This window comes from Burkholderia sp. 22313, from assembly GCF_052045245.1.
Lineage (GTDB): Bacteria > Pseudomonadota > Gammaproteobacteria > Burkholderiales > Burkholderiaceae > Burkholderia.
Genome location: NZ_JBQEON010000021.1, coordinates 23,621 through 80,766, shown reverse-complemented (window position 1 = coordinate 80,766; position 57,146 = coordinate 23,621). Strand labels below are relative to the sequence as shown.

The 57,146-nt window shown below is 66.9% G+C and carries 49 protein-coding genes, 1 tRNA gene and 1 pseudogene (1 of these 51 cut by a window edge); 16 read left to right on the top strand and 35 right to left on the bottom strand.

What is annotated here, in order from left to right; all coding sequences use genetic code 11:
• The 6 genes from ACTJKF_RS18590 to ACTJKF_RS18565 form a co-directional block, all read right to left on the bottom strand.
• A protein-coding gene (locus ACTJKF_RS18590; protein WP_440624996.1) for a tryptophan--tRNA ligase crosses the window boundary here: on the bottom strand, positions 1–794 show its 5' portion. 409 nt of this gene lie to the left of the window's left edge; 794 of the gene's 1,203 nt are visible here — the first part of the coding sequence; the start codon lies at positions 792–794; its stop codon lies off the left edge, out of view.
• Positions 795–802: 8 nt separating this feature from the next.
• A complete protein-coding gene (locus ACTJKF_RS18585; RefSeq protein ID WP_440624994.1) occupies positions 803–1,465 on the bottom strand; it encodes a site-2 protease family protein in 663 nt (220 codons plus the stop codon).
• A 47-nt stretch (positions 1,466–1,512) separates the two neighbouring features.
• A complete protein-coding gene (locus ACTJKF_RS18580; RefSeq protein ID WP_124522131.1) occupies positions 1,513–2,145 on the bottom strand; it encodes an L-threonylcarbamoyladenylate synthase in 633 nt (210 codons plus the stop codon).
• 72 nt (positions 2,146–2,217) lie between these two features.
• Complete coding sequence (locus ACTJKF_RS18575) at positions 2,218–3,048, bottom strand: 3',5'-nucleoside bisphosphate phosphatase (RefSeq protein ID WP_440624991.1); 831 nt, start codon at positions 3,046–3,048, stop codon at positions 2,218–2,220.
• An 82-nt stretch (positions 3,049–3,130) separates the two neighbouring features.
• Positions 3,131–4,021 carry an alpha/beta fold hydrolase gene (locus ACTJKF_RS18570; RefSeq protein WP_440624989.1) on the bottom strand — a complete coding sequence of 297 codons (891 nt, stop codon included), beginning with the start codon at positions 4,019–4,021 and terminating at the stop codon, positions 3,131–3,133.
• 227 nt (positions 4,022–4,248) lie between these two features.
• Positions 4,249–5,106, bottom strand: coding sequence for a ferritin-like domain-containing protein (locus ACTJKF_RS18565; protein WP_440624988.1), 858 nt, complete (start codon positions 5,104–5,106; stop codon positions 4,249–4,251).
• A gap of 144 nt (positions 5,107–5,250) precedes the next feature.
• Here ACTJKF_RS18565 and ACTJKF_RS18560 point away from each other — a divergent pair, with 144 nt between their 5' ends.
• The 3 genes from ACTJKF_RS18560 to ACTJKF_RS18550 all read left to right on the top strand — a co-directional run bounded on the left by ACTJKF_RS18560 (position 5,251) and on the right by ACTJKF_RS18550 (position 7,247).
• The gene (locus ACTJKF_RS18560; protein WP_440624986.1) at positions 5,251–5,775 is read left to right on the top strand and encodes a gamma carbonic anhydrase family protein; all 525 of its coding nucleotides are present in this window, start codon (positions 5,251–5,253) and stop codon (positions 5,773–5,775) included.
• Positions 5,776–5,800: 25 nt separating this feature from the next.
• The gene (hslO, locus tag ACTJKF_RS18555; RefSeq protein ID WP_440624985.1) at positions 5,801–6,751 is read left to right on the top strand and encodes an Hsp33 family molecular chaperone HslO; all 951 of its coding nucleotides are present in this window, start codon (positions 5,801–5,803) and stop codon (positions 6,749–6,751) included.
• Positions 6,752–6,887: 136 nt separating this feature from the next.
• Entirely contained in the window at positions 6,888–7,247 is a 360-nt protein-coding gene (locus tag ACTJKF_RS18550) for a hypothetical protein (protein WP_440624983.1), read from the top strand.
• A gap of 85 nt (positions 7,248–7,332) precedes the next feature.
• Here the strand turns inward: ACTJKF_RS18550 and ftsB are convergent, their stop codons facing one another.
• From ftsB to ACTJKF_RS18505, 9 genes are all read right to left on the bottom strand, one after another.
• Entirely contained in the window at positions 7,333–7,758 is a 426-nt protein-coding gene (gene ftsB / locus ACTJKF_RS18545) for a cell division protein FtsB (protein ID WP_440624981.1), read from the bottom strand.
• Positions 7,759–7,840: 82 nt separating this feature from the next.
• The gene (gene eno / locus ACTJKF_RS18540; RefSeq protein ID WP_011352544.1) at positions 7,841–9,124 is read right to left on the bottom strand and encodes a phosphopyruvate hydratase; all 1,284 of its coding nucleotides are present in this window, start codon (positions 9,122–9,124) and stop codon (positions 7,841–7,843) included.
• 106 nt (positions 9,125–9,230) lie between these two features.
• Positions 9,231–10,085 carry a 3-deoxy-8-phosphooctulonate synthase gene (kdsA, locus tag ACTJKF_RS18535; protein ID WP_440624979.1) on the bottom strand — a complete coding sequence of 285 codons (855 nt, stop codon included), beginning with the start codon at positions 10,083–10,085 and terminating at the stop codon, positions 9,231–9,233.
• Positions 10,082–11,740, bottom strand: coding sequence for a CTP synthase (locus ACTJKF_RS18530; protein WP_440624977.1), 1,659 nt, complete (start codon positions 11,738–11,740; stop codon positions 10,082–10,084). The genes kdsA and ACTJKF_RS18530 overlap by 4 nt, the downstream gene beginning before the upstream one ends.
• A 184-nt stretch (positions 11,741–11,924) precedes the next feature.
• On the bottom strand, positions 11,925–12,770 hold the full coding sequence (locus ACTJKF_RS18525; protein ID WP_440624976.1) for an alpha/beta fold hydrolase: 846 nt from the start codon (positions 12,768–12,770) through the stop codon (positions 11,925–11,927).
• A 180-nt stretch (positions 12,771–12,950) separates the two neighbouring features.
• Positions 12,951–15,458 (bottom strand): DNA internalization-related competence protein ComEC/Rec2, encoded by a 2,508-nt coding sequence (locus ACTJKF_RS18520; RefSeq protein WP_440624975.1) that lies wholly within the window; start codon positions 15,456–15,458, stop codon positions 12,951–12,953.
• Positions 15,459–15,515: 57 nt separating this feature from the next.
• The gene (locus tag ACTJKF_RS18515; RefSeq protein WP_440624974.1) at positions 15,516–16,304 is read right to left on the bottom strand and encodes a TatD family hydrolase; all 789 of its coding nucleotides are present in this window, start codon (positions 16,302–16,304) and stop codon (positions 15,516–15,518) included.
• Positions 16,305–16,369: 65 nt separating this feature from the next.
• Entirely contained in the window at positions 16,370–17,128 is a 759-nt protein-coding gene (gene lolD, locus ACTJKF_RS18510) for a lipoprotein-releasing ABC transporter ATP-binding protein LolD (protein ID WP_440624973.1), read from the bottom strand.
• Positions 17,121–18,374 (bottom strand): lipoprotein-releasing ABC transporter permease subunit, encoded by a 1,254-nt coding sequence (locus ACTJKF_RS18505; RefSeq protein WP_440624971.1) that lies wholly within the window; start codon positions 18,372–18,374, stop codon positions 17,121–17,123. Before ACTJKF_RS18505 ends, lolD begins: the two co-directional genes overlap by 8 nt.
• A 173-nt stretch (positions 18,375–18,547) precedes the next feature.
• Here ACTJKF_RS18505 and ACTJKF_RS18500 point away from each other — a divergent pair, with 173 nt between their 5' ends.
• The 5 genes from ACTJKF_RS18500 (at position 18,548) to ACTJKF_RS18480 (ending at position 25,280) form a co-directional block, all read left to right on the top strand.
• Positions 18,548–19,624, top strand: a complete 1,077-nt coding sequence (locus ACTJKF_RS18500) for a regulator (protein ID WP_440624969.1) — start codon at positions 18,548–18,550, stop codon at positions 19,622–19,624.
• A 10-nt stretch (positions 19,625–19,634) separates the two neighbouring features.
• Positions 19,635–21,332, top strand: coding sequence for a single-stranded-DNA-specific exonuclease RecJ (recJ, locus tag ACTJKF_RS18495; RefSeq protein ID WP_440624967.1), 1,698 nt, complete (start codon positions 19,635–19,637; stop codon positions 21,330–21,332).
• A 153-nt stretch (positions 21,333–21,485) separates the two neighbouring features.
• A protein-coding gene (prfB, locus tag ACTJKF_RS18490) for a peptide chain release factor 2 (protein WP_440624965.1) occupies positions 21,486–22,590 on the top strand; the annotation gives its coding sequence in 2 pieces (ribosomal slippage) (positions 21,486–21,566 and positions 21,568–22,590; 1,104 coding nt in all).
• A 70-nt stretch (positions 22,591–22,660) separates the two neighbouring features.
• Positions 22,661–24,187 (top strand): lysine--tRNA ligase, encoded by a 1,527-nt coding sequence (lysS, locus tag ACTJKF_RS18485; protein WP_440624963.1) that lies wholly within the window; start codon positions 22,661–22,663, stop codon positions 24,185–24,187.
• 349 nt (positions 24,188–24,536) lie between these two features.
• The gene (locus ACTJKF_RS18480) at positions 24,537–25,280 is read left to right on the top strand and encodes a glycine zipper 2TM domain-containing protein (protein ID WP_440624961.1); all 744 of its coding nucleotides are present in this window, start codon (positions 24,537–24,539) and stop codon (positions 25,278–25,280) included.
• Positions 25,281–25,431: 151 nt separating this feature from the next.
• Here ACTJKF_RS18480 and iscX read toward each other — a convergent pair whose 3' ends face one another.
• From iscX to ACTJKF_RS18420, 12 genes are all read right to left on the bottom strand, one after another.
• The gene (gene iscX / locus ACTJKF_RS18475; RefSeq protein WP_440624959.1) at positions 25,432–25,641 is read right to left on the bottom strand and encodes a Fe-S cluster assembly protein IscX; all 210 of its coding nucleotides are present in this window, start codon (positions 25,639–25,641) and stop codon (positions 25,432–25,434) included.
• Between the two features lie 77 nt (positions 25,642–25,718).
• The gene (gene fdx / locus ACTJKF_RS18470; protein ID WP_440624958.1) at positions 25,719–26,060 is read right to left on the bottom strand and encodes an ISC system 2Fe-2S type ferredoxin; all 342 of its coding nucleotides are present in this window, start codon (positions 26,058–26,060) and stop codon (positions 25,719–25,721) included.
• 88 nt (positions 26,061–26,148) lie between these two features.
• Positions 26,149–28,017, bottom strand: coding sequence for a Fe-S protein assembly chaperone HscA (hscA, locus tag ACTJKF_RS18465; RefSeq protein WP_440624957.1), 1,869 nt, complete (start codon positions 28,015–28,017; stop codon positions 26,149–26,151).
• A 54-nt stretch (positions 28,018–28,071) separates the two neighbouring features.
• Complete coding sequence (hscB, locus tag ACTJKF_RS18460; RefSeq protein WP_440624955.1) at positions 28,072–28,599, bottom strand: Fe-S protein assembly co-chaperone HscB; 528 nt, start codon at positions 28,597–28,599, stop codon at positions 28,072–28,074.
• 94 nt (positions 28,600–28,693) lie between these two features.
• Positions 28,694–29,017: an iron-sulfur cluster assembly protein IscA gene (iscA, locus tag ACTJKF_RS18455; protein ID WP_014896627.1), complete on the bottom strand. Its 324-nt coding sequence runs from the start codon at positions 29,015–29,017 to the stop codon at positions 28,694–28,696.
• Between the two features lie 142 nt (positions 29,018–29,159).
• The gene (gene iscU, locus ACTJKF_RS18450) at positions 29,160–29,567 is read right to left on the bottom strand and encodes a Fe-S cluster assembly scaffold IscU (protein WP_440624953.1); all 408 of its coding nucleotides are present in this window, start codon (positions 29,565–29,567) and stop codon (positions 29,160–29,162) included.
• Between the two features lie 68 nt (positions 29,568–29,635).
• Positions 29,636–30,859, bottom strand: a complete 1,224-nt coding sequence (locus ACTJKF_RS18445) for an IscS subfamily cysteine desulfurase (protein WP_440624952.1) — start codon at positions 30,857–30,859, stop codon at positions 29,636–29,638.
• A 73-nt stretch (positions 30,860–30,932) separates the two neighbouring features.
• Positions 30,933–31,472 carry a Fe-S cluster assembly transcriptional regulator IscR gene (gene iscR, locus ACTJKF_RS18440; protein ID WP_440624950.1) on the bottom strand — a complete coding sequence of 180 codons (540 nt, stop codon included), beginning with the start codon at positions 31,470–31,472 and terminating at the stop codon, positions 30,933–30,935.
• A gap of 117 nt (positions 31,473–31,589) precedes the next feature.
• Complete coding sequence (locus ACTJKF_RS18435; RefSeq protein ID WP_440624949.1) at positions 31,590–32,072, bottom strand: low molecular weight protein-tyrosine-phosphatase; 483 nt, start codon at positions 32,070–32,072, stop codon at positions 31,590–31,592.
• Positions 32,073–32,173: 101 nt separating this feature from the next.
• Positions 32,174–32,401, bottom strand: coding sequence for a hypothetical protein (locus ACTJKF_RS18430; protein ID WP_440624948.1), 228 nt, complete (start codon positions 32,399–32,401; stop codon positions 32,174–32,176).
• Between the two features lie 127 nt (positions 32,402–32,528).
• Entirely contained in the window at positions 32,529–33,941 is a 1,413-nt protein-coding gene (locus tag ACTJKF_RS18425; protein ID WP_440624947.1) for a lactate utilization protein B, read from the bottom strand.
• Between the two features lie 34 nt (positions 33,942–33,975).
• Positions 33,976–34,698, bottom strand: coding sequence for a (Fe-S)-binding protein (locus ACTJKF_RS18420; protein WP_440624945.1), 723 nt, complete (start codon positions 34,696–34,698; stop codon positions 33,976–33,978).
• Between the two features lie 182 nt (positions 34,699–34,880).
• On the opposite strand from ACTJKF_RS18420, the gene ACTJKF_RS18415 reads away from it, so the two are divergent.
• The gene (locus tag ACTJKF_RS18415) at positions 34,881–35,690 is read left to right on the top strand and encodes an IclR family transcriptional regulator (protein ID WP_440624943.1); all 810 of its coding nucleotides are present in this window, start codon (positions 34,881–34,883) and stop codon (positions 35,688–35,690) included.
• Between the two features lie 100 nt (positions 35,691–35,790).
• Here the strand turns inward: ACTJKF_RS18415 and pbpG are convergent, their stop codons facing one another.
• A complete protein-coding gene (gene pbpG / locus ACTJKF_RS18410; RefSeq protein WP_440624941.1) occupies positions 35,791–36,945 on the bottom strand; it encodes a D-alanyl-D-alanine endopeptidase in 1,155 nt (384 codons plus the stop codon).
• Between the two features lie 653 nt (positions 36,946–37,598).
• Between pbpG and ACTJKF_RS18405 the strand changes: the two genes are divergently transcribed.
• Positions 37,599–38,165 carry a phasin family protein gene (locus ACTJKF_RS18405; RefSeq protein WP_044848197.1) on the top strand — a complete coding sequence of 189 codons (567 nt, stop codon included), beginning with the start codon at positions 37,599–37,601 and terminating at the stop codon, positions 38,163–38,165.
• A 209-nt stretch (positions 38,166–38,374) separates the two neighbouring features.
• Here the strand turns inward: ACTJKF_RS18405 and lpdA are convergent, their stop codons facing one another.
• The 4 genes and pseudogenes from lpdA to ACTJKF_RS18385 all read right to left on the bottom strand — a co-directional run.
• Positions 38,375–40,141 (bottom strand): dihydrolipoyl dehydrogenase, encoded by a 1,767-nt coding sequence (gene lpdA, locus ACTJKF_RS18400; protein ID WP_440624939.1) that lies wholly within the window; start codon positions 40,139–40,141, stop codon positions 38,375–38,377.
• A 282-nt stretch (positions 40,142–40,423) separates the two neighbouring features.
• Entirely contained in the window at positions 40,424–42,064 is a 1,641-nt protein-coding gene (gene aceF, locus ACTJKF_RS18395) for a dihydrolipoyllysine-residue acetyltransferase (RefSeq protein WP_440624937.1), read from the bottom strand.
• A gap of 70 nt (positions 42,065–42,134) precedes the next feature.
• Entirely contained in the window at positions 42,135–44,831 is a 2,697-nt protein-coding gene (aceE, locus tag ACTJKF_RS18390; protein WP_440624935.1) for a pyruvate dehydrogenase (acetyl-transferring), homodimeric type, read from the bottom strand.
• 136 nt (positions 44,832–44,967) lie between these two features.
• Positions 44,968–45,185: pseudogene (locus tag ACTJKF_RS18385) on the bottom strand (hypothetical protein); the annotation flags it as partial.
• Between ACTJKF_RS18385 and fixL the strand changes: the two are divergent.
• The 4 genes from fixL (at position 45,105) to ACTJKF_RS18365 (ending at position 51,705) form a co-directional block, all read left to right on the top strand.
• Positions 45,105–47,621 carry an oxygen sensor histidine kinase FixL gene (fixL, locus tag ACTJKF_RS18380; RefSeq protein WP_440624934.1) on the top strand — a complete coding sequence of 839 codons (2,517 nt, stop codon included), beginning with the start codon at positions 45,105–45,107 and terminating at the stop codon, positions 47,619–47,621. The pseudogene ACTJKF_RS18385 and the gene fixL sit on opposite strands and share 81 nt — an antisense overlap.
• Positions 47,618–48,256 (top strand): oxygen response regulator transcription factor FixJ, encoded by a 639-nt coding sequence (gene fixJ / locus ACTJKF_RS18375; RefSeq protein ID WP_006493245.1) that lies wholly within the window; start codon positions 47,618–47,620, stop codon positions 48,254–48,256. The genes fixL and fixJ overlap by 4 nt, the downstream gene beginning before the upstream one ends.
• Before the next feature lie 236 nt (positions 48,257–48,492).
• A complete protein-coding gene (gene folD / locus ACTJKF_RS18370; RefSeq protein ID WP_440624932.1) occupies positions 48,493–49,350 on the top strand; it encodes a bifunctional methylenetetrahydrofolate dehydrogenase/methenyltetrahydrofolate cyclohydrolase FolD in 858 nt (285 codons plus the stop codon).
• A gap of 267 nt (positions 49,351–49,617) precedes the next feature.
• The gene (locus ACTJKF_RS18365) at positions 49,618–51,705 is read left to right on the top strand and encodes a M3 family metallopeptidase (RefSeq protein ID WP_440624931.1); all 2,088 of its coding nucleotides are present in this window, start codon (positions 49,618–49,620) and stop codon (positions 51,703–51,705) included.
• Between the two features lie 60 nt (positions 51,706–51,765).
• Here ACTJKF_RS18365 and dinB read toward each other — a convergent pair whose 3' ends face one another.
• The gene (gene dinB, locus ACTJKF_RS18360) at positions 51,766–52,941 is read right to left on the bottom strand and encodes a DNA polymerase IV (RefSeq protein ID WP_440624929.1); all 1,176 of its coding nucleotides are present in this window, start codon (positions 52,939–52,941) and stop codon (positions 51,766–51,768) included.
• Between the two features lie 201 nt (positions 52,942–53,142).
• Between dinB and ACTJKF_RS18355 the strand changes: the two genes are divergently transcribed.
• Positions 53,143–53,835 carry an aspartate/glutamate racemase family protein gene (locus tag ACTJKF_RS18355; protein ID WP_440624927.1) on the top strand — a complete coding sequence of 231 codons (693 nt, stop codon included), beginning with the start codon at positions 53,143–53,145 and terminating at the stop codon, positions 53,833–53,835.
• Positions 53,836–53,918: 83 nt separating this feature from the next.
• Here ACTJKF_RS18355 and ACTJKF_RS18350 read toward each other — a convergent pair.
• Positions 53,919–53,995 (bottom strand) — tRNA-Met (locus ACTJKF_RS18350).
• 181 nt (positions 53,996–54,176) lie between these two features.
• On the opposite strand from ACTJKF_RS18350, the gene xth reads away from it, so the two are divergent.
• On the top strand, positions 54,177–54,953 hold the full coding sequence (gene xth / locus ACTJKF_RS18345; protein WP_440624925.1) for an exodeoxyribonuclease III: 777 nt from the start codon (positions 54,177–54,179) through the stop codon (positions 54,951–54,953).
• Between the two features lie 25 nt (positions 54,954–54,978).
• Here the strand turns inward: xth and ACTJKF_RS18340 are convergent, their stop codons facing one another.
• Positions 54,979–57,096, bottom strand: a complete 2,118-nt coding sequence (locus tag ACTJKF_RS18340) for a prolyl oligopeptidase family serine peptidase (RefSeq protein ID WP_440624924.1) — start codon at positions 57,094–57,096, stop codon at positions 54,979–54,981.
• Positions 57,097–57,146: the final 50 nt, after the last annotated feature.

The window sequence follows — 57,146 nt, the reverse complement described above, 5'->3', positions numbered from 1 at the left end:
TTCTGGCCGTCGAGACCCGGCATCCGGGACGCTTCGGTCAGCAGCGCCTGCGGCTCGACCAGGATGATCTTGCGCGCGCCTTCGAGATAGCCGAACAGCCGTTCACGGTCGCTCATCGACAGGCTCTGCGATTCCTGCAGCATCGCGCGGGCCTGTTCGAGCGCCTCGTCGTCGCCCTCCTGCTGGTACGCATTGCGCAGCTCGTGATAAAGCTTCGCGCGCTTGCCGCCGAGCTTCTTCGCGGCTTCGAGCGCCTTCTCCTCGAAGCCCGGCTCGCGGCCGTACAGGTAGTTGAAGCGGCGCGCGATCTCGCGCGTCATCTCGACGTGCGGCACCTGGTCTTCGCCGACCGGCACGAGCGAGCCGCGATACAGCAGGATGTCGGCCGCCATCAGCACCGGGTAGCCGAGGAAGCCGTAGGTCGACAGATCCTTGTCCTTCAGCTTCTCCATCTGCTCCTTGTAGGTCGGCACGCGCTCCAGCCAGCCGAGCGGCGTGCTCATGCCGAGCAGCAGCGCGAGCTCCGCATGCTCGGGCACCTTGCTCTGGATGAACAGCGTCGCCTGCGCGGGATCGATGCCGGACGCGAGCCAGTCGATCAGCACATCCCACACGTTTTTCTCGATGACCTCAGGCGTTTCGTAGTGCGTCGTCAGCGCATGCCAGTCGACCACGCAGAAGAAGCACGGGTACTCGGACTGCAGCTTCACCCAGTTTTTCAGCACGCCGTGGTAGTGGCCGAGGTGCAGCGACCCGGTGGGTCGCATGCCGGAGAAAATACGATCTGGGAACATGATTGTCGTTAGAAAAGCGAGGCGAAGGGAGACAGGATGGCGCTCAGCACGCCGGCTGCGGCGTTCACGAGCGGACGCAGCCAGAAGTTCGTCAGCACGCCCGTCGTGACCAGCAGGAGGATGATGATGAAACCGTACGGTTCGATGCGCGACAGCGCGATCGATTGCTTCGGCGGCAATAGCGCCGCCAGGATGCGGCCGCCGTCGAGCGGCGGAAGCGGAAACAGGTTCAGCACGCCGAGCACCAGGTTCGCGCTGACGCCCGCATAGGCCATCCGCGTGAAGAACGGCTCGTCGATGCCGACGGCGGGCAGCACGATGGTCAGCACGCCCCAGATCAGCGCCTGCACGAAGTTGCAAGCCGGGCCCGCGAGCGCCACCCACAGGGTGCCCCAGCGCGGATTGCGCAGGTTGCCGAACGATACCGGCACCGGCTTCGCATAGCCGAACAGGAACGCGCCGCCGGTCAGGAAATACATCGCGAGCGGAATCGCGATCGTGCCGAGCGGATCGATGTGGCGCATCGGATTGAACGACACGCGCCCCATCATGTAGGCGGTGTTGTCGCCGAGCAGGCGCGCGGCATAGCCGTGCGCGGCCTCGTGCAGCGTGATCGCGAAGATCACGGGCAGCGCGTAGACGGCGATGGTCTGTATCAGGGAAGCGTCCATATCGCGTTATTGTAACAAGCGCACTCGCGCAAAAATGAATGCCGCGCTTACGCGGCCGAGAGGCCGAACGGTTCGAGCGCGCCGCGCCCCGCGCGCACGAGCTGCGGCGCGTCGCCCGTCAGGTCGATCACGGTCGATGGCTCGCGCGGACACGCACCGCCGTCGATCACGAGGTCGACCTGTTTCTCGAGCCGCGCACGGATGTCGTCGGGATCGTTGAGCGGCTCGTCGTCCGGCGGCAGGATCAGCGTCGTGCCGAGCAGCGGCTGGCCGAGCGACTCCAGCAGCGCGAGCGTGATCGCGTGATCGGGCACGCGCAGCCCGATCGTCTTGCGCGACGGGTGCGACAGCCGGCGCGGCACTTCCTTCGTCGCCTGCAGGATGAACACGTACGGGCCCGGCGTCACCGACTTGATCTGCCGGTACTGGCGGTTGTCCACCATCGCGAAGTTGGCGAGTTCCGACAGGTCGCGCACGAGCAGCGACAGGTGCTGCTTCTCGTCGAGGCCGCGGATCCGGCGCACGCGCTCGACCGCGTCCTTGTCGTCGAGGTGGCACGCGAGCGCATAGCTCGAATCGGTCGGCATCGCGATCACGCCGCCCTTGCTGACGATGTCCGCGGCCTGCTTGATCAGGCGCGGCTGCGGATTATCCGGATGAATCCTGAAGAACTGGGACATGGAGGCACGTAAAGGGGGAGAAGTCGGATGCGCACGCCGGCGGCGACGCGAACGGCACGCGGCCGCGGCGCGTCAGAGCCAGCGCTCCCAGACCGGTTTCAGGTCGGGCGGCAACGGCGGCAGGCTGCCGAGCTCGACGCGGCCCTCGCCCGGCGCGTGGAAATCCGAGCCGCGCGACACTTCGAAGCCGAAGCGGCGGGCGACGTCCGCGTATTCGCGGTACTGGTCAGGCGTATGGCTGCCCGTGATGACCTCGATCGCACGACCGCCGAGATCGATGAATTCGCCGAAGAACGCGTCGAATTCGACTGGCGTATAGCGGTAGCGGCCCGGGTGCGCGACCACGGCCTCGCCGCCCGCCGCGCGAATCCACCCGACGGCATCGGACAGTGTCGCCCAGCGATGCGGGACGAAACCGGGTTTGCCGTCGCCGAGCAGACGGTCGAACACGTCGGACGTGGAGGCGGCGTGGCCGTTCTCGACCAGGAAGCGCGCGAAGTGCGTGCGCGAGATCAGGTCGGGATTCGATACGTATTTCAGTGCGCCTTCGTACGCGCCGGGAATCCCGAGCGTCTCGAGCTGCGCGGCGATCGCCTGCGCACGGCCGGCACGGCCGTGGCGCGTGCGATAGAGGCCGTCGACGAGCGCCGGATTCGACGGATCGATGTGCAGCCCGACGATGTGCACCGTGCGCGACGCCCACGTGACCGAAATCTCGACGCCGTTCAGGTAACGCATCCCGAGTGCTTCCGCCTCGCTGCGCGCCGCCGCCTGGCCACCGACTTCATCGTGGTCGGTCAGCGCCCACAGGGTCACGCCGCCGGCATGCGCGCGGCGCGCAACGTCGGCAGGCGACAGCAACCCGTCGGAAACATTGGAATGGCAGTGGAGATCAGCGTTCATTGTCGGTATGGCAGGTGAAGCTTCATTCTACTGCAACGCGGCAATTCCGCCGCCCGCCTGCCCCGCCGTCGCTGCCACCGGCCTACGCGCAGAACGCCTCGATCAGCGCCGCGATCTGCTCCGGCTGGTCGTGATGGACCATGTGGCCGGCATCCTCGATGAGCTTTTCGCGCCAGTCGGGGAACGCGCCGAAGCGCGCCTTGAACTCCGGCAGCGGGATGCCGCCCGCGATGTAAGCGAGCGTCGGCGAATTGACGGCCTCGACGTGCAGCACCTTCGCGCGCACCTGCTTCCAGACGGCCATCACCTCGTCGAGCCGGTACAGCATCGGGCCGGCCATCTTGTGTGCGGGATCCGCGAGCAGGTGGTAGAGACCGTCGTCGCCGCGCTTCGACCAGTGCGCGGCGAGAAACGCGGCACGGCGCGGATCGAGCCGCGGATTGGTCTTGATCAGCCGGGCCGCGACCTCGTCGAGCGACGCATACGGACGCAGTACCGGCGGCTCGCGCAACTCGTCGAGCCAGCCGCGCAGCCGGCGCGGCGCCTGCTCGGCCCGCGCGGGGGCGAGCCCGAACCCTTCCAGGTCGACCACGCGCCGCACGCGCTCCGGCCGCGCGCCCGCGTACAGGCAAACGACGTTCGCACCCATGCTGTGCCCGACCAGGTTGACTTCGCCGGTCGGCGCATAGTGGTCGACGAGCGCGTCGAGGTCGCCCAGGTACTCATGGAACCAGTAATGGCCGCCGCCCCGCCGTGCGACCGGCCAGTCCGACAGGCCGAAGCCGCGCGCATCGGGCGCGATCACCTGCCAGTCGCCGGCGAGCGCGTCGACAACGAACTGGAACGATGCCGCGACGTCCATCCAGCCATGCAGCATGAACAGCGTCGGCGCATCGGGCCGGCCCCAGCGCCGGACATGCAGCTTCACGCCGCGCACCGTGACGAAATCGGAAACAGAATTCGAGGCACTCATTGCAGTCGCCAAAAAAGAATGGTCGTTCGATTATAGCGATGACGCCTCCGTTCCGGCGGCCGGCAGTCGAGGCGGCTTTCTAGCGACGGGAACCGAGGGCGCGCGGAACCGGCCTGGCCGATGCCGGCGGATTGCCGCAGGCCGGCCGCAGGGTCGGCCGATCCGGGCGCCGGCTGCGCCCCGCAGCCGGCCACGCAGCCGGCCACGCAGCCGCGCCAACCGCCGCCCTAACCCGCCGGCTTGCCGTCCGCCGCATCCTGCGCGGCAAGCTCGTCCAGCTCCGCCTGCTCGAATCCCGCCGTGCGGCGTGCATCGAAATTGAACGGCCCGCGCAGCCGCGGCGCGTGGTACCGCTCGGCGAGTTCGCGATAAGTCGGCACCGGATCGCGATTCGCCTCGTCGCACAGATGCCGGAACCAGCGATTCCCGATCGCGACGTGACCGATCTCGTCGCGCAGGATCACGTCGAGGATTGCCGCGGACGCATCGTCGCCCGCCTGCACGAGTCGCGCGCGAATGGGCGGCGATGCGTCGAGCCCGCGCGCCTCGAGCGTGCGCGGCACGAGCGCCATCCGCGCGAGCGCGTCGGCCCTGGTCCGCTCGCACATGTCCCACAACCCGTTGTGCGCGGGGAAATCGCCGTACGCATGCCCGAACCCGGCGAGCCGGTCGGACAGCAGCGTGAAGTGATAGGCCTCCTCGGCCGCGACCTTCAGCCAGTCCGCATAGAAAGCGTCCGGCAAACCGGCAAAGCGCCACACGGCGTCGAGTGCGAGGTTGATCGCATTGAATTCGATATGCGCGAGCGCGTGCAGCAGCACCGCGCGCCCGGCGGGCGAACGCATGCTGCGGCGCTCGAGCCGACGCGGCTCGACGAGCGGCGGGCGCGCGGGACGGCCGGGCAGGTCGGCCGGTTCGTCCAGCGCGAGCGCCGGCGCGATCGCGGCCTGTCCGGCCAGCAGTGCGCCGTACAGCGCGCGGACCCGCGCGGCTTTCGCGGCCGGCTCGGCCATCCGCAGCGCGTCGAGCGCGGCGCGGCGCACGCAGATCGGTGCGGCGGGGATAGAAGAAGACTCCATGCTCATCGAACGGGGGCACCGCCCGCGCGCATCGCGGGAGCGCATGCACGCGACGGTTTACAATATGCGTTTGTGCCGCGACGCCATGCGTGCGACACGCCAGACGCGCCATTCTACCGGCGCCCATCATCGAAGAGACCAGGAGACTCCGTGACGATCTACAAACTGGGCGAGACGGCCCCGACGATCCACGAAAGCGTATTCGTCGCCGATACGGCGGCCATCATCGGCAAGGTCGTGCTCGAGGAAAACGCGAGCGTGTGGTTCGGCGCGACGATTCGCGGCGACAACGAGACGATCACGGTCGGCACCGGCAGCAATGTCCAGGAAGGCGCGGTCCTGCATACGGACCCGGGCTTTCCTCTGACGATAGCCGAAAACGTGACGATCGGGCACCAGGCGATGCTGCACGGCTGCACGATCGGCGAAGGTTCGCTGCTCGGGATTCAGGCGGTGGTCTTGAATGGAGCGGTGATTGGCCGCAACTGTCTGGTGGGTGCCGGCGCGGTCGTGACGGAAGGCAAGACGTTCCCGGACAATTCGCTGATTCTCGGCGCGCCGGCGAAAGTCGTACGCGAGCTGTCGGCGGACGACATCGCACGGCTGCGCGCAAATGCGAAGACGTACGTCGAGCGGCGTGCGCATTTCAAGGAGCAACTCGTGCGGATCGGGTGATTCGCGCGGATTTCAAGGAAGAAGAGTGAGCGACCAGTTACAGAAATTCATGTTCAATTCGGCACCCGTGCGCGGCGAGATCGTGTCGCTGCGCAACACGTGGCAAGAGGTGCTTTCCCGCCGTGACTACCCTGCCCCGGTGCGCACGGTGCTCGGCGAGATGATGGCCGCGTGCGCGCTGCTGTCCGCGAACCTGAAATTTCACGGCACCCTGATCATGCAGATCTTCGGCGACGGGCCGGTCCAGATGCTGGTCGTCCAGTGCAATTCGGATCTGTCGATGCGCGCGACGGCCAAGTTTGCCGGCGACGCGGCACAGACGATCGGCGACGACACGCCGTTCGCGGCGCTCGTCAACGCGAGCGGCCACGGCCGTTGCGTGATCACGCTCGATCCGGCCGAGAAGCTGCCGGGCCAGCAACCGTACCAGGGCATCGTGCCGCTGAATGGCGTCGACGGCCCGCTCGAGTCGGTGTCGCAGGTGCTCGAGCACTACATGCACCACTCGGAGCAGCTCGACACGCGTCTGTGGCTCGCGGCCGATCAGGACCGCGCGGTCGGCATGCTGCTGCAGAAGCTGCCGGGCGACGGCGGCATCGTGCCGCGCAACGTCGAGACCGACGTCGATACCTGGGAACGCGTGTGCACGCTCGGCGGCACGCTGTCCGCGAAGGAACTGCTCGAAGTCGAACCGGAAGTCGTGTTCCGCCGCCTCTTCTGGCAGGAAAACGTGCAGCACTTCGACCCGGCCGGTACGCGCTTTCAGTGCACGTGCTCGCGCGAGAAGGTCGGCGCGATGCTGCGCATGCTCGGCCGCGAGGAAGTCGACAGCGTGATCGTCGAGCGCGGTCACGTCGAGATTCACTGCGAGTTCTGCAACCAGCGCTACGAGTTCGATCCCGTCGATGTCGCGCAGCTGTTCGCCGCGCCGGAACTCGCGACCGGCATCACGCCCGCGACCGACCAGCGTCACTGAGCCGCGCGCTCGTGCCCGCGACGCGGGCGCGGGCGCATAATGTGACGCACGAGCGTCGCACGCACGGCCCGGGCGCCGCAGGCCCGGCCTTCGGCGCAAGCCGCTTTCCGCTGTCGGCGCGCTGCTGGAGAAACACATGAATCGCCTGTTCCGCCCCCTCCTCCTCACCAGCGTCGCCGCCGGCACGCTGGCCCTCGCCGGCTGCGCGGCGCCGCCGCCTTCGTCGACGATCCTGAGCCGCCTGCCCGAACCCGGCGCATCGGGCGGCCAGCCGCACACGCTGTCGGGCGCGGAGCGCAAACGCTATGACGAGATCGACCGCCAGGTGCTGCGCGATCAGAACGATGCGATGGCGGCCGAGGCGGCCGCACGCGCGTGGTCGTATTACGCGCCACCGCCGGTGACGGTCTACGGCGGCTATTACGGCGGCGGTTGGGGTAACCGGTGGGGAACCGGCATCGGATATGGCTATGGCTACCCGGGCTGGTGGTGGTAATGCTTCCCTGGGTCGATTGATGCCTGACAGGAAATAAAAAAGCGCGGCATTTCCCGCGCTTTTTCAATGGTTCGGACTACCGTGCTCAGTGATGCGCGGCCTTGCCCTTCTCGCCGCCGTGATGCCGCGACGGCCTCGCGATCGACTGCGGATTCGGCACGACACGCACGGGTGCGGCAGACACCGCACCACGGGTCGACGTGCTCGACGGCGTGTTGTTCAGCGGCCCGGCCGGTGCATTCGGCGACACGAACTGCACGAATACCTCGCCGTCCTTCACCATGCCCATCTCGTAGCGCGCACGCTCCTCGATGGCCGCGGTGCCGCTTTGCAGATCCTGCGCTTCGCCAGCGATCCGCTCGTTGCGCAGCTTTTCGTCCGCATTCTTCTGCAGCTGATCGTCGAGCTGCTGACGCAATTCGTGCACCCGCAGCCAGCCGCCGTGTCCCCACCATAGGGGGTACTGAATGAGCGCCAGCAGGGCAATCAGGACGACAGTGACAAGCCGCATGTAAGAACCGCAGATATAAGAAGCGCCGCTCCGCGCGACATGCACAGAGCGGCGTCGAGATGACGAACCCGATAGTAGCGCGTTAGCGCAGGTTATAGAAAGCCGATTTACCCGGGTAGCTTGCGATGTCGCCGAGATCTTCCTCGATGCGCAGCAGCTGGTTGTACTTCGAGATGCGGTCGCTGCGCGACAGCGAACCCGTCTTGATCTGACCGGCGTTCAGGCCGACCGCGATGTCCGCGATCGTCGAATCTTCCGTCTCGCCCGAACGGTGCGAAATCACGGCCGTGTAGCCCGCGCGCTTCGCCATCTCGATTGCCGCGAACGTTTCGGTCAGCGTACCGATCTGGTTGATCTTGATGAGGATCGAGTTCGCGATGCCCTTCTCGATGCCTTCCTTCAGGATGCGCGTGTTCGTGACGAACAGGTCGTCGCCGACGAGCTGCACCTTCTTGCCGAGGCGATCGGTCAGCAGCTTCCAGCCTTCCCAGTCGCTTTCGTGCATGCCGTCCTCGATCGACACGATCGGGAACTTGTCGGCGAGCGTCGCGAGGTAGTCGGTGAATTCGGCCGACGACAGTTGCAGGCCTTCGCCCGCGAGCTGGTACTTGCCGTCGTGGTAGAACTCGGACGCCGCGCAGTCGAGCGCGAGCAGCACGTCTTCGCCCGCACGGTAGCCGGCCTTCTCGATCGCCTGCAGGATCGTCGACAGGCACTCGTCGTTGCTGCCGAAGTTCGGTGCGAAACCGCCTTCGTCGCCGACTGCCGTGCTCATGCCGCGATCGCTCAGGATCTTCTTCAGTGCGTGGAACACTTCCGCGCCGCAACGCAGGGCTTCACGGAACGTCGGCTGGCTCACCGGGACGATCATGAATTCCTGGATGTCGAGGCTGTTGTTCGCGTGCGCGCCGCCGTTGACGATGTTCATCATCGGAACCGGCAGCTGCATCGCGCCCGAGCCGCCGAAGTAGCGGTACAGCGGCAGGCCGGCTTCTTCGGCGGCTGCCTTCGCGACGGCCATCGACACGGCCAGCATCGCGTTCGCGCCGAGGCGCGACTTGTTGTCGGTGCCGTCCAGCTCGAGCAGCGTCTTGTCGAGGAACGCCTGTTCCGACGCGTCGAGGCCCATGATGGCTTCGGAGATTTCGGTGTTGATATGCTCGACTGCCTTCAGCACGCCCTTGCCGTTGTAGCGGCCGGCTTCGCCGTCGCGCAGTTCGATCGCTTCACGCGAGCCGGTGGACGCGCCCGACGGCACCGCCGCGCGGCCCATCGTGCCCGATTCGAGCAGCACGTCGCATTCGACGGTGGGGTTGCCGCGCGAATCCAGAATCTCGCGGCCGATGATATCTACGATTGCACTCATGGGTTTCCTCTGAGAATGACGATGGATTCTTCAAACTGCGACGGCACGCGCGCCGAAACCGCTTTCGCTACTGACGCGCGAAACCGTCGCAAGGTTCATTCGATCTTTAGTTGAAATCGTTTTCCAGGAACGGATTGCGCTTCACCGCCTGGTCGAGCGTGACGAGGGTCTCCAGCAGCGCGCCCATCCGGTTCAGCGGCACCGCATTCGGGCCGTCCGACTTCGCTTCGGCCGGATTCGGATGCGTTTCCATGAACAGGCCCGCAACGCCCGTCGCGACCGCGGCACGCGCGAGCACCGGCACGAATTCGCGCTGGCCGCCCGAGCTCGTGCCCTGCCCGCCCGGCAGCTGCACCGAGTGGGTCGCGTCGAACACGACCGGCGCGCTCGTCTCGCGCATGATCGCGAGCGAACGCATGTCGGACACGAGGTTGTTATAGCCGAACGAGACACCGCGCTCACACGCCATGAAGCGGTCGTCCGACAGACCGGCTTCACGTGCCGCATCGCGCGCCTTGTCGATCACGTTCTTCATGTCGTGCGGCGCGAGGAACTGGCCCTTCTTGATATTGACGGGCTTGCCCGAACGCGCGCATGCCTGGATGAAGTCGGTCTGGCGGCACAGGAATGCGGGCGTCTGCAGCACGTCGACGACCGACGCGACCTGCTCGATCTCCTCGATCGAATGCACGTCGGTCAGCACCGGCAGGCCGAGCTGACGCTTCACTTCGCCGAGGATCCGCAGCCCCTCGTCCATTCCGAGGCCGCGAAACGACTTGCCCGAGCTCCGGTTCGCCTTGTCATACGACGACTTGTAGATGAACGGGACGTTCAGCTTCTCGCAGATCTCCTTCAGGCGGCCGGCCGTGTCGATCGTCATTTGCTCCGATTCGACGACGCAGGTACCCGCGATCAGGAAGAAAGGCTGGTCGAGACCGACCTCGAAATCGCACAGCTTCATGCTTGCACTCCGCGCGCTTGCTTGTTGGCGAGCGCGGCTTCGACGAAGGCCTTGAACAGCGGGTGACCGTCACGCGGCGTCGACGTGAATTCCGGGTGGAACTGGACACCGACGAACCACGGGTGCATCGAACGCGGCAGTTCCATCATTTCCGGCAGATCCTCGCTCGGGGTACGGGCGCTGATGATAAGGCCGCCGGCTTCGAGCTGGGGCACGAAGCGGTTATTGACTTCATAACGGTGGCGATGACGCTCGTTCACATCCTTGCCATAGATCTCTTCGGCCATCGTGCCCGGCTTGATCGGGCAGCGTTGCGAACCAAGGCGCATCGTGCCGCCGAGATCGGATTCCTCGGTGCGCGTCTCGACCTTGCCTTCGCGGTCGTACCACTCGGTGATCAGCGCGACCACGCGTTCCGGCGTGTCCTCGTCGAACTCCGTGCTGTTCGCCTGCTTCAGGCCGACGACGTCGCGCGCGAATTCGATCACCGCGAGCTGCATGCCGAGGCAGATGCCGAGATACGGCACCTTCGACTCGCGCGCGTAGCGAACCGCGGCGATCTTGCCTTCCGTGCCACGACGGCCGAAACCGCCCGGCACCAGTACGGCGTCGAGATGCTTCAGGCTGTCGACACCGTTCGCCTCGAGTTCTTCCGAGTCGATGTACTCGATGTTGACCTTGGTCGACGTGTGGATCGACGCATGACGCAGCGCTTCGATCAGCGACTTGTACGACTCGGTCAGATCGACATACTTGCCGACCATGCCGATCGTGACTTCGTGCTTCGGATGTTCCAGCTTCTCGACGAGCGCCGACCACATGCTCAGGTCGGCGTCCTTCGGCGACAGCTTCAGTTCCTCGCAGATGATCCGGTCGAGGCCCTGGTCGTGCAGCATCTGCGGAATCTTGTAGATGCTGTCGGCGTCCCACACCGAGATCACGGCGTCTTCCGGCACGTTCGAGAACATCGAGATCTTCTTCGATTCGTCGTCCGGGATGCGGCGATCCGCACGGCACAGCAGCACGTGCGGCAGGATGCCGATCTCGCGCAGCTTCTGCACGCTGTGCTGGGTCGGCTTCGTCTTCAGTTCGCCGGCCGTCGCGACGTACGGCACGAGTGTCAGGTGCACGAAGCACGCGCTGTTGCGGCCGAGGCGCAGGCTCATCTGGCGTGCGGCCTCGAGGAACGGCAGCGACTCGATGTCGCCGACCGTGCCGCCGATCTCGACGATCGCGACGTCCGGCTCGCCGCAGGTGGCCGATGCCGCCCCGCGCTCGATGAAGGCCTGGATTTCGTTCGTGATGTGCGGAATCACCTGCACAGTCTTGCCGAGATAGTCGCCGCGGCGCTCCTTGCGGATCACCGATTCGTAGATCTGGCCGGTCGTGAAGTTGTTGGCCTTGCGCATCTTCGTGCTGATGAAGCGCTCATAGTGGCCGAGGTCGAGGTCGGTCTCCGCTCCGTCTTCCGTCACGAACACTTCGCCGTGCTGGAACGGGCTCATCGTGCCCGGGTCGACGTTGATGTAGGGATCGAGTTTGAGGAGGGTGACTTTCAGACCGCGCGATTCGAGGATCGCGGCGAGGGAGGCGGCGGCAATACCCTTGCCGAGGGAAGAAACTACGCCGCCGGTGACGAAAACATATTTGGTCATCGCTGGATGCTCGCGGGAAAAACGGATTATACCGTAAAGCCCGCCCTTCTCTCAGCATTAGGCGCGATGATCGCGCCCTTTCGCGCTGTGCCACACTAGCGGTGCGCACCCCGGGGCGAACCGGCCTACCGGCCGGTGCAACCGCCCACGCCGGACGCGGTGCATCGGGCCACCGGGCGCTACGTCACGCGCGTTTCGCGTGCGCCGCGCCGTCGCGCGGCACGCCGCCCTCTGCCGCTTTCAGCGAATTCAGCATCCGCTGCAATGCGCGGGCCGTCTCGATCGGCCGCTCCATCGGGAACAGGTGGCTGCCCTCGAGCCATTCGATGCGCCCGCGCGCCGCGCGCCGCGTCGCATCGAGCCCGACCTGCCGCACTTCGCGCGAACGCGTGCCGGCGAGAAAACCGAGCGGCACCGGCGCGCCGTGCGCGAGCCGCGGCCCGAGCGTGTGCGGCAAGGTCCGGTAGATCAGGTATTCGACCTGCCGGTCGAATGCGAGCGCGCGTTCGCCGTCGGCGCCCGCCTGCGGAATGCCGTGGTCGATGTAGTCGGACAGCATGCGTTCGTCCCAGCGAGCGAACGCCGGTTTCTCGTGGAAGTGCCGCCAGGCTTCGTCGCGGCTCGTCCAGTGCGTGCGCCGATTGCGTGTCGCGGCCGCCGGCGACAGCCGCTCGTCGAGCCCGGCCCACTGGCTGACACGCAATGCGCCGGCGCGCCATCCCGCGATGATCGGCGAGTCGATCATCACCACGCCGCGCACCCAATGCGGCTTTTTCAGCGCGGCCATCAGCGACAGGTAGCCGCCGAGCGAATGGCCGACGAGCCAGACCGGGCGTTCGTAGCGGCTGCCGATGTCGTCGAGCAGTTGCTCGACGAGATGCGGCCAGTCGCGTGTCACCGGGTAGCGGTGATCGTGACCGATGCGCTCGATGTAGCGCAGTTCGTAGTCGTCTGCCAGCTCGGCGAAGATCGTCCGGTACGTCGAGGCCGGAAAGCCGTTCGCATGCGAGAAGTGGAGGATGTCCTTCAAACGCCGATGTCTCCTTTGTCGGTAGGCGTTAGTGCTTTAGCACTTACTCCTACCCCATGCTTCGCGGTCGGTAGGCGTTGGTGCTTCAGCGCTTACGCCTAATTCATGCTACGCGGTCGGCCGGAGTTGGCGCTTCAGCGCTTGCTCCGGTCCCGTTCTTGATGCCCGCCATCGCGCCGATCACCGGTCCATCCAGTACCGTCGCTGCGCATCGCGATAACGCTCGAATACAAAACCGCCACCCGCCGGCGCGACGTCGAACCGCACGGCCCCGTCGCGATCGGTGCGCGGCAACGGAATCCCGCGCGCTGCATAGCGCGCGAGGACCGTCCGGTGCGGATGCCCGAAGCGATTGCGATAGCCTACAGGAAATACCGCGACGCGCGGTCCGACCGAATCGAGGAAAGGCTCAAGCGACGACGTGCGGCTGCCGTGGTGCGGAACGACGAGTATCTGCGCGGCCAGCGCGTCGCGCGCATCGGCCACCAGCCGGCGCTCGGCGCCGGCCTCGATGTCGCCCGTCAGCAGGGCCGACGTGCCGCCCGCGTCGATACGCAGCACACACGACTGTCCATTCGACGACCCCGTGCCCACCCCGCCCCGCGGCCATAGCATCGTGAAGACGACACCGTCCCAGGTCCACCGCTGCCCGGCCGCGCAAGGCAGCCGATCGGCCACGCCGGCCGCCTGCGCATCACGCCAAAGCCGATGTCCCGGTGCAATGCCGGCGAGCAGCTGGCGAACCTCGATGGCCTCGTGGACGGCCGCCGCGCCTCCCGCATGATCGGCATCCGCATGGCTGAGAACGAGCGAGTCGATGGTCCGGATCCCGCGCGCGCGCAATGCCGGCACGACGATGCGCGCGCCCGCATGGCTCGACTCCGCACCGGGCCCGGCGTCGAACAGCAAGGACCGGCGCGCGGTCTCGACCAGCACCGACGCGCCCTGCCCGACGTCGAACACGGTCAGCCGGAAACCGCCCGGCGGCGGCGCATCGGGCGCCGGCGCGACCAGCGGCAGCCAGGTTATCGGCGCCGCCCAGCGCAGCGGCCAGCCGCGTGGCATCAATACCCACGCGACACCCACGCACGCAAGCGCCAGCACCGGCCAGTCGGGCATGCGCAGCCAGAACACGCCTGCCGGCCAGTCGGCGAGGTGCCGCAGCAGCGTCATCATCGGTTCGAGCATCGCATGCGCGAGCCGGAACGCATACGCGTCCAACGGCGCGGGCAACCCGATACCAGCGAGCACGACGGGCGTCACGACAGAACTGACCCATGGAATCGCGAACGCATTGCCGAACGGGCCCGATACCGAGATCTGCGCGAACCATGCGGCCGTCAGCGGCGCGAGACCGAGCGTCACCGCGTACTGCACGCGTGTGGCCTGCGCGATACGGCGCCCGGCACGCATGCACCATGCGCGCGGCCGGCGCCAGCGGTCGACCGTGGCGGTGCCATCCGCCGCACTGGGGTTGCCGCCGTCACCGTCGGCGCCGTCGAATTCACGTACCGCGCGCCAACCCGCCACGGCCATCAGGATCACGGCGACCGCGCCGAACGACAGCCAGAATCCCGCCGACAGCACGGCCCACGGATCGGCGAGCAGCACGCCGCCGAGCGCCGCGCACAGCACTGCGGACGTCGGCACGCTGCGGCCGGCCAGATAGGCGGCCGCGCCGGCCGCGATCATCCACCACGCGCGCTGCGCCGGCACGTTGAAGCCGGCGAGCGCCGCATAGCCGGCGGCCGCCGTCAGCGCCGCCAGGGAAGCCGCGTAAGGTGCCGGCATCACGAGCGCCGCGGCACGTCCCCGCCAGCGCAGACGCCGCCAGGCCATCGACACGATCCCGCCGGCGAGCGCGCCGACGAGCCCGACATGCAGGCCCGAAATCGCAACCAGGTGGCTCGTGCCCGTGTTGCGCAGCACGCGCCAGTCGTCGTCGCCGATGCCGGATTGATCGCCAACCGCAAGCGCGATCACGATGCCGCGATAGCGCGCGTCATGGCCGAGCGCGTCGCCGATACGCCTACGCAACGCGTCGCGTGACCGGTCGATCGACGCCCGCCATCCCGACGCGTGCGCGTCGAGCAGCTCGGCCCGTTCGGGTGCGACGACATAGCCGATCGCACGAATGCCCGCGGCGAGCCATGCCGCTTCGCTGTCGCGCACGCCCGGATTCGCCTCGGCATGCGGCCGCTTCAGGCGTACGGCGAGACGCCAGCGCTGTGCGGCGCGCAGTTCGGGCATCGCGCCGCGTGCCGCGGGCGCGCCGTACGTGCGCCACGACAGCCGGATCACGGGAGGAAAACGGGCCAGCCCCGCATCGTTCGATTCAACCGCGAACAGCAGTCGCGCACCGGTATCGTCGACCACCGGCAACCCGCTGATCACCCCCGTAACGACGATGTCGCGCCCTTCCCGATCGACGGGCAGGCTGTCACGCAGCCGCCATTCGGCGCGCGCCGCCGCATAACCGAACCCGATCGCACAGGCAGCGCATGCGCACAGCATCCATCGCAGCGCGACGATCGCTCGCGTTCGCCGGCGACGCGCACACCATGCGAGCAGCGCGCCGCATCCGGCCAGCACGACCGCTCCGCTTGCCCAACCGCCCGCGCCCGGCAACGCCGCCTGCCGCTGCAGCACGACGACGCCGAGCGCGAACGCGATCCACCCCACGCGCATCGCGCCTCCTCGTCGACCTGGCGCCGTCGTGGTCGAGACGGCGCCTTCCGCCAACGATTATGCGGACGAAAGTGCGAGGCGCGGCAGCGCGGCGAGCGCGTTAGCCGTTGTGGATAGGGACAGCGAATGCGTGTCGATCCCGCGCAGTTCGGCGAGCACGGCACCGATGCGCGGCACCTGGTCGGGCGCGTTGCGGGACTTGTACGCCCACTCGGGCGCGATGTCGGGCGCGTCCGTCTCGACGACGATCGCGTCGAGCGGCAATTGCTCGGCGAGCCGGCGAATCTGCCGCGCGCGTTCGAACGTCACGTTGCCGCCGAACCCAAGATGCAGCCCCTGCGCGAGATACGCGTCGGCCTGCTGGAAACTGCCGTTGAACGCATGCGCGATGCCGCACCGCACGCCGAAGCGGCGCAGCCCGGCGAGCACGCGGTCCTGCGACTTGCGCACGTGGCACAGCACCGGCAGGTCGAACTCGCGCGCGAGCTTGAGCTGCCCCTGGTAGAAAAATTGCTGCCGGTCTTCGTCGAGCCCCGGCACGAAGTAGTCGAGGCCGATCTCGCCGATCGCGACAAAGCGCGGATCGTCGAGGCTCGCCTCGATCTCCATGCGCAGCCGGTCGAGATCATCGTCGCGCGCGTGCGGCGTAAACATCGGATGGATGCCGAGCGCATAGACCGCGCCCGGCGTGCGCTGCGCGAGTTCGCGCACCGTCGTGAAGTTGTCGCGCCCGACGCTCGGGATCACGATGCGCGACACGCCGGCCGCGCGCGCCGCTTGCGCGACCGCGTCGCGGTCGGCGTCGAATTCGGCGGCATCGAGATGGCAATGCGTATCGATCCACATGTCGGCTTTCCTGCGCGCTCGCCGCCGTGCCGGGTGTCACCCGGCGGCGCGGCGAAGGCGTTCGTTCACACCGGCAGCGCCGGCTCCTCGTGCAGCACGCCGTCGCGCAGGCGCATGATGCGGTCGCAGCGCGCGGCGAGTTCGGGATCGTGCGTGACGATCACGAAACTCGTTTCGAGCGTCTCGGACAATTCGAGCATCAGGTTGAAGACCGTGTCGGCCGTCGTGCCGTCGAGGTTGCCGGTCGGCTCGTCGGCGAGCACGCAGGCCGGCTTCGTCACCAGCGCACGCGCGATCGCGACGCGCTGCCGCTCGCCGCCCGACAGCTCGCCCGGCCGATGCTTCGCACGCGGACCGAGACCGACCCGTTCGAGCATCGCCTGTGCCTGCTCGCGCGCGGCCTCGGTCGTCATCCGGCGGATGCGCAGCGGCATCGCGACGTTGTCGAGCGCGGTGAATTCCGGCAGCAGGTGATGGAACTGGTAGACGAACCCGAGCGCGCGGTTGCGCAATTCGTTTCGCTCGCGCTCGGCGAGCTGCGTAAACGGCTTGCCGAGCAGCGACACTTCGCCCGCGCTCGGCTCGTCGAGGCCGCCGAGCACGTGCAGCAGCGTGCTCTTGCCGGAACCCGACGCGCCGACGACCGCGAGTTTCTCGCCGCGCCGCACCGTCAGCTCGGTATTGTTGAGCACCTGCACGTTGAAGCCGCCCTGCACGAATGCCTTCGTGATCCCGCGCGCCTGAAGCACGTATTCCTGCATACCTGCCGAATCCTGTCTGATGGGTTGTCGTGAATCCGCGAATGCGGTCGCGCGGTCATTCATAGCGCAGCGCCTCCGCCGGCTTCACCTTCGCACCGCGCCAGCTCGGATAGAGCGTCGCGACGGCCGACAGCACGAACGCGATCAGGCCGATCTTGATCACGTCGCCCGCGACGAGCTCGGACGGCAGCTCGCTGATGAAGTACACCGACGGCGGCAGGAACTGCACGCCGAACAGATGCTCGATCATCGGGATCAGCCACGGGATGCTCCACGCGATCAGGCAGCCGAGCGCAACGCCCGTCGCGGTGCCGACGAAGCCGATCGTCACGCCCTGCACGACGAAGATCTTCATGATCGAGCCCGGCTGCGCGCCGAGCGTGCGCAGGATCGCGATGTCGGCCTGCTTGTTGGTCACCGTCATCACGAGCGACGACACGAGGTTGAACGCGGCGACCGCGATGATCAACGTGAGGATGATGAACATCATCCGCTTCTCGATCTGCACGGCCGAGAACCAGGTCTTGTTCTGCTGGGTCCAGTCGCGGATGTACAGGCTGCCCGACAGCGTATGCGACAGTTCGACCGCGACCTGCGGCGCCTTCTGCATGTCGGTGAGCCGCAACCGCACGCCGGTCGGCGCGGACATCCGGAACAGCGCCTCCGCGTCGCGGATGTTGATCATCGCGAGCGTGCTGTCGTATTCGTAGTGGCCCGATTCGAACACGCCGACGACGGTGAACTGCTTGAGCCGCGGCATCATCCCGGCCGGCGTGATCGAGCCTTCGGGCGCGACGAGCGTGACCTTGTCGCCGACCGTCACGCCGAGGTTGCCGGCGAGCGCGTCGCCGAGCACGATGCCGAACTGGCCGGGCACGAGCGCGGCGAGCTGGCCCGCCTTCATGTCCTTGCCGATGTCCGACACCTGCGGTTCGAGCGACGGTTCGACGCCGCGCAGCATCACGCCGCTCACCGCGTCCTGGCGCGTGAGCAGCGCCTGCGCGTCGACGTACGGCGCCGCGCCGATCACCTGCGAATTGCGGCGCGCTTCCTGCGCGGTCAGTTGCCAGTCGGGCATCGAGCCGGTCGGCGAGAACACCTCGACGTGCGCGAGCACCGACAGCATGCGGTCGCGCACTTCCTTCTGGAAGCCGTTCATCACGGACAGCACGACGATCAGCGCGGCGACGCCAAGCGCGATCCCGAGCATCGACACGAGCGCGATGAAGGAAATGAAGCCGTTGCCGGTCGTGCGTTTGCCGGCGCGCGTGTAGCGCCAGCCGATCTGCCATTCGTACGGAAGTTTCAAGCGAATCCTTTCTGCTGGTTACGGCGGGGATGGCGGCCCGCGGACGGCACGCCGGCCGGCGGCGGCCGGCCGCCCGGACGCGGTCGAAAAAAGCGGGCGCCGGACGTGATCGGGCCCAATCCGGCCCGCCCGGACCATGAACCGGCCCGATCACGCGCGCAGTTTGCCATACAATGCGCACCATCATGCACGACCGACGCCTCCATTTTCTCGTTCCGTTCGCGCTGCCGTCGGCGGCCGATGCGACCTCGTCCCTGCACACGCTGGACAGCCCCGCGCTCGAAAAGTTGCTCGCCCGCGCAAGCCTGGTCGAGCGCGTGGCCGGCGAGGACTTCCAGCGCACGCTGCCGCACGAGCGCTGGCTGGCCCGCCAGTTCGGCGCGACCCAGGGCAATGCCGCCGACGAGGCGCCGCTCGCCCCCTACATGCTGCTGGCCGACGGCGGCGACCCGGGCACGCAGGCCTGGGCGTGCGTCGAGCCCGTCCACGTCGAAATCGCGCACGATCACCTCGTGCTGGTCGACCCGGCGAGCCTCGCGCTCGACGGCGGCGACGCCGCCGCGCTGCTCGCGGTCGCACGCCCGCTGATCGAGGAGCTCGGCGTGCGGCTCGAAGCCCCCCAGCCGACGCGCTGGTACCTGTCCAGCGAGCAGCTCGCCCGCCTCGCCGGCGCGGCGCCGCTGCGCGCCAGCGGCCGCAACATCGAGATCTGGCTGCCGCACGAGGCACACACCGGCGAACGCTCGCGGATGTGGATGAAGCTGCAGAACGAAGTGCAGATGGCGTGGTTCCAGCATCCGGTCAACGAAGCGCGCGAAGCGCGCGGGTTGCCGGCCGTCAATTCGATCTGGTTCCATGCGCAAGGCACGCTGAAGCCGGTCGGCAAGCCGTTCGAGCGCGTGCTGTCCGCGTCGCCCGCGGCGCTCGGCCTCGCGCGCGCCGCGCGGGCCGACGCGGGCGCGGCGCCGGCCGCCTTCGGCGCGCTGCCGGCCGCCGCCGGCGCGACGCTCGTCGAGCTGCCGTCGCTGTCCGCCCCGTTCGTCGAACAGGACTGGGCACGCTGGCACGACGCACTCGCCGCGCTCGAGCGCGACTGGTTCGCGCCGTCGCTCGCCGCGCTGCAGAACGGCGAGCTGACCGGTGTCGACGTCACGCTGTGCGGCGACACCAGCTCCGTGACGCTGCACGCGACGCGCGGCGACCTGCGCAAGTTCTGGCGCCGCCGTGCGCTGGCGTCCCTGTTCGAATAACCCGACCTGTATGACCCGGATCGTTACCCGCCCCGTCGCGCCCGCCGACGCCGAAGCGCTCGCGCGCCACGGCCTGCACCCCGTCCTCGCCCGCCTGTACGCATCGCGCGGCGTGCAGTCCCCGGCCGACATCGAGACCGCGCTCGCGCGCCTCGTACCGCCCACCGAACTGAAAGGCTGCGCGGACGCCGCGGCGCTGCTCGCCGACGCCATCGCCGACAAGCGGCGCCTGCTGGTCGTCGCCGACTACGACTGCGACGGCGCGACCGCCTGCGCGGTCGCGGTACGCGGCCTGCGGATGTTCGGCGCACAGATCGACTACCTGGTGCCGAACCGCTTCGAATACGGCTACGGCCTGACGCCCGAAATCGTCGAACTCGCGGCCGCACGCAAGCCCGACCTGTTGATCACCGTCGACAACGGGATCGCGAGCGTCGCGGGCGTCGAAGCCGCGAATGCGCGCGGCATCGACGTGCTCGTGACCGACCACCACCTGCCCGGCGACGCGCTGCCCGCCGCACGCGCGATCGTCAACCCGAACCAGCCCGGCTGCGCGTTTCCGAGCAAGCACATCGCCGGCGTCGGCGTGATGTTCTACGTGCTGCTCGCGCTGCGCGCCGAGCTGCGCCGCCGCGGCGCGTTCGCGAGCAAGGAAGCCGAACCGCGTCTCGACGGGCTGCTCGACCTGGTCGCGCTCGGCACCGTCGCCGACGTCGTCCGGCTCGACGGCAACAACCGCGTGCTCGTCGCGCAGGGGCTGCAGCGCATCCGCAACGGCCGCATGCAGCCGGGCATCGCCGCGCTGTTCCGCGCCGCGGCCCGCGAGGCGCGCACCGCGTCGGGCTTCGACCTCGGCTTCGGCCTCGGCCCGCGCCTGAACGCCGCCGGGCGGCTCTCCGACATGTCGCTCGGGATCGAATGCCTGATCACCGACGACATCGGCCGCGCGTGGGACCTCGCGCAGCAGCTCGACGTGATGAACCGCGAACGCCGCGAGATCGAGGCCGGCATGCAGCAGCAGGCGCTCGCCGATCTCGCCGACGTCGATCCGGCCGACGCGTGCACGATCACGCTGTTCAATCCCGAATGGCACCAGGGCGTGATCGGCATCGTCGCCGGGCGGCTCAAGGAGAAATTCCACCGCCCGTCGTTCACGTTCGCGCATGCGGACGAAGCCGGCACGCGGGTCAAGGGCTCGGGCCGGTCGATTCCCGGCTTCCACCTGCGCGACGCCCTCGACCTCGTGTCGAAGCGCGAACCCGACCTGATCGTCGCGTTCGGCGGCCACGCGATGGCGGCCGGCCTCACGCTCGACGCCGACAACGTGCCGCGCTTCGCTGCCGCGTTCGAGGCCGTCGCGCGCGAATGGCTGTCCGACGACGCGCTCGCGCGCGTGATCGAGACCGACGGCGAACTCGAGGAAGCGTATTTCACGCCGCAGTTCGTCGGGCTGCTCGACGAAGCCGTCTGGGGCCAGGGCTTTCCGGCCCCGCTTTTCTCCGGGGAATTCGACGTCGTGTCGCAGTCGCTCGTGAAGGAAAAGCACCTGAAGCTGCAGCTGGCTCGCGGCCGCCAGCGCTTCAACGCGATCTGGTTCAACCACACCGAGCCGCTGCCGGCGAGCGCGCTGATCGCGTACCGCCTCGTGGCCGACACGTGGAACGGCATGACGCGCGTCCAGCTGATCGTCGAACACGCGGCCGGCTGAACGCCGGTCACGCGGCCCGCGGCGCTCGCGGGCCGCAGGCGCGCCGCGCCGGACGAGGCTCCGGCGCGCATGCAAGCACACTCCGCGTCACCGGGATACCCCGCCGATCGGCTATAATTCCGCTTTTTTACGAAGCAAGAATAGCGAACGATCATGGAAGCGGAACGTCTCAACGCGATCGAAAGCTCCCTGCTCGACCTGCGCAACCGCGCGGGCGAGCTTCGGGGGTATCTTTGACTACGACGCCAAAGCTGCGCGTCTGACCGAAGTCAACAAGGAACTCGAAGACCCGAACGTCTGGAACGACTCGAAGAACGCCCAGGCGCTCGGTCGCGAGAAGAAGCTGCTCGAAGGCGTCGTCACGACGCTCACCGCGCTCGATAGCGACCTGCGCGACGCGCTCGACCTGTTCGAGCTGGCCCGCGAAGAAGGCGACGAAGACACCCTCGTCGCGTCGGAAGACGACGCCGCGAAGCTCGAGGCGCGCGTCGGCGACATCGAGTTCCGCCGGATGTTCTCGAACCCGGCCGACCCGAACAACTGCTTCATCGACATCCAGGCCGGCGCCGGCGGCACCGAGGCATGCGACTGGGCATCGATGCTGCTGCGCCAGTACCTGCGCTACTGCGAGCGCAAGGGCTTCAAGGCCGAGGTGCTCGAAGAGTCCGACGGCGACGTCGCCGGCATCAAGAACGCGACGGTCAAGGTCACGGGCGAATACGCATACGGCTTCCTGCGCACCGAAACGGGCATTCACCGCCTCGTGCGCAAGTCGCCGTTCGACTCGTCGGGCGGCCGCCACACGTCGTTCTCGTCGGTGTTCGTGTATCCGGAAATCGACGACTCGATCGAAGTCGAGATCAACCCGGCCGACCTGCGCATCGACACGTACCGCGCATCGGGCGCGGGCGGCCAGCACATCAACAAGACCGACTCCGCGGTGCGGATCACGCACATGCCGACCGGCATCGTCGTGCAGTGCCAGAACGACCGCTCGCAGCACCGCAACCGCGCCGAAGCGATGGCGATGCTGAAGTCGCGCCTGTACGAAGTCGAAATGCGCAAGCGCCAGGCCGAACAGGACAAGCTCGAATCGAGCAAGACCGATGTGGGCTGGGGCCACCAGATCCGTTCTTACGTGCTCGACCAGAGCCGCGTGAAGGACCTGCGCACGAACGTCGAAATGAGCAACACGAGAGCCGTCCTCGACGGCGATCTCGACGACTTCATCAGCGCGAGCCTCAAACAGGGCGTGTAAGCGCCGCGGCGCGGCCCCTCCGGTCGCGCCGCCCTTCCCGTTTGCCGCACCACTCCGAATTCCGACCATCATGACCGAACCGACCCAAACGCAGCCCGCCGTCGCGGCGGACGAAAACCAGATCATCGCCGAGCGCCGCGAGAAGCTGCGCGCATTGCGCGAGCAAGGCATCGCCTATCCGAACGATTTCCGGCCGACGCACCACGCCGCCGATCTCCAGGTGAAATTCGCCGACTCGGACAAGGCCGCGCTCGAAGCGAACCAGGTCGAGGTGTCGGTCGCCGGCCGCATGATGCTCAAGCGCGTGATGGGCAAGGCGAGCTTCGCGACCGTGCAGGACGGTTCGGGCCAGATCCAGTTCTTCGTGACGCCGAACGACGTCGGCGCGGAAACCTACGACGCATTCAAGAAGTGGGACTTGGGCGACATCGTCGCCGCGCGCGGCGTGCTGTTCCGCACCAACAAGGGCGAGCTGTCGGTCCAGTGCAAGGAGCTGCGCCTGCTGTCGAAGGCGCTGCGCCCGCTGCCGGACAAGTTCCACGGCCTCGCCGACCAGGAAATGCGCTATCGCCAGCGCTACGTCGACCTGATCGTCACGCCGGAAACGCGCGACACGTTCCGCGCACGCACCAAGACCATCGCGTCGATCCGCAAGTTCATGGACAACGCCGAGTTCATGGAAGTCGAAACGCCGATGCTGCACCCGATCCCGGGCGGCGCCGCGGCCAAGCCGTTCGTCACGCATCACAACGCGCTCGACATGCAGATGTTCCTGCGCATCGCGCCGGAGCTGTACCTGAAGCGCCTGATCGTCGGCGGTTTCGAGCGCGTGTTCGAGATCAATCGCAACTTCCGAAACGAAGGCGTGTCGCCGCGCCACAACCCGGAATTCACGATGATGGAGTTCTACGCCGCGTACACCGACTACCGCTGGCTGATGGACTTCACCGAGCAGCTGATCCGCCAGGCGGCGATCGATGCGCTCGGCACCGCGACGATCCAGTACCAGGGCCGTGAGCTCGATCTCGCGAAGCCGTTCCACCGCCTGACGATCACGCAGGCGATCCAGAAGTTCGCGCCGCAGTACACCGACGGCCAGCTGTCGGACGACGCATTCCTGCGTAGCGAACTGAAGCGCCTCGGCGTCGACGTGTCGCAGCCGGCCTTCCTGAATGCCGGTATCGGCGCGCTGCAGCTCGCGCTGTTCGAGGAAACCGCCGAATCGCAACTGTGGGAGCCGACCTACATCATCGACTACCCGGTCGAGGTGTCGCCGCTCGCACGCGCATCGGACACGGTGCCGGGCATCACCGAGCGTTTCGAGCTGTTCATGACGGGCCGCGAGATCGCGAACGGATTCTCGGAGCTGAACGATCCGGAAGACCAGGCCGCGCGCTTCAAGAAACAGGTCGAGCAGAAGGATGCGGGCGACGAGGAAGCGATGTTCTTTGACGCCGACTACATACGCGCGCTCGAACACGGGATGCCGCCGACCGGCGGTTGCGGGATCGGCATCGACCGTCTCGTGATGCTGCTGACCGACAGCCCGACGATCCGCGATGTGCTGCTGTTCCCGCACCTGCGCCGCGAAGACTGACGCCCCCTGCCCTGCGTGTGCGCCGCGCTCTGCGGCGCGCCCGCGGCGGCTTTGTAACCGCGCGTAAATCCCGCCTGCCGGCGTTCGCCGGTTTTCGATCTTTCCCCCTTTAAATTCCGCGCCGCGCCGGCCCTCCCCGGGTTTTCCAGGTATCGGTCACCCATTCTCCGCTGCAATTCGTTACACCTTGATACGGCGCGCCCCTCGCCCGTGGACGACACTCCTGTTGCGTCACCACGCATGACCACGGGACCAGAACGCGGCGCCGGAACGCCAAGTCTGATCGCTCCCGAAGCGTGGGATCCGGCCAGCGCCAACGCGCGAAGCCGGATCGACAACGGAGAAAAAAATGGACAACCAGAATCAGACCACGCCGCAAAAGCAACGCCTCCACCCGCTCATCGCGACCGCGGCAGGCGCCGTCATCGTCGCCAGTCTCGCCGCCACCGCCGCGATCACGGGCATCTTCCCGAAGGCCAGCAGCAACAACGCGCAGAACGGCCAGACCCAGGCCGCGCTGATCGCGTCGCAGCCGGCCGTGGATACGGCCGCAGCCGCCAGCGCCGCGCTAGCCGCGCAGGCGCAGCAGCAGGCAGCCGAACAGGCTGCACAGCAGAAGCTGGCGGCCGAAAAGGCGGCTGCCGTACAAGCCGAACCGAAGCCCGCACCGCGCCCGGCGGCCACGCACCACCGTCATGCGCCGGCGCCGCAACCGCCGCAGTACGCACAACAATCGTCCGCACCCGCGCAGCCGGCCTATTGCCAGAACTGCGGCACGATCGTCGCGATCACGCAGACGCGTACGCCGGGCCAGAGCTCGGGGATCGGCGCGGTCGGCGGTGCAGCGGCCGGCGGCCTGCTCGGCAATCAGTTCGGCCACGGCAACGGCCGCACCGCGATGACGATCATCGGTGCGCTCGGCGGCGGCCTGGCCGGCAATCAGGTCGAGAAGCAGGTGCGCGCGGAAACCGATTACGAAGTACAAGTCCAGATGGAAAGCGGCGCGACGCGCACGTTCACGTACCACAACGCCCCGCCGTTCGGCCAGGGCCAGCGCGTGCGGATCGAGAACGGCACGCTGGTCGGCGCGTAACCGCGGCCGTCACGCCTGACGCCAGGCCGGGGGCGTCCATCGACGGGCGGCTCCGGCAATCGCCGCAAACGAAAAAGGCTCGTGAAGCAATCACGAGCCTTTTCTTTTTTGCGGGAGCCGCATGACGCGAGCGCGGGCGCCGGCGCGAATCTCAGTCTTCGTCGTCGAAGTCGGATTCGTCGATCCAGTGGGCCTGGATCGCTTCGAGGATCTTCTCGCCCGAGTGGCTCGGGTCGTCCGAGAAGCCGTCGAGCTCAATCACCCATTGGCGCAGGTCGACGAAATTGATCCGCTGCGGATCGACGTCCGGATGCTTGTCTGCCAGCGCGATGGCGATGTCGCGCGAATCGGTCCATTTCATGGCCTGCTCTCCCGTGTATGCGACGAGTCCGCCGGGCACGGCACACACGGTTGCGCGCCGCCCGCCCCGCCGGTCCGTCAGTGATTTTCCTTCGCGTGGTTGATCGAGTACTTCGGGATCTCGACCACCAGGTCCGAATCTTCCTTCACGATCGCCTGGCACGACAGGCGCGACGTCGGCTCGAGGCCCCACGCCTTGTCGAGCAGGTCGTCCTCATCCTCGTCGGACGCCTCGAGCGCGTTGAAGCCCTCGCGGATCACCACGTGGCAGGTCGTGCATGCGCACGACTTCTCGCATGCGTGCTCGATCTCGATCCCGTGGTCGAGCAGGTTGTCGCAAATACTCTTGCCAGGCGTCGCGTCGATCACTGCGCCGTCCGGGCACAGTTCGACGTGAGGCAGCACCACCAGTTGAGGCATGTCCGTTCCGTCAGTCAGGGTGCGGCGGCTGGCGCCGCACGGTTCAATATCGCGCGGACCGTCGCCGGTCCGCGTGCACGTCGTTGGTTCAGATCTCGTCGAGCCGTCGGCCCGACAGTGCGCGCTTGATGCTCTTGTCCATCCGGCGCGCCGCGAATTCGTCGGTGCCGTCGGCGAGCGTCTTGGTCGCTGCTTCGATCGCGTGCGCATCGTCGCCCTGCGCGATCGTGCGCAGTGCCGCGACGAGCGCGTCGACCTGCGTGCGTTCGGCGTCGTCGAGCAATTCGCCGTCGGACGCCAGCGCCGCCTGCGTCGCCTCGATCATCCGTTCGGCCTCGACCTGCGCCTCGCGCAGCGCGCGTGCGCGCATGTCGATCTCGGCGGTCTTGAAGCTGTCCTCGAGCATCTTCGCGATGTCGTCGTCGGCGAGGCCGTACGACGGCTTCACGACGACCGACGCCTCGACGCCCGAATGCTGCTCGCGCGCGAACACCGACAGCAGCCCATCCGCATCGACCTGATAGGTCACGCGGATGCGCGCCGCGCCGGCCGTCATCGGCGGAATGCCGCGCAACTCGAAGCGCGCGAGCGACCGGCAGTCGGCGACGAGCTCGCGCTCGCCCTGCACCACGTGGATCGCCATCGCGGTCTGGCCGTCCTTGAAGGTCGTGAATTCCTGCGCACGCGCGATCGGAATCGTCGAATTGCGCGGAATGATCTTCTCGACCAGGCCGCCCATCGTCTCGACGCCGAGCGACAGCGGGATCACGTCGAGCAGCAGCCAGTCGTCGCCGCTGCCGCGATTGCCGGCAAGCAGGTCGGCCTGGATCGCCGCGCCGAGCGCGACGACCTGGTCCGGATCGAGATTGACGAGCGGCGGCTGGCCGAAATGCTTCGCGACGGCTTCGCGGATCACCGGCATGCGCGTCGCACCGCCGACGAGCACGACACCCTTGATGTCGGCCGCACTCACCTGCGCATCGCGCAGGGCCTTGCGGGTCGGCGTCAGCGTACGCTGCACGAGCGGTTCGACGAGCGAGGCGAACGTGTCGTGCGAGACCGTCTGCTCGAGGCGCGCGCCGTTCGACAGCGTCACGTCGAGCGACGCCTGCGGCGCGGACGACAGCGCTTCCTTCAGCACGCGCACGCGATCGAGCAGCAGGCGCACGTCCTCGGGCGCGAGCGCCTTCGCGTCGATGCCAGCCTGCGCGAGCACATGGCCGAACAGCGCATGGTCGAAATCGTCGCCGCCGAGTGCGGAATCGCCGCCCGCGGCCAGCACTTCGAACACGCCCTTCGTCAGCTTCAGGATCGACAGGTCGAACGTGCCGCCGCCGAGGTCATACACCGCGTAGAGGCCTTCGGCCCCGTTGTCGAGGCCGTAGGCAATTGCTGCCGCGGTCGGCTCGTTCAGCAGGCGCAGCACGTTGAGGCCCGCGAGGCGTGCGGCGTCCTTCGTCGCCTGGCGCTGCGCGTCGTCGAAATACGCGGGCACGGTGATCACCGCGCCGACCAGTTCGTCGCCGAGCGTGTCTTCCGCGCGGTAACGCAGCGTCGCGAGAATCTCGGCCGACACTTCGACCGGGCTCTTCACGCCGTCGATCGTGCGAATCTGCACCATGCCCGGCGCATCGACGAATTCGTACGGCGCGTTCGCCGCGCCTTCGACCTCGGCCTTGCCGCGGCCCATGAAGCGCTTGACCGACACGATCGTGTTGCGCGGATCGGTTGCGGCCTGTTCCTTCGCTTCGTGGCCGATGCGACGGCCGCCCTTCTCCAGATAACGGACCACCGACGGCAGCAGCGCGCGGCCCGTTTCGTCCGGCAACACTTCGGGCACGCTGTTGCGCACCGCCGCGACGAGCGAGTTCGTCGTGCCGAGATCGATCCCGACAGCGAGTCGCCGCTGGTGCGGCGCCGGCGCCATGCCCGGTTCGGAAATTTGCAGTAATGCCATCTTGGTTCGTTCGGGCGCTCGGCCCGTTTGCTGCGCGTGCCGCGAGGCACGCGGTTAAGTTTCGAGGCGCTCGATCTGCACGCCCACTTCCGACGCGACCCGTTCGATGAACATCAGCTGGCGCACGGCCTCGGCGGCGGCCTGGTCGGCCGCGCTGTCGAGCAGCGTGCCGAGACGCTCGAGGCGCACGCGCTTTTCGTCGCGCAACTCGGCGAGCAGTGCATCAAGCGCGTCGACATTGCGGGCGGCCGCGGCATCCTCGATGCCTTCGCGCCATTCCATCTGCTGCATCAGGAACGCGGGCTCCATCGCGGTGTTGTTTTCAGCACCGATGTCGACGCCGCGCAGCGACAGCAGATAGGTCGCGCGCTTCAGCGGATCGCGCAGCGTGCGGTACGCCTCGTTCGCGCGGGTCGCCCATTGCATCGCGATGCGCTTCTGCGCATCGCCGGCCGCCGCGAAGCGGTCGGGGTGCACCTGCGTCTGCACCGTGCGATACGCGCTGTCGAGTACCGCCTCGTCGAGCGCGAATTGCGCCGGCAGGTGAAACAGATCGAAGTGGCTGTCTTTCAGCGAGACCATCGTCGCGTTCAATTCCGGTTCGTCGCGCGGCAAACGCCGCACATTAAAAAGGCGGCCCGTGCCGCCTCTCGCCCGCTTCGCGCGGAAATCCGCGTCACACGCGGAACGATTCGCCGCACCCGCACTCGTCCTTCACGTTCGGGTTGTTGAACTTGAACCCTTCGTTCAGGCCTTCGCGGGCGAAGTCGAGCTCGGTGCCGTCGATGTACGCGAGGCTCTTCGGGTCGACGATGACCTTCACGCCATGGCTCTCGAACACCTGATCCTCGGGGGCCAGCTCGTCGACATACTCGAGCTTGTACGCGAGCCCCGAGCACCCGGTCGTGCGAACGCCAAGCCGCAGGCCCACACCCTTGCCGCGACGGACGAGGTATTTCTGGACGTGCTGTGCTGCTTTTTCGGTCAGTGTAATTGCCATGATGTCCTTGCCGCGGCGCGCCCGCAGGGGCCCGCCGCGTTCCCTTCCAAGCGCCCCCATACCTGTCGCTTCGCGCCAGCCCCCGAGGGGGTCAATAAAACTTGGGGCGGCCCGGCGTTTTATTGAGAAGCCGCTCGAAGCGTCAGGCCGCTGCCTGATCGCCTTCCTTGGCGTCGTGGCGCTTCTTGTAGTCGGCCACGGCTGCCTTGATCGCGTCTTCCGCGAGAATCGAGCAGTGAATCTTCACCGGCGGCAGGGCCAGCTCTTCGGCGATCTGCGTGTTCTTGATCGACAGCGCCTCGTCGAGCGTCTTGCCCTTCACCCACTCGGTCACGAGCGAGCTCGACGCGATGGCCGAACCGCAGCCGTACGTCTTGAACTTCGCGTCTTCGATCACGCCGTCCGCGCCGACGCGGATCTGCAGCTTCATCACGTCGCCGCAGGCCGGCGCGCCGACCATGCCCGTGCCGACCGCGTCGTCGTCTTTCGCGAACGAACCGACGTTACGCGGGTTTTCGTAGTGATCCAGAACCTTGTTGCTGTATGACATGACTCAGACTCCTTGACTCGTTACGTCTGCGTGCGCAAATCCGCCCGCGAATGTATTCAATGCTGCGTTCAGTGTGCGGCCCATTCGATCGTCGACAGATCGATGCCTTCCTGGTGCATTTCCCAGAGCGGCGACAGTTCGCGCAGCTTTGCGATCTTGCTGTTCAGCAGGTCGATCACGAAGTCGACGTCCTGCTCCGTCGTGAAACGGCCGACCGTGAAGCGGATCGAGCTGTGCGCGAGTTCGTCGTTGCGGCCGAGCGCACGCAGCACGTACGACGGCTCCAGCGACGCCGACGTGCACGCCGAACCCGACGACACCGCGACGTCCTTGATCGCCATGATCAGCGACTCGCCTTCGACGAAATTGAAGCTGATGTTCAGGTTGTGCGGGACACGGCGCTCCATGTCGCCGTTCACGTACGTTTCCTCGATCTGCAACAGCCCGCGCAGCAGCTTGTCGCGCAGCATGCGGATGCGCTCGTTCTCGGTCGCCATTTCTTCACGCGCGATGCGGAACGCTTCGCCCATGCCGACGATCTGGTGCGTCGCCAGCGTGCCCGAACGCATCCCGCGCTCGTGACCGCCGCCGTGCATCTGCGCTTCGATGCGCACGCGCGGCTTGCGGCGCACGTACAGCGCGCCGATGCCCTTCGGGCCGTAGGTCTTGTGCGCCGAGAACGACATCAGGTCGACCTTCAGCTTCGCGAGGTCGATCTCGACCTTGCCGGTCGATTGTGCGGCGTCGACGTGGAACACGATGCCCTTCTCGCGGCAGATCTCGCCGATCGTCTCGATGTCCTGGATCACGCCGATTTCGTTGTTCACGTGCATCACCGACACGAGGATCGTGTCCGGGCGCAGCGCGGCCTTGAACACGTCGAGGTCGATCAGGCCGTCTTCCTTCACGTCGAGATAGGTGACTTCGAAGCCGTCGCGCTCGAGCTCGCGGCAGGTGTCGAGCACGGCCTTGTGCTCGGTCTTCACCGTGATGATGTGCTTGCCCTTGCCCTTGTAGAAGTTCGCGGCACCCTTGATCGCCAGGTTGTCCGATTCCGTTGCGCCGGACGTCCAGATGATCTCGCGCGGATCCGCGTTCACCAGTGCGGCCACCTGCTCGCGCGCTTCCTCGACCGCGCGTTCCGCATCCCAGCCGTACGCGTGGCTACGCGACGCCGGATTGCCGAACTGCTCGCGCAGGTACGGCACCATCTTGTCGACCACGCGCGGGTCGACCGGCGTCGTCGCGCTGTAATCCATATAGATGGGCAGGTGGAGAGTCTCTTGGGTCATCTGTCGCTCCGGGTATTCTGTGCAGGGACTATGTGCGTTATGGGGTGTGCGGTGGTGTGCGGCGCATGCACGCTCACGAACTCGCGATGTTGAACACCGAATTGGGACCGAGCGGCATCGTGCGCACGGGCTCGGCCGGCGTCGCGGCGGGCTCCGGCGCGCGCCGGTCGCGCAGCACCGCGGGCGCGCCCTCGCGTGCGCGCTGCTGATCGACGAGATCCTGCAGCGACACCGAATCGAGGTATTCGACCATCTTCTGGTTCAGGGTCGACCACAGCTCGTGCGTCATGCAATGGCCGTCGGGCTGCTTCGAGCCGTCGCACGTGCCTTTGCCGCCGCACTGCGTGGCGTCGAGCGGTTCATCGACTGCGATGATGATGTCGGCGACGGTGACGTCCTGCGCGCGGCGCGCGAGGTTGTAGCCGCCGCCCGGGCCGCGCACGGATTCGACAATTTCATGCCGGCGCAGCTTGCCGAACAGCTGTTCGAGATACGAGAGCGAAATCCGCTGGCGCTGGCTGATGCCTGCAAGCGTCACCGGGCCCTGCTCCTGGCGCAGTGCCAAGTCAATCATCGCCGTGACGGCGAAACGGCCTTTGGTGGTGAGTCTCATGGTGTCTAGGGGACTGCAATCTTGACGATTTTGGTCAAGTATAAATATTTGACGTTTTTAGTCAAGTATCCATGTCTATGGAAGGGTATTCGCAGCACGCTGAATACCTTGCCGCAATCAGCGCGCGGGGCGGCTCCGGAGGGAGTCCAGCAGGCCCGCGCACGCGCGCTCGACCTGGTCGAGCACCTGTTCGAAGCCCTGCGCGCCGCCGAAATAAGGATCGGCCACTTCGGTCTCGGCCACGCCCGGCGCGAATTCCATCAGCAGGCGCACCTTGCCGCGATGCTCGGGCGGGCAGCGCCGGCGCAATTCCGCGAGGTTGGCTTCGTCCATCGCCAGCAGCAGGTCGAAGCGCTCGAAATCCGCTGTGCTCACCTGCCGCGCCCGCAGCGCCGACAGGTCATAGCCGCGCATGCGGGCCGCCGCCTGCGCGCGCGTGTCGGGCGGCTCGCCGACGTGCCAGTCGCCGGTGCCGGCCGAGTCGATCGCAATCCGGTCGGCCAGCCCGGCCGCGTCCACCTGGTGGCGCATCACGCCTTCTGCCGTGGGCGAACGGCAGATATTGCCGAGACAGACGAAACAGATCGCAACGCGGGTCATCGCACTATCGGAAAGCCGCGGCGAACCGCGCGGAAGAGGAACGCGCCATTATACAAAGGCGCCCGGAATCGCGTCGCCGCGCAAAGCGACGGCGGCGTGCCTTACAGCGTCTTGGGTGCGGCGAGCACGACGTCGCCGGATGCCGGCCGCGACGGTTGCGTCGCGTCGCCGACCAGCCCGAACGACACCGCGCGCGCGAGTTCCGCCGACGCCTGATGAACGGCGATCGGGCCACGCGACGGCGCATCGGCCATCGCATGCAGATAAGCGACCGCGGCGAGCGGGACGACGATTGCCAGCGGCCAGTACATCGATATTGTCTTTTTCATGATGCGGCTCCTTGACCTCATTCCCCGAAACCCGATTTCGGGGACTACAGGCAAGATTCTATAGACCGCATCTATCGAGATAAATACACAAATAGCGAACGCACTGTTGCCGCCCGATGAATAGTCGTCAGCCGAGGTGGCTTTGCGATGCGGCGTACAGTTCGCGGAACGTGCGCCCGGTCGGCGTCGGCATGTCGCGCGTGTCCATCCAGCCGCCCATCATCGGCAGGCGCCGCAGCGTGCCGCCGCTGCCGCCGAGGCGCTCGAGGATCCGCACGGCAAGCTTGGTCGTCAGCGCGTACAGCATCGGCCGACGCGCGAAAAAGCCCCACGCGGCGAGCGCGGCCCGCTCGCGCCACGGCCGCAGGTGCCGCTCGACCTGCTTCTCGCGCAGCGTGCGCAGCAGATGCGACAGCGGAATCCCGACCGGGCACACGCTGTCGCATTCGCCGCACAGCGTCGCGGCCTGCGGCAGGTCGAGCGCGCGGTCGACCCCGACGTAGCTCGGCGTCAGCACCGATCCCATCGGGCCGGGATAGACCCAGCCGTAGGCGTGGCCGCCGACCTTCTGGTACACCGGGCAATGATTCATGCACGCGCCGCAGCGGATGCAGCGCAGCATCGCCTGGAATTCGCCGCCGATGAGACCGGTGCGGCCGCCGTCGACGAGCACCACGTAGTTGTGCTCCGGGCCGTCCTCGTCGCCGGGGCCGCGCGGCCCGGTGAGCAGCGAGAAGTAGTTCGACGTCTTCTGCCCGGTCGCCGAGCGCGGCAGCAGGCGCATCGCGGTCGCGAGATCCTCGAGCGTCGGCAGCACCTTCTCGATGCCCGTCACCGCGACGTGCACGCGCGGCATCACCGTGCACATCCCTTCGTTGCCCTCGTTCGTGACGATGGCCACCGACCCCGTCTCGGCAATCACGAAGTTGCCGCCGGTCACGCCCATGTCGGCCGACATGAAATGCGGACGCAGCACCTCGCGGGCCTCGCGCGTCATGTCGGGGATCTCGGTCAGCCGCTCGCGGTGGTGCGTGCGCGCGAACAGGTCGGCGATCTCGTCCTTGTCCTTGTGCACGACGGGGGCAATGATGTGGCTCGGCGGCTCGTTGTCGTTGATCTGCAGGATGTATTCGCCGAGATCCGTCTCGATCGACTGCACGCCCATCTCGGCGAGCACCGCGTTCAGGCGCATTTCCTCGGACACCATCGACTTCGTCTTGATGACCTTCTTCACGTCGTGGCGCCGTGCGATGTCGGCGACGAGCCGCGCGGCGTCCGCGGTCGTTTCCGCGAACAGCACCGTCGTGCCGCGCCGCGTCGCCTCCTGCTCGAACGCCTCGAGCCACACGTCGAGGTTCTCCAGCGCACGGTTGCGGCGCGCCTTCAGCGCGGCGCGGGTGGCCGGGAAGTCGATCGCGGTCATCGCGTCGGCGCGCGCGGACACGAACTTCGTCGACAGCTTCTTCAGGTTCTGCTGCAGGCGCTGGTCGGCCAGCTTCTGGCCGGCACGCGCCTTGAAATGCATCGATTGGACTTGCATCGCGGTATCGGGGAAAAGTGAGCGGAACCGGGCGTCAGACGTCGCCCGCCAGCACCTGCGCGACGTGCAGCACGCGCGTGTCGCGGTCGCCCGTGCGGCGCAACCGCCCTTCGATGTTCAGCATGCAGCCGAGATCGCCGAGCACGACGGTGCCCGCACCGGATGCGCGCACGTTCGCGCATTTCTCGTCCGCGATGGCGGCCGAGATGTCGCCGTACTTGACCGCGAACGTGCCGCCAAAGCCGCAGCAGTGCTCGCAGTCCTTCATCTCGGTGACGGCCACGCCGCGCTGCGCGAGCAGCGCGCGCGGCTGCGCCTTCACGCCAAGCTCGCGCAGGCCCGAGCACGAGTCGTGATAGGTGACGGGCCCCGCGAATTCGCCAGGCGCGAGCGTGACCTTCGCGACGTTCGCGAGGAAATCGGTCAGCTCATGGACTTTCTGCTGAAACCGCGCGTAGCGCCCCATCAGTTCGGGGTCGTCGCGGAACAGATCGCCGTAGTGCGCGCGGATCATGCCGCCGCACGAGCCCGACGGCACGACGACATAATCGAACTGTTCGAACTCGCGCAGCGTCTTTTCGGCCAGGTCGCGCGCGAGCGCGCGGTCGCCCGAGTTGTAGGCCGGCTGGCCGCAGCAGGTTTGCGCGGGCGGCACGAACACCTCGTAGCCGGCATCGCGAATCAGTTTCAGCGCGGAAAAACCGATTTCCGGACGCATCAGGTCGACCAGGCAGGTCACGAACAAACCGACTCGCATACGCGCTCCTTCGAGAAAACGGCTCTCATTATCCGCCGTTTGGCCGGCAAGACCAACGCCGACGCATGCGCAAGTGTGCGTCGCCGGAAACGAGGACTTCCTCGAACGGCGTTCGCTTTTTTCACGATACGAGATACAATCGACGCAACACCGCCTGACGCGCCAACCGATTCCCCCCCGACATGAGCCAACCCACCCCGGATTCCAAAACGTCGATCCAGGTGATCGAACGCATGATGCGGTTGCTGGACGCGCTCGCCGCGCACAGCGACCCTGTCAGCCTGAAGGAGCTTGCGCAGCGCACGGCGCTGCATCCGTCGACCGCGCACCGCATCCTCAACGACATGGTGACCTGCCGCCTCGTCGACCGCTCCGATCCCGGTACGTACCGGCTCGGCATGCGGCTGCTCGAGCTCGGCAACCTTGTGAAGGCGCGCCTGTCCGTCCGTGACGCGGCCCTGATGCCGATGCGCGAGCTGCACCGCCTGACCGGCCAGACCGTGAACCTGTCGGTGCGCCAGGGCGACGAGATCGTCTATATCGAGCGCGCGTACTCGGAACGCTCGGGGATGCAGGTCGTCCGCGCGATCGGCGGCCGTGCGCCGCTGCACCTCACGTCGGTCGGCAAGTTGTTTCTCGCGGTCGACGAAACGTCGCGCGTGCGCGCCTATGCGACGCGCACCGGGCTGTCGGGTCATACCCAGAACAGCATCACCGACATCGCGAAGCTCGAGCGCGAGCTGACGCTCGTGCGCCAGCAATCGTGCGCGCGCGACAACGAAGAGCTGGAGCTGGGCGTGCGCTGTATCGCGGCCGGCATCTACGACGACTCGGGCAAGCTCGTCGCCGGGCTGTCGCTGTCGGCACCGGCCGACCGCCTGCAGGACGCGTGGCTCGGCCAGCTGAGCCGCACCGCGCTGACCATCTCGGAATCGCTCGGCTACCGCCCCGCGCCCGCGAAGGACGCGGAAGGGTTGCAACGGCAGGCGTAAGCCCCGCCGTCCGCTGCGTGGCAGCCGAACGAAAAAAGCCTCGCGATCGCGGGGCTTTTTCTTGCGGCAATCGATCCGGCGGCGAACCGCCGGCGTGCGATCAGGTGCCGCCGTTCGCCGTGTTGGCCGCCGTCAGGCGCTCGCCGCCGCCGGCGTCGAGCCAGTTGCGCAGGCGCGCCGCGTCGGCAAAGCGCGAATACTTGCCGAACGAATCCAGCAGCACCATCACCATCGGCCGGCCGTGGATCGTCGCCTGCATCACGAGACATTCGCCTGCCTCGTTGATGAAGCCCGTTTTCTGCAGGCCGATGTCCCACGAGCCGTTGCCGCGGATCAGCGCGTTCGTGCTGTTATAGACCAGGTTCCGCTTGCCCGTATTGACGTCATACGTACGGTCGGTCGAGAACTGGCGAATCATCGGATATTGGTACGCCGCGTTGACCATCTTCACGAGGTCGCGCGCGCTGGACACGTTCGAGCTCGACAGGCCGGTCGAATTCTCGAAGTGGGTGTCGTTCATGCCGAGTGCCTTCGCCTTCGCGTTCATCGCGGCGATGAACGCCGGACGACCGCCCGGGTAGTAGCGCGACAGTGCGGCGGCGGCACGGTTTTCCGATGCCATCAGCGCGATGTGCAGCATGTCCTCGCGCGACAGGATCGAGCCGACCGACAGGCGCGAGCCCGTGTTCTTCTCGTAGTCGCGATCTTCGTCGGTGACTTCGATCTGATCGGTCATCGGCAACTTCGAGTCGAGCACGACCATCGCCGTCATCAGCTTCGAGATCGACGCGATCGGCACGACCGCGTGCGAATTCTTGTCGAACAGCGGCTCGCCGGTGTTCTGGTCGACGACGTACGCGACGCTCGAGCGCAGCGCGAGCGCGTCCGGCGTGTCGTGCAGGCCGAATGCCTGGCCGACCGTCGGGCGACGCGGCTGGAACGCGACCTTGCGCACCGCACCACGGTGGCCGTGCACGTTCGCGGCGAGCGTCGCGCGCTTGCGCGATGCCTTGGCTCGCGGCGCATCGGCCGACGCGACGTTGGCGGATCTGTCGGACGCGGCCTTCACCCCTTTCTTCGCGGACGAAGCGGAAGCGGCCTTCTTGGCGGCGTGGTGGGTCTTCGCAGTGGCGGCAAAGGCGTCAGCGGGCGCGACGGACGCGGCGGTCGCCAGCAAGGCGACGGCGACCGACACAGCCGTGCCGAGCGTCATGCTCTGCAACAATCTGCGCGGTGAAAACGATTCGGCTTTCATTGGGGTCTGGACAAAGCGGGCGGGAGTTTCCGCAAGTGTAGTTAAAGCTGAAAAAAAGAGCAATATTAGGCACTTACCGATCGTCGTTAAACCGGAATGTAAGGGTCGACCCTCGAGGAGTCGATCAACCCTCCCGTTCCCATCGAAAAAACCAATGGGATGCGCTGCCCGACAGTACCCGCCTCCCGATTACCACGCGGTTAATTGAGATAACGTCACTTCGGCGACAAATTAAAGCGGGGAAAGTACGTATCCGGCGCTCGGCGTGCCTTTGGCACCGGTCTCGGTCGCGGCGGCGGCACGTCGCCACGGCACGCGCTTAAAACGGCGCGTTTTTCGACAGGAACAGAAGCATAACGTTCCACACGCCTGTCAGGTTTACCTGTGCATGATCATGGTGCGCCGCGCCTGCCCCGGCCGCGTGCGCACCATCTGGGATCACGCCTGAAACCGATTCCGAACGACCACGATAACTCGTTGTTTTATCGATAATTTGTCGCGATTGTGCAACGCACAAAAAATGCTTGACAAGACTTTTCTCTGGCCTAAAATACGATTCATTGCTGCGTTGCACAAAGCACGCGGCTCCGAGGTTCCCCAGCGTAGTGCCCTTTATCCCTGCGATCGACGCGATCGCTTTTCAGGAGCTTGACATGTCCTTGCTGACCCCCGAGCAAATCGCCGCCGCACAAAAAGCCAACCTCGAAAGCCTGTTCGGTCTGACGACCAAGGCGTTCGAAGGCGTCGAAAAGCTGATCGAACTGAACCTGCAGGTTGTGAAGTCGACGTTGACGGAAAGCCAGGAAAACGCACAGCGCCTGCTGTCGGTGAAGGACGCACAGGAACTGATCGCGCTGCAAGCGAGCCTGTCGCAGCCGGTCGCGGAAAAGGTGCTGTCGTACAGCCGTCACCTGTATGAAATCGCGTCGTCGACGCAAGCCGAGTTCGCGAAGGTTGCCGAAGCGCAATTCGAAGAGCAGAACAAGAAGGTCCAGGCGCTCGTCGACAACGTCGCGAAGAACGCCCCGGCCGGTTCGGAAACGGCTGTTGCCGCACTGAAGTCGGCGCTGAACGCTGCGAACACGACGTACGAAACGGTCCAGAAGGCTGCGAAGCAAGCCGTCGAGATCGCCGAAACGAACTTCAACGCGGCGGCTGCTGTCGCGACGAAGGCTGCGAGCGCTGCTGCATCGCGCCGTTCGAGCAAGCCGGCCGCGTAAGCGTCCCCTGCTCCTGGAAAAGCCGCGCGCTGCGCGGCTTTTTCGTTTCTGGCGCCGAAACACCGTTGCACCTCTCGCCGCCCATCGGTGCGTGGGCACGATGGAGGCGATGGGCCAAGCGCTGCGGAAAAAGGAAAACGCCGCCGTCCGGAATGTCCGGGCGGCGGCGTTTTTTCGTGGCCGGCGCGAAGCCGGCCATGCCGATCGCGTTACTTCTTGCGTTGCGGCGGCAGGTCCGTACAGACGCCTTCGTACAGTTCGGCGGCCATGCCGACCGATTCCCCGAGCGTCGGGTGCGGATGGATCGTCTTGCCGATGTCTTCCGCGTCCGCGCCCATCTCGACGGCGAGACAGACTTCGCTGATCAGGTCGCCCGCGTTCAGGCCGACGATACCGCCGCCGATCACGCGATGGGTTTCCTCGTCGAAGATCAGCTTCGTGAAGCCTTCGTCGCGGCCGTTCGCGATCGCGCGGCCCGATGCGGCCCACGGGAACACGGCCTTGCCGTACTTGATGCCTTCGGCCTTGCACTGGTCTTCCGTCTTGCCGGCCCACGCCACTTCCGGATCGGTGTACGCCACCGACGGGATCTGCAGCGCGTCGAAGTATGCCTTCTCGCCGTGCGCGGCTTCCGCTGCGACGTGGCCTTCATGCACGGCCTTGTGCGCGAGCATCGGCTGGCCGACGACGTCGCCGATCGCGAAGATGTGCGGGACGTTCGTGCGCATCTGCTTGTCGACGTCGATGAAGCCGCGGTCCGTGACGGCGACGCCTGCCTTGTCGGCACCGATCTTCTTGCCGTTCGGGCTGCGGCCCACCGCGACCAGCACGAGGTCGTAGCGCTGCGCTTCCGCCGGGGCCTTTTCGCCCTCGAACTTCACGTAGATGCCGTCTTCCTTCGCTTCCGCGCCGACCGTCCTGGTCTTCAGCATCACGTTGCCGAAGCGCTTCGCGTTGTACTTTTCCCAGACCTTCACGAGATCGCGGTCCGCGCCCATCATCAGGCCGTCCATCATTTCGACGACGTCGATCTCGGCGCCGAGCGTCGCGTACACCGTGGCCATTTCGAGGCCGATGATGCCGCCGCCGATCACGAGCATGCGCTTGGGCAGCTGACGCAGTTCGAGCGCGCCCGTCGAATCGACGACGCGCGGGTCTTCCGGCATGAACGGCAGCTTCACGGCTTGCGAGCCGGCGGCGATGATTGCCTGCTTGAACTTGACGACCTTCTTGCCGTTTTCGCCCTGCACTTCCATGTGGAACGGATCGACGAACGCGCCGACGCCGGTCACGACTTCGACCTTGCGTGCCTTCGCCATGCCGGCGAGGCCCGTCGTCAGCTTCTTGACGACGCCGCCCTTGAAGTCGCGCAGCTTGTCGAGGTCGACCTGCGGCTGGCCGAACGTGATGCCGTGCGATGCGAGCGCCGCGGCTTCGTCGATGACGAGCGCCGTGTGCAGCAGCGCTTTCGACGGGATGCAGCCGACGTTCAGGCACACGCCGCCGAGCGTCGAGTAGCGTTCGACGAGCACCGTCTTCATGCCGAGGTCGGCGGAGCGGAATGCGGCCGAGTAGCCGCCGGGGCCGGCGCCGAGCACGAGCATGTCGCACTCGATGTCGGCTGCGCCGGCATAGCTGCCGGCTTGCGGTGCGGGTACCGGAGCGGCGGCGGCCGGTGCCGGCGCAGCTGCAGCGGGCTTCGCCGCCTCGGGTGCTTTCGCGGGTGCGGCTGCGCCTGCTGCTGCTTCGACGATGGCGATGACGGTGCCTTGCGAGACTTTCTCGCCGGCTTTGACCTTGATTTCCTTGACGGTGCCGGCGACGTCGCTGGGCACTTCCATGGAGGCTTTGTCCGATTCGAGCGTGATGAGCGTCTGCTCTTTTTCGATCACGTCGCCCGGCTTCACATTGACTTCGATGACATCGACGCCGCTGAAATCGCCGATATCCGGAACCTTGACTTCGATGAGACTCATTACTGTCCCCTTCTTGATTAGCTGCAGACAGAGGGGGAGAAACCCGCGAAAGAACCCGAGACGACGGCCTGACAAGAGAACACGAACCTGGGCAGGACCACCTTTGCCGTCCGCCCAAGGACGCGCCTTTCTTTTGGTTACTTTTCTTTGGAAGACAAAGAAAAGTGACCGCCGCCCCGCGCAGGGGCGACGCTAATAGACCGTCAGGAATACAGGTTCAACGACAGGGCGTGGATGACAAACCCAAAAACCCCACGCCCCCGCGAGCACACTCCCCGCTCATCAAAGAATGATGCGACGGAAATCGGCCAGCAACGCGCCGAGATACGCATTGAACCGCGCGGCTTCCGCGCCATCGATGACGCGATGGTCATACGACAGCGACAGCGGCAGCGTGAGTCGCGGCACGAACTGCTTGCCGTCCCACACCGGCTTCATCTGGCCGCGCGACAACCCGAGGATTGCGACTTCCGGCGCGTTGATGATCGGCGTGAAGTGGGTGCCGCCGATCCCGCCGAGCGACGAGATCGAGAAGCAGCCGCCCTGCATCTGGTCCGGCTTCAGCTTGCCGTCGCGCGCGGCCTTCGACAGCTCGGCCATTTCCTTCGCGATATCGACGAGACCCTTCTTGTCCGCATCGCGGATCACCGGCACGACGAGACCGTTCGGGGTATCGGCGGCAAAACCGACGTGGTAGTACTGCTTGAACACCAGGTTGTCGCCGTCGAGGCTCGCGTTGAAGGTCGGGAACTTCTTCAGCGCCGCGACGACCGCCTTGATCACGAATGCGAGCATCGTGAACTTCACGCCTGCCTTCTCGTGCTCCTTGTTCAGCTGCACGCGCAGTGCTTCGAGCTCGGTGATGTCCGCTTCGTCGTTGTTCGTGACGTGCGGGATCATCACCCAGTTGCGATGCAGGTTCGCGCCCGAGATCTTCTTGATGCGCGACAGCGGTTTCGCCTCGAACGGGCCGAACTTCGAGAAGTCGACCTTCGGCCACGGCAGCAGGTTCAGCTCGCCGCCGCCTGCCGGCGCGGCTGCCGCGCCCGGCGCTGCGCGCTGGCCCGTCATCACGCCCTTCACGAAGCCGGTGATGTCCTCCTTCGTGATGCGGCCCTTCGGACCGCTACCCTGCACGCGTGCGACTTCGACACCGAGTTCGCGCGCGAACTTGCGCACGGACGGCGATGCGTGGCTCGCGCGGTACTCGCCCGATGCAGCGGCCGGTGCGGCAGCAGCCGGTGCCGGCGCAGCCTTCGCGGGTGCCGGCGCAGCAGCGGCCGGAGCCGGTGCGCTTGCCTGCGGTGCGGCAGCGGCCGGTACGCCCGCAGCCGGTACGCCTGCGGCGTCGAGCAGCACGATCAGCGTGCCTTCCGATACCGAGTCGCCCACCTTGACCTTGATTTCCTTCACGACGCCGGCGGCCGGGCTCGGCACGTCCATCGTCGCCTTGTCCGACTCGAGCGTGACGAGCGACTGCTCCTTCTCGACCGTGTCGCCGACCTTCACGCCGATCTCGATCACCGGGACGTCCTTGTAGTCGCCGATGTCGGGCACCTTCACTTCCAGCGTGCCGCCCGATGCCGCGGGCGCGGCAGCCGGCGCGGCTGCGGCCGGTGCCGGCGCTGCCGCCGGAGCCGGTGCCGCGGCCGGTGCGGCCGCACCGTTCACCTGCGCGGCGGCGGCGCCGTCGAGCAGGATGATCAGCGAGCCTTCCGACACGGAATCGCCCACCTTGATCTTCACTTCCTTGACCGTGCCGGCTGCCGGGCTCGGGACGTCCATCGTCGCCTTGTCCGACTCGAGCGTCACGAGCGACTGCTCGGGCTCGACCGTGTCGCCCACCTTCACGAGCACCTCGATGACGGGCACGTCCTTGTAATCGCCGATATCCGGCACCTTCACTTCGATCGCTTGACTCATCTTTTTGTGTCTCCATGGCCGCGCGTGCCCCTCCCGGAAGCGGCGCGCGGCATCACACGGCGCGTGTGCGTTAAACGGTCATCGGGTTGGGCTTCGACGGATCGAGGTTGTACTTGGCAATCGCGTCCGCGACCACCTTGCGCTCGATCGTGCCTTCGTCGGCCAGCGCGTTCAGCGCGGCGACGGTGACCCAGTGACGGTCGACTTCGAAGAAGTGACGCAGCTTCTCGCGGGTGTCCGAGCGACCGAAGCCGTCCGTGCCCAGCACGACGAAACGGCGATCGATCTGGCCACGGATCTGGTCGACCAGCGCGCGCACGTAGTCGGTCGATGCGATGACCGGACCCTGCGTGTCCTTCAGGCACTGCTGCACGTGCGACAGGCGACGCTCCTCGGTCGGATGGAGCAGGTTCCAGCGCTCGATCTCGTGGCCTTCACGCGCGAGTTCGGTGAAGCTCGGCACGCTCCACAGGTCGGCCGCGACGCCCCAGTCGTTCTTCAGCAGGTCGGCGGCAGCGATCACTTCGTTGAAGATCGTGCCTGCGCCCAGCAGCTGGACGCGCGGCGCCTTCTTGTCGGCGTCGGCCTTCTTGAACGAGTACATGCCCTTGATGATGTCGGCCGCCACGTGCTCGCCCTGCGGAATCGCCGGGTGCTCGTAGTTCTCGTTCATCACCGTGACGTAGTAGTACACGTCTTCCTGGTCCTGCACCATGCGGCGCAGACCGTCCTGGATGATGACCGCGAGTTCATAGCCGAACGTCGGGTCGTAGCTCACGCAGTTCGGCACCGATGCCGCCCACAGGAGCGAGTGACCGTCTTCGTGCTGCAGGCCTTCGCCGTTCAGCGTCGTGCGGCCCGCGGTGCCGCCGAGCAGGAAGCCGCGCGAGCGCATGTCGCCCGCCGCCCATGCCAGGTCGCCGATCCGCTGGAAACCGAACATCGAATAGAAGATGTAGAACGGCACCATGATCTCGCCGTGCGTCGAATACGACGTCGCCGCCGCGATCCAGTCGCACATGCCGCCCGCTTCGTTGATGCCTTCCTGCAGGATCTGGCCGGTCTGCGATTCCTTGTAGAACATCAGCTGGTCGGAATCTTCCGGCACGTACTTCTGACCTTCCTGGTTCCAGATACCGATCTGGCGGAACAGGCCTTCCATGCCGAACGTACGCGATTCGTCCGGGACGATCGGCACGACGCGCTTGCCCAGCGCCTTGTCCTTCAGCAGGATGTTCAGGATCCGCACGAATGCCATCGTCGTCGAGATCTCGCGGCCTTCGCCCGTGCCCTTCAGCAGCGGCTCGAACACGTCGAGCGCCGGCACCGGCAGCGACGTCGCCTTCTCGCGGCGATGCGGCAGGTAGCCGCCGAGGTCCATGCGCTTCTGGCGCATGTATTCGAGTTCCTTCGAGCCTTCCTCGAACTTGAGGTACGGCACGTCGGCGATCTGCTCGTCGGAGATCGGCAGGCGGAACTGGTCACGGAACTTCTTCAGTTGCTCGACCGGCAGCTTCTTCTGCTGGTGCGTGATGTTCATCGCCTGGCCCGACTCGCCCATCCCGTAGCCCTTGATGGTCTTCGCGAGGATGACGGTCGGCGCGCCTTTCGTGTTGGTCGCTTCGTGGAATGCCGCGTAGATCTTGTGCGGATCGTGGCCGCCACGGTTCAGCGCCCAGATGTCGTCGTCCGACCAGTCGGCGACGAGTGCCTTCAGCTCAGGCGTGTTGAAGAAGTGTTCGCGAACGAACGCGCCCGACTCCGACTTGTACGTCTGGTATTCGCCGTCGACGGCTTCCATCATGCGGCGCATCAGCGCGCCCGACTTGTCGCGTGCGAACAGCGCATCCCAGCGGCTGCCCCAGATGACCTTGATCACGTTCCAGCCGGCGCCGCGGAATTCCGATTCCAGTTCCTGGATGATCTTGCCGTTGCCGCGCACCGGGCCGTCGAGACGCTGCAGGTTGCAGTTGATCACGAACACGAGGTTGTCGAGCTTCTCGCGGCTTGCCATGCCGATCGCGCCGAGCGATTCCGGCTCGTCGGTCTCGCCGTCGCCGAGGAACGCCCAGACCTTGCGGCCTTCCGTCTTCGCGATGCCGCGCGATTCCAGGTACTTCATGAAACGTGCCTGGTAGATCGCCATGATCGGGCCGAGACCCATCGACACGGTCGGGAACTGCCAGAAGTCCGGCATCAGCCACGGGTGCGGATACGACGAGATGCCCTTGCCGTCGACTTCCTGGCGGAAGCTGTCGAGCTGCTCTTCCGACAGGCGGCCGAGCAGGAACGCGCGCGAGTACACGCCCGGCGACGAGTGGCCCTGCACGAACACGAGATCGCCGCCGTGCTGGTCGGACGCCGCGTGCCAGAAGTGGTTGTAGCCGACGTCATAGAGCGTCGCGGCCGATGCGAACGACGCGATGTGGCCGCCGACGTTCGTGTCCTTGCCTGCGCGCAGCACCATCGCCAGCGCGTTCCAGCGCGTGTACGAACGGATGCGGTGCTCGACGTCCTGGTCGCCCGGGATCTTCGCCTGGGCGGCCACGGGAATCGTGTTGATGTACGGGGTGTTGGCGGAGAACGGCAGGTGTTCGCCGTGCATGCGGGCGAACTCGATCTGCTTTTCGATCAGGTAATGCGCACGGCCGGTGCCCACGGAGGAGATCACGCCGTCGAGCGACTCGAGCCATTCGACGGTTTCTTGCGGGTCGTCGTCACGTTCGGCGGCGACATATTTCATCACTTCGTTCGGTACAGCGGACATTCTCGTCTCCTGGGTCCTGGAATGTGAGGATCGCTCTGGTGCAGACGACGCGACGCGGCCGGCTGCGGGCAAGCTCCGACGGATTGTAATGAGCGTGGACGGCCACGCGCAACAGAATTTTCAAATTATGAGATCTTTTCTCATAATACGGAATATTGCTGCGCCGCACCCATATTCCGGGCCTCCGCGGCACGCGCCGCGAAGACAAATCCGTTTCCGTTCAACATATCCGGTATAGGTTTTCCATGTATTGCGCTGCGCTACAATCCTGCCATGTTGACCGATCGGCTTTTCGCACGCTCGGCGCGACCGTCGGGCCCGCCGGCGGAGTCGCAGCCGTCCCGCTGGCACCACGGACCGTGGTGGTCCAATTCCTATTTGCTGACGCCGCTGCTGTCGATCCTCGTGTTCCTCGTGGTGATGAGCCTGATTCTGTGGAGCCTCAATCGCCGCGAGCAGCAGCAGCAGGAAGACACGCTGTTCCGTAACGTCGCGTGGGCGCAGCAGCAGATCCGCCTGTCGATGACGGGCGCGCAGGAGCAGCTGCAGGCGCTGTCGCGCGATCTCGCGTCCGGCCGGCTCGACCAGAATGCATTCCAGATGGCCGTCGCGGACGTGATGCAGACGCATCCGGAAATCCTCTATCTGAACTGGTACACCGCGCCCGGCGTGCAGCGCTGGCCGACCGTGCACCCGCCGCTGCTCGGCCAGCGGCTCGCGAAGCCCGGCGACGCGCAGATGCAGGACGCCGTGCGCGGCGCGTACGACGAAGCGCGCAGCACGCGCCGCCAGGCCTATTCGCCGCTGATCTACGACGACTTCGGCAACGGCTTCATCACCTTGCAGACGCCGGTGATGCGCGGCGACCGCGAATATCTCGGCTCGATCGCCGCGGTGTTCTCGGTCGAGGGGATCCTGAAGCACGACATCCCGCAGGAGCTGTCGTCGAAGTACAAGATCTCGATCACCGACGCGAACAACCGCGAGCTGTCGTCCACGTCGACGCGCCCGCGCCTGCCGCGCGATTCCCACTACGACTTGCCGCTCGATCCGCCCGGCCAGGGGCTGACCGTGCGCGTGTACGCATTCCCGCAGCTCACGAACCTGACCAACAACACGCTCGTGTGGCTCGTCGCCGGGCTGTCGTGCTTCGTGCTGTGGAGTCTCTGGAGCCTGTGGAAGCACACGCGCCAGCGCTTCGAGGCGCAGCAGGCGCTGTACGCGGAAGCGTTCTTCCGCCGCGCGATGGAAAACTCGGTGCTGATCGGCATGCGCGTGCTCGACATGCACGGCCGCATCACGCACGTGAACCCCGCGTTCTGCCGGATGACCGGCTGGGACGAAACCGACCTCGTCGGCAAGGTCGCGCCGTTCCCGTACTGGCCGCGCGACGCGTATCCGGAAATGCAGCGCCAGCTCGACATGACGCTGCGCGGCAAGGCGCCGAGCTCGGGCTTCGAGCTGCGCGTGCGGCGCAAGAACGGCACGCTGTTCCATGCACGCCTCTACGTATCTCCGCTGATCGACAGCTCGGGCCGCCAGACCGGCTGGATGTCGTCGATGACCGACATCACCGAACCGAAGCGCGCACGCGAGGAACTCGCGGCCGCGCACGAGCGCTTCACGACGGTGCTCGAAAGCCTCGACGCCGCGGTGTCGGTGCTGGCCGCCGACGAAGCCGAGCTGCTGTTCGCGAACCGCTACTACCGCCACCTGTTCGGGATCCGCCCGGACGGCCACCTCGAGCTGTCCGGCGGCGGCTTCGACCGCGCGCAGGCGTCGTCCGACTCGATCGACATGGTCGATGCGTTCGCCGGCCTGCCGGCCGCCGCGCTGACGAGCAGCACGGCCGATGCGCAGGAGGTGTACGTCGAGAGCATCCAGAAGTGGTTCGAGGTACGCCGCCAGTACATCCAGTGGGTGGACGGCCACCTCGCGCAGATGCAGATCGCGACCGACATCACGACCCGCAAGAAGGCGCAGGAACTCGCGCACCAGCAGGAAGAGAAGCTGCAGTTCACGAGCCGATTGATGACGATGGGTGAAATGGCGTCGTCGATTGCTCACGAATTGAACCAGCCGCTCGCCGCGATCAACAACTATTGCTCGGGCACGCTCGCGCTCGTGAAGAGCGGCCGCGGCACGCCCGAGACGCTGCAGCCCGCGCTGGAAAAGACCGCGCAGCAGGCACTGCGCGCCGGGATGATCGTCAAGCGAATCCGCGAATTCGTGAAGCGCAGCGAGCCGAAGCGCCAGCCGGCACGCGTCGCGGACATCGTCGCCGACGCGGTCGGGCTCGCCGAAATCGAGGCCAGGAAGCGCAGGATCCGGATCGTCACGGAAATCCTCGCAAGAATGCCTATTATTTATGTCGACCCCGTGCTGATCGAGCAGGTCCTGATGAACCTGATGAAGAACGCGGCCGAGGCGATGGCCGACGTGAAGCCGGTGTCGGCGGACGGCGTGATCCGCGTCGTTGCCGACATCGATGCGGGTTTCGTCGACATCCGCGTGATCGACCAGGGTCCGGGCGTCGACGAAGCAACCGCCGAACGCCTGTTCGAACCGTTTTACAGCACCAAGTCCGATGGCATGGGCATGGGGCTGAACATCTGCCGTTCGATCATCGAATCGCATCGGGGGCGTCTGTGGGTGGTCAACAATGTCGAACCGGACGGCCGCATTTCCGGCGCGACATTCCACTGCAGCCTGCCCATTGGGGAACCCGCTGATCTCGGCCAAGGGGGGCGCGAGGCATCGGCATCACATACCGTTACGGGAGAACTATGAATAGCCCTGTCACCACCACTCAGGAAACTGTCTTCGTCGTCGACGACGACGAAGCCGTACGGGACTCGCTGCGCTGGCTGCTGGAGGCGAACGGCTATCGCGTGCAATGCTTCTCGAGCGCCGAGCAGTTCCTCGATGCCTATCAGCCGGCGCAGCAGGCCGGCCAGATCGCATGCCTGATCCTCGACGTGCGGATGTCGGGCATGAGCGGCCTCGAACTGCAGGAGCGCCTGATCGCCGACAACGCCGCGCTGCCGATCATCTTCGTCACGGGCCACGGCGACGTGCCGATGGCGGTGTCGACGATGAAAAAGGGAGCGATGGACTTTATCGAGAAACCGTTCGACGAAGCCGAGCTGCGCAAGCTCGTCGAGCGGATGCTCGACAAGGCCCGAAGCGAAAGCAAGAGCGTCCAGGAACAGCGCGCCGCGAGCGAACGCCTGTCGAAGCTGACCGCGCGCGAGCAGCAGGTGCTCGAGCGGATCATCGCCGGCCGCCTGAACAAGCAGATCGCCGACGATCTCGGGATCAGCATCAAGACGGTCGAAGCGCACCGCGCGAACATCATGGAAAAGCTCAACGTCAATACGGTCGCCGATCTGCTGCGCCTCGCGCTGTCGAAGAAGCAGGCCTGAACGTTGCACGCGGCCGCGGGGCACCTGCCCGCCCGGCCGCCCCACCGCGCCGCGCGATGCGGCCCACTCGCGCGGCCCGGCCCGGCGCCACCTCCCGGGGCGCCGGCACCGCCGCCATGACGCTTTCCTTGTATTCGCTGTCGGACGACGGCAGGCGATCGGTATAATTGCGTGCTTTGCTGCGGCGTTTCGCACGCCGCACGCCCGCATTCCAACTTCCCGGCAGGACCACCACCATGACAGCCCTCCTCATCGACGGCAACGCCCTCTCGAAGACCTTGCGCGCGCAAGCCGCCGAACGCGCCGCCGCCCTGACCGCACGCGGCCACCAGCCCGGTCTCGCGGTGATCCTCGTCGGCGCCAATCCGGCGAGCGAAGTCTACGTGCGCAACAAGATCAAGGCGTGCGAGGACAACGGCTTCTTCTCGCAGAAGGATGCGTACCCGGACACGCTGTCGGAAGCCGACCTGCTCGCGCGCATCGACGAACTGAACCGCGACCCGAAGATCCACGGCATCCTGGTCCAGCTGCCGCTGCCCGCGCACATCGACAGCCACAAGGTGATCGAGGCGATCGCGCCGGAGAAGGACGTCGACGGTTTCCACGTCGCGAACGCCGGCGCGCTGATGACGGGCAAGCCGCTGTTCCGCCCGTGCACGCCGTACGGCGTGGTGAAGATGTTCGAAGCGCACGACATTCCGCTGCAAGGCGCCAACGCGGTCGTGATCGGTCGCTCGAACATCGTCGGCAAGCCGATGGCGATGCTGCTGCTCGAAGCCGGCGCGACCGTGACGATCTGCCACAGCAAGACGCGCGACCTCGCGGCGCACACGCGCCAGGCCGACATCGTGGTCGCCGCGGTCGGCAAGCGCAACATCCTGACGGCCGACATGGTGAAGCCCGGCGCGACGGTGATCGACGTCGGCATGAACCGCGACGACGCGGGCAAGCTGTGCGGCGACGTCGACTTCGCCGGCGTGAAGGAAGTCGCCGGCTACATCACGCCGGTGCCGGGCGGCGTCGGCCCGATGACCATCACGATGCTGCTGATCAACACGATCGAAGCCGCCGAGCGCGCCGCCGCGGCCGCCTGAGCGCCGCCCGATCGCCCTGCCCGTCCAGCCGGCGCCCATTCGTGCGCCGGCGTCTCGCCGGCCGCCGCTGCGGCCGCGCCGTCACCCTGCTGCGTGCCACCGCCTTTCGCCCGCATCCGACCCCGCGCCGGCCGGATCCAATCGCGTCGTTAGAAACTAACGATTGGAAAGCGCGCGATGCGCCCCAATAATGTCGGTATCGGGCGCGGCAACCTCGCGCCTCACCCTTTTCACCCCGGTTCATCCGGCAACAGACAGGGAGTCTTAATGTCCGCCAGCGCCAACACCAATCCGCTCCTCGATTTCTCCGGCCTGCCCCGCTTCGGCGAGATTCGTCCGGAACACGTGACGCCCGCGCTCGACACGCTGCTCGAGGCCGCCAACCGCGCGGTCGATACCGCGAGCGCGCCCGCGACGCCGGCGACCTGGGCCACGATCGTCGAGACGGTCGAGCAGGCAACGGAGCCGCTCGGGCGCGCATGGGGCGTCGTCGGCCACCTGAACGCGGTCGCCGATACGCCGGAGCTGCGTGCCGCCTATGGCGAGAACCTGCCGCGCGTGACCGAATTCTGGTCGAGCGTCGGCCAGAACCTCGCGCTGTACGACAAGTACAAGGCGATCGCCGCGAGCGCCGAATACGCGACGCTGTCCGCCGAACGCAAGAAGATCCTCGACAACGCGCTGCGCGATTTCCGCCTGTCGGGCGCCGAGCTGCCCGAAGACCAGAAGCCGCGCTTCGCGGAACTGCAGGAGCAGCAGGCCGCGCTGTCGAAGGCGTTCTCCGACCACGTGCTCGACGCGACCAACGCGTATGCCTATTTCGCCCAGGACGAAGCCGAGCTGACCGGCCTGCCGGGCGACGCGATCGAAGCGGCGCGCGAAGCCGCGCAGAAGGAAGGCAAGGAAGGCTGGAAATTCACGCTGCACTTCCCGTCCTACTTCCCGGTGCTGCAATACGCCGAGAACCGCGCGATGCGCGAGACGCTGTACCGCGCGTATGCGACGCGCGCATCGGAACTCGGGCCGCAGTACGGCGGCGGTCAGGCCGAATGGGACAACACGGCGATCGTCGCCGACGCGCTGAAGCTGCGCCACGAAGAGGCGCAGATGCTCGGCTACCGCAACTTCGCCGAAGTGTCGCTCGCACCGAAGATGGCCGAATCGCCGCAGCAGGTGATCGCGTTCCTCGAGGATCTCGCGACGCGCGCGCGCCCGCACGCCGACAAGGACTGGGACGCGCTGCGCGCGTTCGCCGCGAAGGAACTCGGCCTGACCGAACTCGCGCCGTGGGACGTCGCGTTCGCGGCCGAACGGCTGCGCCAGCAGCGCTATGCGTTCTCGGAAAACGAGGTCAAGCAGTACTTCCCTGAACCGGCCGTGCTGAAGGGCCTGTTCACCGTCACCGAAACGCTGTTCGGCGTGCGGATCAAGCCGGACGACGCGCCGGTCTGGAACAAGGACGTGCGCTTCTTCCGCGTCGAGAATCGCGACGGCTCGCTCGTCGCGCAGTTCTATCTCGACCTGTATGCACGCGAAGGCAAGCGCGGCGGCGCATGGATGGACGATGCACGGGCGCGCGCGAAGCGCGGCGCCACGGTGCAGACGCCGGTCGCGTACCTGACCTGCAACTTCTCGGCGCCGGTCGGCGGCAAGCCCGCGTGCTTCACGCACGACGAGGTCATCACGCTGTTCCATGAATTCGGCCACGGGCTGCATCACATGCTCACGCGCGTCGACGAGCTCGGCGTGTCGGGCATCAACGGCGTCGAATGGGATGCGGTCGAGCTGCCGTCGCAGTTCATGGAAAACTTCTGCTGGGAATGGGACGTGCTGTCGTCGATGTCGTCGCACGTCGATACGGGCGCCGCGCTGCCGCGCGAGCTGTTCGACAAGATGATCGCCGCGAAGAATTTCCAGAGCGGGCTCGGCACGCTACGCCAGATCGTGTTCTCGATGTTCGACATGCTGCTGCACGTCGACTTCGATCCGGCCGGCGCGACCGGCGTGAACGCCTTCGCGCGCGAGATCAACGAGCGCTACCACGTGATCCCGCAGGCCGCGTTCTCGCGCTGGCCGAACACGTTCAGCCACATCTTCGCGGGCGGCTACGCGGCCGGCTATTACAGCTACAAGTGGGCCGAGGTGCTGTCGGCCGACGCGTACGCGGCGTTCGAGGAAGCGGCCGCCACCGGCGGCAGCGTGCTCGACGCGGCAACCGGCACGCGCTATCGCCGCGAAATCCTCGAAGTCGGCGGCAGCCGTCCGGCGATGGATTCGTTCAAGGCGTTCCGCGGCCGCGAACCGGAAATCGACGCGCTGCTGCGTCACAACGGGATGGCCGCGCCCGCGCACTAAGCGCGCGCTGCCCGGCTCGTCCGGCTGGATCGACAGGCACCGCTTCGGCGGTGCCTTTTTTCATGGCGTGGGCGTGTCGTCGCCGGCGTCGTCGTCGAACAGCGAGAACTGCCCGTGACGCTCGGCCGTGTCCTCGTCGATGCGCACGCCGACACCCAGCAGCCGCACCGCCTGCGCGCGTCGCTGCAGCCCCTTCGCGAGCAGCGTGACGGCGGTCTGCGCATTGGTCGCGTCGGTCACGCATTCGACCGTCGTGCGCCGGAAATCGGCGAAGCGGATCTTCACGTACAGCTTGCGGATCGACCGGGCGGCGCCCGCCCTCGCGATCCGTGCATCGAGCTGGACGACGAGCCGGCGGATCTCGTCCGCGCATTGCTCGAGCGTCGTCAGGTCGGTCACGTAGGTCGTCTCGACGCTGACCGACTTGCGCTCCTGGTCGGCCTGCACCGGCCGCTCGTCGATCCCGCGCGCCAGCTGGTACAGCCGCCGGCCGAACGCGCCGAACTCGCGATGCAGGTCGATCAGCGACCAGTCGCGCAACTGCGCGCAGGTCTGGATGCCGAGCCGGTCGAGCCGCGTGGCCGTCACCTGGCCGACACCGTGCAGCTTGCGCACCGGCAGCGCGGCGACGAACGCATCGACTTCATGCGGGCGCACGACGAACAGCCCGTCGGGCTTGTTCCAGTCGGACGCGATCTTCGCGATGAACTTGTTCGGCGCGACACCCGCCGACACCGTCACGCCAACCGTGTCGTACACGCGCTGGCGGATCTCCCGCGCAATCAGCGTCGCGCTGCCCTGGCACAGTCCGGAACCACTGACGTCGAGGTACGCCTCGTCGAGCGACAGCGGCTCGACGTCGGGCGTGTAGTCGCGATAGATCGCCATGATCTGCCGCGACGCCGCGCGGTATTTGTCCATCGCGGACGGCAGGATCAACAGGTCCGGACACTTGCGCATCGCCAGCGCCGACGACATCGCCGAATGCACGCCGTAGCGCCGCGCCTCGTAGTTGCAGGTCGCGATCACGCCGCGCTGGTCGGGCCGGCCGCCGACCGCGAGCGGCCGGTTGCGCAGCGACGGGTCGTCGCGCATCTCCACCGACGCGTAAAAGCAGTCGCAATCGCAGTGGATGATCTTGCGCATGCGCGGCGGTGCGTCACCGGTTGACGGCGCGCCCGGAGCGGCTGGCGGAATGGTGGTCGGGTTCACGGTGCCGATACTGTACAAAAACACAGTGCCCGTTTCAACTGCCGCGTTCGACCGCCGTCGGACACCTCGGGCCGCCCGGGCCCGCCTCCGCTGCCCGGCCAGCTCCGTTCGGCAGCCGTTGGCCGGTCGCACCGTACCGGTCCGCTTCGCGCGGACCGTACCGCCGCGCGCACGGGCCGGCCCCTATACTCGTCCGTCACGACAGACGAAACGCACAGGTGACGGATGAAGACGATCGGACTGATCGGCGGGATGAGCTGGGAATCGTCGGCCGAGTACTACCGGATGATCAATCGCCATTCGAAGGCGCTGCACGGCGGGCACCACAACGCGAAAAGCGTGCTGGTCACGGTGGATTTCGCGGAGATCGAAGCACTGCAGCGCGCGCAGGACTGGGCCGCGCTCGGCGAACGGATGGCCGATGCCGCGCGTCAGCTCGAAGCGGCCGGCGCCGAGCTCGTCGTGCTGACGACCAACACGATGCATCGCGTGCACGGCGAGATCGAGGCGGCCGTGACGCTGCCGTTCCTGCACATCGCCGATCCGACCGGCACCGCGCTGCGCGCCGCGGGTGTCGAGCGCGTCGCGCTGCTCGGCACGCGCTACACGATGGAATTGCCGTTCTATGCGGAGCGCTTGCGCGACAAGTTCGGCCTCGAGGTGCTCGTGCCCGACGAAACCGCCCGCGGCGACGTGCACCGGATCATCTACGACGAGCTGTGTCACGGCGTGATCGATGCGGGGTCGCGTGCGCGCTATGTGGCGATCATCGACGCACTGGCCAAACGCGGTGCGCAGGCCGTGATTCTCGGCTGCACGGAAATCACGCTGCTGATCGGCGCGGACGATTCGCCGCTGCCGGTGTTCGATACGACCGCGCTGCACGCGCAGGCGGCGGTCGAGTGGGCGGCGGGCTGAAAACAAAAAACCCGGCACGGGGCCGGGTTGCTTGTCGACGAAGTGCGCATCGGTCATTTGCGCTGCACATCGCCTAGTGTGCTTGGTTGCGGGGACAGGATTTGAACCTGTGACCTTCGGGTTATGAGCCCGACGAGCTGCCAGACTGCTCCACCCCGCGTCAGAGAAATAAATTATAGGGTGAGCGAGCACTCACGTCAACACTTTTGTCACATTTTCTTTGCAATCCATCAACGACGTGACGCGCGGCGCCCGCTTCGCTGCGCGCGTCGCGCGCGTTCGCGCCCCGTGCTCGCGGTAAGATGGCGGCCTTCGCATTCATCCTGCACGCATTCCCGTTCATGAAAATCGCCACCTGGAACGTCAACTCACTCAACGTCCGCAAGCAGCACGTGCTCGACTGGCTCGCGCAAAGCGGGACCGATGTGCTGTGCCTGCAGGAACTGAAGCTGCCCGACGAGAAATATCCGCGCGCCGATCTCGAGGCAGCCGGCTACCGCAGCTGGTTCACGGGTCAGAAGACCTACAACGGCGTCGCGATCCTCGTGCGCGATACGCTCGCCGTCGACGAATCGGATGTCGTGCGCAACATCCCCGGCTTCGACGATCCGCAGCAGCGCGTGGTTGCCGTGACGGTCGAAGGCGTGCGCATCGTGTCCGCGTATTTCCCGAACGGCCAGGCCCCCGACTCCGACAAGTTCGTCTACAAGATGCAGTGGCTCGACGCGCTGCATGCGTGGCTGAGCGCCGAGATGCAGCGCTACCCGAAGCTCGCGCTGCTCGGCGACTACAACATCGCGCCAGAAGACCGCGACGTGCACGACCCGGCGAAATGGGAAGGCCAGAACCTCGTGTCGCCGCAGGAGCGCACGCACTTCGCGAAGCTGATCGAGCTCGGTTTCGTCGATGCGTTCCGCCGTTTCGAGCAACCCGAAAAGACCTTCACGTGGTGGGATTACCGGATGTTCGCGTTCCGCCGCAACGCGGGGCTGCGCATCGACCACATCCTGCTGTCGCCGGCGCTCGCCGACACCTGCACGTCATGCGAGGTCGACCGCGTGCCGCGCACGTGGGAACAGCCGTCCGACCACGCACCCGTGATCGCGGTCGTCGGCTGAACGCCCCGCCCGCTCACGCCCGCACTCAACCGCGCGCGGGCGCGGGCCCGAGATGGGCCCACAGGAAGCCGAATTCCGCCGCGTCCGCTTCCGCACGCTCCAGATCGTCGGCGCTGCCGTGGCCGCCGTCGGTGTTCTCCCAGTACCACACCCGTTCGTGACCGAGCGCATGCATGCGCGCGGCCATCTTGCGCGCGTGCGCAGGATGCACGCGATCGTCGCGCGTCGACGTCGTCAGCAGCAACGGCGGATACACGACGCCTTCGCACACGCGGTGATACGGCGAATAGGCGGCGAGCGCCGCGCCCTCGCGCGCATCGTCCGGATCGCCATACTCGTCGAGCCACGCCGCGCCCGCATGCAGCTTCGGATAGCGCCGCATGTCGAGCAGCGGCACGCGGCACAGTACCGCGCCGAACAGCTCCGGACGCTGCACCATGCACGCGCCGACCAGCAGCCCGCCGTTGCTGCCGCCCTCGATGCCGAGCTGCGCGGCCGTCGTCACGCCGGTGCGGATCAGATCCTCGGCCACCGCGATGAAATCGTCGAACGAGCGCTGCCGATGCTCGCGCTGCGCGTCGACGTGCCAGCCCGGCCCGAATTCGCCGCCGCCGCGGATGTGGGCGAACGCCGCGACCCCGCCACGTTCGAGCCACGCGATGCCGAGCGCATCGCTATAGCCCGGCAGGTTCGGAATCGCGAAGCCGCCATACCCTGACAGCAGGCACGGCCGCGCGACGCGGGCGGTGCCACCGGACTGATCGGGCCCGTCGAGCGCATCACGCGGCCCGATCAGCGTGTACGGCACCACGGTGCCGTCGCGCGAGCGGACAGTCGCGCGCCGCACGACGAGCCCGGCCGCATCGAACCGCACCGGCGGCCGGTCGAGCAGCACGCGGCGCGACGGCGCATCGGCCGCGCGATCGGCCAGATCGGCGAGCCAGCATTCGGGCGGATCGAGATAGGTGTCGACGTCCACGTATACGTCGTCGTTCAGCGTCGACTCGACGGGTTCGACGTCGATCTGCGCGTCGCCCGGCCACTCGAACGGCCGCGCGTCCCACGTCCACGCGCCGTCGTCGCCCTGGCGCGGCTGCCACAGCATCGTGCGGTTGTGCACGTCGTCGAGCCAGCTCGCGATCAGCATCGTGCGCGTGTGCGTCCACGTGCACGCGGATGTCGACGGTCGCGGCGCGAACAGCGTCGTGAGCTCGCGCGAACCGGTGAGGAACGCCTGTTCGCGGATCGCGAGCAGCGAGCCGCCCGCGTGACGCACGCCGCCGCAGTCCCAGTCGAGCCGCGGCTCCAGCATCAGCCAGCCCTCCCAGAAGCCGACCTCGACGTGCGTCGGCACGTCGTAGCGCGCCCACTCGCCCGCGTCGGTCAGCCGGTACGCATGCGCGTCGAAGAAGTCCACGCTGCGCCACGCGACGTGGCGGCCGTCGATCGGATCGAACCCCGCGCCCGCGCTGATGTCATCCGGTTCACCGCGAAACACGACCGGCGCGTCGGCGAGCGGCGTGCCGCGCACCCAGCGGCGCGCATCGAACGGATAGCCCGCCGCGGTCGCATGCGCTTCGCCGCGATCCCAGCTCACGTAGACGGTATCGCGGTCGATCCAGCCGACCGTGTGATGTCCCGGCTCGTCGATCGTGAAGCCGCCGTCGACGAACCGGCGCTGCACGAGATCGAACTCGCGCACGACCACCGCATCGGCCCCGCCCGGCGACAGCGACAGCAGCGCGCGGTCGCCGTCCGGATACAGGATCGTGTCCTGCTCGAACACCCACGACTCGCCCTCTTGCGCACCGAGCGCGTCGACGTCGAGCAGCGTTTCCCACTCGGGGCGGCCGGCGCGCCAGTCGTCCCAGCGCGCGCGGCGCCACAGACCCTTCGGATGGAGATCGTCCTGCCACAGGTCGTACGCCCACTCGCGCCAGCGGTTCGGAATCACCGGACGCTCGCGCGGCAGATACGCCTGCGCGAGCCGCGCGGCAAGCGCGCGATATGCATCGTCGTCGCGCAGCGCGACGCGCGTGCGCGCGTTCTGCTCGTCGACCCACGTGCGGGCGCGCTTGCTGTCGAGCGCTTCGAGAAAACGGAAAGGATCGGCCCCGGCGGGCCAGCGGAAGGAATCGGACATAGGCGGAAGCGCACGTGACGGCAAACCGCGATTATGTCCGATCGCGGCAT

Excerpts from the sequence above, each read along its gene's own strand:
- ACTJKF_RS18530 (WP_440624977.1), bottom strand. The coding sequence starts at position 11,740 with ATGACCAAATATGTTTTCGTCACCGGCGGCGTAGTTTCTTCCCTCGGC.
- ACTJKF_RS18585 (WP_440624994.1), bottom strand. The coding sequence starts at position 1,465 with ATGGACGCTTCCCTGATACAGACCATCGCCGTCTACGCGCTGCCCGTG.
- ACTJKF_RS18500 (WP_440624969.1), top strand. The coding sequence starts at position 18,548 with ATGCGCACCATCATGCACGACCGACGCCTCCATTTTCTCGTTCCGTTC.
- iscX (WP_440624959.1), bottom strand. The coding sequence starts at position 25,641 with ATGAAATGGACCGATTCGCGCGACATCGCCATCGCGCTGGCAGACAAG.
- iscU (WP_440624953.1), bottom strand. The coding sequence starts at position 29,567 with ATGTCATACAGCAACAAGGTTCTGGATCACTACGAAAACCCGCGTAAC.
- iscA (WP_014896627.1), bottom strand. The coding sequence starts at position 29,017 with ATGGCAATTACACTGACCGAAAAAGCAGCACAGCACGTCCAGAAATAC.
- ACTJKF_RS18580 (WP_124522131.1), bottom strand. The coding sequence starts at position 2,145 with ATGTCCCAGTTCTTCAGGATTCATCCGGATAATCCGCAGCCGCGCCTG.
- ACTJKF_RS18515 (WP_440624974.1), bottom strand. The coding sequence starts at position 16,304 with ATGTGGATCGATACGCATTGCCATCTCGATGCCGCCGAATTCGACGCC.
- fdx (WP_440624958.1), bottom strand. The coding sequence starts at position 26,060 with ATGCCTCAACTGGTGGTGCTGCCTCACGTCGAACTGTGCCCGGACGGC.
- folD (WP_440624932.1), top strand. The coding sequence starts at position 48,493 with ATGACAGCCCTCCTCATCGACGGCAACGCCCTCTCGAAGACCTTGCGC.
- hscA (WP_440624957.1), bottom strand. The coding sequence starts at position 28,017 with ATGGCATTACTGCAAATTTCCGAACCGGGCATGGCGCCGGCGCCGCAC.
- lpdA (WP_440624939.1), bottom strand. The coding sequence starts at position 40,141 with ATGAGTCTCATCGAAGTCAAGGTTCCGGATATCGGCGATTTCAGCGGC.
- ACTJKF_RS18480 (WP_440624961.1), top strand. The coding sequence starts at position 24,537 with ATGGACAACCAGAATCAGACCACGCCGCAAAAGCAACGCCTCCACCCG.
- ACTJKF_RS18430 (WP_440624948.1), bottom strand. The coding sequence starts at position 32,401 with ATGAAAAAGACAATATCGATGTACTGGCCGCTGGCAATCGTCGTCCCG.
- ACTJKF_RS18570 (WP_440624989.1), bottom strand. The coding sequence starts at position 4,021 with ATGAGTGCCTCGAATTCTGTTTCCGATTTCGTCACGGTGCGCGGCGTG.
- ACTJKF_RS18405 (WP_044848197.1), top strand. The coding sequence starts at position 37,599 with ATGTCCTTGCTGACCCCCGAGCAAATCGCCGCCGCACAAAAAGCCAAC.
- ACTJKF_RS18425 (WP_440624947.1), bottom strand. The coding sequence starts at position 33,941 with ATGCAAGTCCAATCGATGCATTTCAAGGCGCGTGCCGGCCAGAAGCTG.
- iscR (WP_440624950.1), bottom strand. The coding sequence starts at position 31,472 with ATGAGACTCACCACCAAAGGCCGTTTCGCCGTCACGGCGATGATTGAC.
- hscB (WP_440624955.1), bottom strand. The coding sequence starts at position 28,599 with ATGGTCTCGCTGAAAGACAGCCACTTCGATCTGTTTCACCTGCCGGCG.
- ACTJKF_RS18420 (WP_440624945.1), bottom strand. The coding sequence starts at position 34,698 with ATGCGAGTCGGTTTGTTCGTGACCTGCCTGGTCGACCTGATGCGTCCG.
- ACTJKF_RS18415 (WP_440624943.1), top strand. The coding sequence starts at position 34,881 with ATGAGCCAACCCACCCCGGATTCCAAAACGTCGATCCAGGTGATCGAA.
- eno (WP_011352544.1), bottom strand. The coding sequence starts at position 9,124 with ATGAGTGCAATCGTAGATATCATCGGCCGCGAGATTCTGGATTCGCGC.
- ACTJKF_RS18355 (WP_440624927.1), top strand. The coding sequence starts at position 53,143 with ATGAAGACGATCGGACTGATCGGCGGGATGAGCTGGGAATCGTCGGCC.
- ACTJKF_RS18445 (WP_440624952.1), bottom strand. The coding sequence starts at position 30,859 with ATGACCCAAGAGACTCTCCACCTGCCCATCTATATGGATTACAGCGCG.
- ACTJKF_RS18550 (WP_440624983.1), top strand. The coding sequence starts at position 6,888 with ATGAATCGCCTGTTCCGCCCCCTCCTCCTCACCAGCGTCGCCGCCGGC.
- ACTJKF_RS18435 (WP_440624949.1), bottom strand. The coding sequence starts at position 32,072 with ATGACCCGCGTTGCGATCTGTTTCGTCTGTCTCGGCAATATCTGCCGT.
- ACTJKF_RS18365 (WP_440624931.1), top strand. The coding sequence starts at position 49,618 with ATGTCCGCCAGCGCCAACACCAATCCGCTCCTCGATTTCTCCGGCCTG.
- recJ (WP_440624967.1), top strand. The coding sequence starts at position 19,635 with ATGACCCGGATCGTTACCCGCCCCGTCGCGCCCGCCGACGCCGAAGCG.
- fixL (WP_440624934.1), top strand. The coding sequence starts at position 45,105 with ATGTTGACCGATCGGCTTTTCGCACGCTCGGCGCGACCGTCGGGCCCG.
- fixJ (WP_006493245.1), top strand. The coding sequence starts at position 47,618 with ATGAATAGCCCTGTCACCACCACTCAGGAAACTGTCTTCGTCGTCGAC.
- pbpG (WP_440624941.1), bottom strand. The coding sequence starts at position 36,945 with ATGAAAGCCGAATCGTTTTCACCGCGCAGATTGTTGCAGAGCATGACG.
- ACTJKF_RS18340 (WP_440624924.1), bottom strand. The coding sequence starts at position 57,096 with ATGTCCGATTCCTTCCGCTGGCCCGCCGGGGCCGATCCTTTCCGTTTT.
- ACTJKF_RS18565 (WP_440624988.1), bottom strand. The coding sequence starts at position 5,106 with ATGAGCATGGAGTCTTCTTCTATCCCCGCCGCACCGATCTGCGTGCGC.
- aceE (WP_440624935.1), bottom strand. The coding sequence starts at position 44,831 with ATGTCCGCTGTACCGAACGAAGTGATGAAATATGTCGCCGCCGAACGT.
- ACTJKF_RS18520 (WP_440624975.1), bottom strand. The coding sequence starts at position 15,458 with ATGCGCGTGGGGTGGATCGCGTTCGCGCTCGGCGTCGTCGTGCTGCAG.
- kdsA (WP_440624979.1), bottom strand. The coding sequence starts at position 10,085 with ATGAAGCTGTGCGATTTCGAGGTCGGTCTCGACCAGCCTTTCTTCCTG.
- lolD (WP_440624973.1), bottom strand. The coding sequence starts at position 17,128 with ATGAATGACCGCGCGACCGCATTCGCGGATTCACGACAACCCATCAGA.
- xth (WP_440624925.1), top strand. The coding sequence starts at position 54,177 with ATGAAAATCGCCACCTGGAACGTCAACTCACTCAACGTCCGCAAGCAG.
- ftsB (WP_440624981.1), bottom strand. The coding sequence starts at position 7,758 with ATGCGGCTTGTCACTGTCGTCCTGATTGCCCTGCTGGCGCTCATTCAG.
- aceF (WP_440624937.1), bottom strand. The coding sequence starts at position 42,064 with ATGAGTCAAGCGATCGAAGTGAAGGTGCCGGATATCGGCGATTACAAG.
- ACTJKF_RS18575 (WP_440624991.1), bottom strand. The coding sequence starts at position 3,048 with ATGAACGCTGATCTCCACTGCCATTCCAATGTTTCCGACGGGTTGCTG.
- lysS (WP_440624963.1), top strand. The coding sequence starts at position 22,661 with ATGACCGAACCGACCCAAACGCAGCCCGCCGTCGCGGCGGACGAAAAC.